The sequence below is a fragment of the Flaviflexus huanghaiensis genome, assembly GCF_014118685.1.
Lineage (GTDB): Bacteria > Actinomycetota > Actinomycetes > Actinomycetales > Actinomycetaceae > Flaviflexus > Flaviflexus huanghaiensis.
On the sequence record NZ_JACFAK010000016.1, the window covers coordinates 1 to 56,889 of the forward strand.

The window sequence follows — 56,889 nt, forward strand, 5'->3', positions numbered from 1 at the left end:
ACATACGGAGGGCCTTCCTCGGAGTGCTGGTTTCGCAACTCCCACTCAATCGCGGAAGGCCCTCTCTTCACGTCACAAGTCAGCGCGTGTCATCGCACTGCCTCAACCAACCTGTCCGGTCAGTACACCTAGCGCTTCCAGCGCGTCGGCCGCGGCATCGTCGTTCCGGTTCCTGGCATCGGTGAGGCTTTCCGCGTACATCAGCTGGTCCGTCTCGAACGGGTCGACCATCTGACCCGTGCCAATCCACGCATGGAAGAGCTCGGGGTTGCGTTGGACTGCGAGCGTTCCGAGGATTGTTCCCCACGAGCTACCGACGAGGTACAGCTTTTCTTGATCGAAGCGGTCGAGCAGGTAGCGGGTGACTTCTACGGTGTCGTCGACCATCTGCTCCGGCGTCAGTGTGTTGGTGGGGTCCAGCGCGTCATACGACTTGCCTGCGCCTCGTTGGTCCCACACGGCGACGACGAAGTCCTGTTCCAACGCGTCCCCGGACCTGCGGATGCGACCGATCCCCGTGCCCCCGGGGCCGCCTTCCAAAAACAACAAGATTGGCGCCTCCGCGGAAACACCGCGCAACATAATGCTCTGCTCGTGGCCGCCGATCGGCACATCGACGATCTCGGCGATACTGTCCGGCACCTCCTGACCGTTGGCGTCGACGATCGGCTCGGTCGAGGCGGGCCGCGCCAGCCCAGCGGTCAGTAGCACGACCGCGGCCGTGGCCACAGCCAGCAATCCCCTGCTGACGGGATGGCGGCGAGGGGGATGCGCAGCACGGCGGCGCAGGGACCGTCTCACGAGGAACACTCCCCACCCGGACCCGACCATCAGGGGCAAGAGCAGGAGAAGTGCATCGATCCCGCGGCCTCCAACAAGGGCGATGATGCCGTACAAGCTTGATAAAGAGATGGTGTCCACCGTGGGGCCGTCAATGCGCGTCCGAACCAGCTCGAAAACGGTGACGAACACGACCGGCGAGATCACCACCGCCCAGCGCGTGCGCAGTGCCCACCCGACACCAACCCCCACGACAACCAACGCGACGAGTGATACCAGCGCCTGCGCTGTCGTCACCGGTCCACGAGGCAACAGCCACCCGATCGCAGCGGCCGCCAGCGCGACCAGAACTACACCAGCCGTCACACGGCTGACAGCGGTGACAGAGGACTCAGTCTCCGACATGGCTAACGCCTTCCCGCCCGGACGACTCTCCTATGGGCAGAGAACGGATAGATGACCGAGGTGTCGTTGAACATGATGTCAGCCACGTGAATCTCCACATCGGCGAAGGGAGCTTTGGCCCACACATCATGACCACCCGCACCCGCAACACTACGCCTCATAGGACCGAATGGACATCGGTTCAATCCCGAATTCTCCAGGTCCGTGGATGGAAGAGGCCGGGCCGATGCTTGCTCCTGCATCAGATGTGCCGAGGGCCCACGGATCTCGTCACCAGCGAAGCGTGAGGCCGCTTCCTCCACTGGGATAGCGATAGTCGCACCGCGAAGAGCTATCGGAAGATCGGGGAGGCGCTCACCGCACCCCTGTGGGCGTAGCGGTGCGGTCCTGCCGACGAGCGCGGCTCAACGCGAGCGACGCCAAAGTCACGCTTCCACAAGAGCCTGCCGGCCGGCAGAACGCGCACACCGCTGCCACCTGGTGAGGCGTTGCAGACGGGCGAGCATGCATTGCACCCACCGTGACAAAGCCTGATCACGGGGTTCATCCAATCCTCTCCCCGTGAATCCCGGAGCTTCTGGACAACCAGATCACGGCACGCGGAGCCGAGGTCCTGCGTGCACTCGCACACGGGCGGCCGAACGCCGAGATCGCCGAAGTTCGCTTGATCTTTCACGCGAGCGCACGAGGGCGGCTGAGCAGGTGAAGCTCCAAACTCTCAATTCAGCTACGAGGTGGACTGACGGCCCCAGTCGATATCCGGACCTGTCAACAAGGTATTGGGCAGGGTGAGGACAGGGAGGGTAACCGCTGCCCTGTGGGGCGCCGTCACCCGTGCGGCGTCATTCAGTCATAGCTGAAGGACTCTCACTCCTCGGCTGGTTTTGCTCCCGGCTTGCTCTTCGCCTCAGCTTCTTCGGCCTTCTTCGCGTACTTTTCTTCACCGGAGCGGACGTACTCGTCGAAGGCCTCGGGTGGGCCACCGCTCCTGTTCGGCTTGTAATTCATTTCCGGATACATGTCGTGGCCGACCAGGTAGTTGATGACGACATTGACGGCCGCGACGAAGGGGACCGCGAAGAGGGCACCGAAGATGCCGGCAAGGATGGAACCAGCAGTGACAGCGATGACAACGACAACGGGGTGGAGGGACAGCTTGTTGCCCTGGAGGTAGGGCTGGAGGACGTTGCCTTCGATCTGTTGGACGGCGAGGACACCGATGAACATGAAAATCGCATCCCCGACACCCTGATCAACGAGCGCGACAAGAGTTGCGATTGCACCGGTAACGAACGCGCCGACAATGGGGACAAAAGAGCCGACAAAGACGAGGACGCCGATCGGGAACCAGAGCGAAACACCGAGCGCCGCGGCAACTGCGGCGATGCCAACGGCGTCGATTGCGGCAACCTCAATCTGGGTGCGAGTGTAAGCCCCGAGCGTGTACCACGCCCGGATGCCGGACTCGTTGATATCGCGGCGAGCACGCTTGGGGAACATGCGGACAACGAAGAACCACATGTTCCGCCCATCCCTCATGAAGAAGAACATGGTGAACAGCGCAAGGATAAGACCGGTGAAGAACGAAACGAGGGATCCGGTGGCGCTGAGGACTCCGCCCGCAATGTTGCCGGCGTTCTGGCTCAGTTGCCGTTGTAACTGATCGACATATTGCTGCAACTGATCGGAGCCAATGCCGAGAGGACTGTCCGAGAGCCACTCGAGGAGTTGATCGAAACCGTCCGCAGCTTTCTCTGAGAGATCTGAGAACCCGGCGAGGATCGAGGCTCCCGCACCGCCGACGAGCCCGACGACGATGAGAAGGAAGGTGATGAGGGCGACCGCCGCGGCAAGGCTTCTCGGCATTCGTAGAGTCGACCTATAGAACCGCAGGATCGGCTCCATGAGAACGGCCAGGAGCATGGCGATGAGGATCGCGAGCAAGATCGTTGAGAAGAACGTGAGGAACTGACCAATGAAGTAGGCGGCGATCCCGACAAGGACGAGCCGCCAGGACCAGCTTGCAGCGATTCTCAAAGCGGTCGGCACCGCAGAGTCATGACGGTCCTGCTGGCTACGCAACCTCTCCTGATACGCCTCATCCGTGCGCGGGACCGGACCCTGCGCGAGCCGTTCCCTGCGTTCAATGGCTCGTTGCCTGATGGTCCGCTTCTCGTCTTCAGGTGACTGTGACATAGCTTCCTCTCGATCCTGGAACAAGTGTAGGGGGCGGTCCGCTATTCCTCATCGTCGGCCGATCGCGTGCCTGGGGTTGATTTCCCCTCCAAGCGTGACCCCTTGAACCAGCGCGGCCATGGGTAGACAATTCAGACATGGGATTCTTACAGTTCAGTAAGCCGCCGGTCGTCACGGCGAAGAACGCTTTGCGCGGGCGAGACATTCCGGTCCTCCCCCACCCGCGACCTCACACGGTACTCGGCACAGCGATTGACGCTCCGCCGGCGGAAGGCCACGAAGAGGCCTATCTTGCACTCGGTTGCTACTGGGGCGCTGAAAAGATCTTCTGGGAGCTCGGGGCCGAGACAACAGCTGTTGGCTTCATGGGCGGATACACGAAGAACCCGACATACATGGAGGTGTGTACCGGACTCACGGGTCACACCGAGACGGTCCGAGTCGTCTTCGACCCCAACAAGGTCTCGTACACGGAAATTCTCCAGGCGTTCTTCGAGTCGCACGACCCGACAACGCTCAACAGGCAGGGCAATGATCGCGGTACGCAGTACCGCTCCGCTATTTTCGCAACGACCGACGAGCAGTACACGACCGCACTGAAAATTCGCGACCTTTATCAAAAGGTCCTCAAGGACGCGGGCCGCGATGCGATCGTCACAGAGGTGCACGAGCCCGGCCAGCCGTTCTACTTCGCTGAGAACGAGCATCAGCAGTACCTCGATAAGAATCCAGGCGGTTACAACTGCCACGCGCGCACGGGACTCGCCTGCCCCGTCGCATAACCGGCGATCACTCACCGTCTTACCTACTCTTCCGCTCCTTGCCTCATCCTTGTCTATACATGTATGGTCGAGGCAGGTAGCGTGAGGAGCGAATAATAATGAGCCACAAGCGGGTCTTTGTCCTAGACGTTGATGCAACGTTCATCCAGCAGGAGCAGCTTGACTTGCTGGCTGACGAGGTTGGCGCCTACGAGGCGGTCGCCGAGATCACTCAACGTATGCGGCGCGGCGAGATCGAGTTTGCCGAATCTCTTCGGTTGCGAACGAAGCCTCTCGCCGGACATGACGTGTCCGTCCTCGACAGGGCCCGGGCAGGGATCACCCTCACCGAGGGGGCAGCCGAGCTTCTTGACTTCGCCCAGTCCAAGGGATGGCCTGTCTATCTCGTCTCAGGCGGCTTCCATGACCTCATCGACACATTCGTCTCCGGCCTCCCCGTCGCGGGAGTGCGGGCAAATCGGCTCGAGATCGACGGTGAAATACTGACCGGCCGGGTTCTCGGAGACATCATCGGCCAGCAGGAGAAAGCGCACCATCTGGAAGACATAGCGCGCACAGAGGGCGTTAGCACCGATGAGACGATCGCCATCGGCGACGGCGCCAATGACATCGCCATGGTCGAGGCGGCCGGACTGGGCGTCGCGTTTGGTGGCTCCCCCGCCCTCGTCGAGGCCGCCGATATTGTCCTCACGGGCGAGTCCCTCGCCGAGCTTATCCCCCATCTAAAGTCCTGAACTCGGCGGGTGAAGTTGCGAGAATATGCCAGACTGAATCGGTCATAACTTCGATAGAAAGGTTCAGCATGGCAGTCGACCTTCCCACCGCCACAGGCTCCTTCGGCGACGAGCCGACCCTCTCATTCCCGACCGAGCAGGCCCCCACGGGCTTGCATGTCGTCGTCCTCGAAGAGGGCACGGGCCCTATTGTTGGACGCGGTCGCCAGATCGAGGTCAACTATCACGGTCAGATCTGGAATGGTGGTCTCTTCGACTCGTCATACCAGCGCGGCAGCACAACAAGCTTCCCGATCGGCGTCGGCGCTGTCATTGCCGGATGGGACGAGGCTCTCGTCGGCAAGACTGTCGGCTCCCGCCTTCTCATCTCCATCCCGCCGGAGAAGGGCTACGGCGCACGCGGAGTACCCCAGGCCGGTATCGGCGGTACTGACACCCTCGTCTTCGTCGTCGACGTCGTCGGCGTAAAGTAACGCGGTAAACATAGGTGCGGCCCGGTTAAAACCGGGCCGCACTCAACGGTCAATCCCCCACGAGGGTCGCTATCACTCCTGGTTGAGAATGGCGAGGAGTCGAAGGACCTCGAGGTAGATCCACAGGATCGTCATGACGATACCGATGGCGGCCGTCCACGCGAAGGACCTCGGCGCACGGTTGGCAACGGCGATCTTCGCGACCTCAAAGTCATTGATGAGCATGTAGGACGCAACGATGATCATGACGACGCCGAGGACGACGCCGAGCGGGATGCCCATGATTTCAGCGGACCTCATGCCCCACGGTGCATCGATAACCCCGGTCCACGACAAAATGAGGTTCGCGAAAGAGAAGACAATCGCGGCGATCATGATCGTGAGGACGATCTTCATGCCCTTGGGCGTTGTGCGCACGAGTCCAGTCGTATGAAGGAACCACGCAACGGCGACAACGGATGCCGTCGCAAGGACGGCCTGCAGGGCGATGCCCTCGTACATGAGCTCGAGAACACCGGTCAGCGTACCGAGTGCGACACCCTGAAGAGCCGCATAGGACATCGTCAGCCCGGGTCCAAGCTGGCGCTTGAACGCCATGAAAAGGCCAACACCGAAGGCCGCAAGTGATGCGACGATCGCCACGGTGAACGCCGTACCGAAGCCCGCGGACGACATGTCGCTGGGGACGAACAGCATCCACGAGAGGATGCCGGATAGAAGCGTGACACCCAGGAGGATGCCGGTCTTCATCATGATGTCGTCGTAGGTAAGGGCCGGTTCGCCGTTCGCTGCCCGGTCACCGTAGACCGGGGCTTCGCGTCCGTAACCCGGCTGGAACGGCTGCTGGTACTCCTGCGGAGGGAATGCCTGCTGGCCGCTGGCCGGCTGGTAGCCGCGCTGCTGGTCGGCGGGCTGGCCCGCACGGCCGGGCTCATAACCCGGCATCGCCGGGTAACCGGCGGGGGTGCGCTGCTCCGTGAAATACGGGTTGCGCGACATAATAGGATTGCTCATTTTCGCAAGTCCTCCACAATCTCTCTGGGCACTGGTTGCAGTCTATACAAACGGTCAAAGCCTCACCAGACACATTGTCGAGATTCCTACCTGGGCGTAAGAAAGGTTCAGCCGGACGCCAGGTAAGCGGTGTTCCCTGCCACAATGCGTACATTGTCAATCGTCGCACTGACCGGAAGAACCTGTTAGGCAACCGATACGGATGCCGAACGGAGAGGTGTGAAACCGTGCCAAAGCGAACGATCACGAAAGACTTCCTGTGTAAGCTTAAGGCCGGTGGAACTGCAGGGCGATCGGGTTCCTGCGGTGATGCTTTTCCCGGAGGATGATGAGTAATGCGTATGTACGCGCGCGTGGCGAGTGCCACAGTGGTAGTCCTAACGACCGTCGCTGCCTGTTCGAGCGATGAAGGTGAGGCGCCCTCGGCAGACATTACGATCGAAGATGCCTGGGTCAAAGCATCGGACGAGGGGATGACGAGCGCGTTCGGAACCCTCTCCTACGACGGAGCCGAGCCCATTGCGATCACGTCCGTGACGTCGCCAGCGGCCAATCGAGTCGAGCTGCACGAGACGATCATGGGCGAAGACGGGCAGATGATGATGCAGGAAATCTCCGGCGGCTTCACAATCGACGCAGGCGGGGAACTCCTGCTCGAGCCTGGCGGTGACCACTTCATGCTCATGGGCCTCATCCAACCAATTGAGCCGGGCGACGTCGTCACGTTCGCTGCGACGCTCGACAACGGAGACACGTTCACGTTCGAAGCGACAGCGAAGTCCTACGCTGGAGCCAACGAGAGCTACCACGACGACGAATGAACGACGAACCGCAACGTGAAGGACTGACTCGCAGAGGCCTGCTCCTTGGCGGGGCCGCGGGCCTTGGTGCCGCAGCCGCCATCGGAATCGACCGTGCTGGCGCCTCTCCGCCTGAGCAGACCACGTTTGGTGAACAGACGATACCGTTCCATGGCTCGCATCAAGCCGGGATCGCAACGCCCGCCCAGGCGTTCGCCTCGTTCTACGCATTCGACCTACTTGACGGCGTCGACCGGGACAGCCTGAAAAAGCTCATGCCGATACTGACAGACGATGCCGAGAGATTGACTGCCGGCGAGCCTGCACTCGCAGACTCCGAACCGGAACTCGCCCTCGTCCCTGCCCGGCTCACCATCACGTTCGGCTTCGGCAAGGAGTTTGTCAGACGTGCCGACCCGGAAGCGGTTCCATCCTGGCTCGGGCCGCTACCCGACTTTGAGATCGATAGGCTCGATGCCGCGTGGAGCGATGGCGACCTTCTCCTCCAGATCGCAGCCGATGATCCTGTCACGGTTTCGCACGCCGCCCGTATGCTCCTCAAGGACACGAGGACCTTCGCCTCGCTCCGCTGGACACAGAAGGGCTTCCGCAGGGCCGCAGGGTCGGTTCCGGAGAATGCGACGATGAGGAACCTCTTCGGACAGCTCGACGGCACAGCCAACCCCACGCCGGGGACGACCGACTTCGACGGGCTCGTATGGTCGACGGACGGCTGGCTGACGAACGGCACAAGCATCGTTATCCGCCGAATCAACATGGACCTCGAGACCTGGGATGAAGTCGACAAGCCCGGGCGTGAGCAATCTGTGGGTCGGTTTCAGGATTCTGGCGCGCCTTTGACCGGCGTGAACGAGCATGATGAGCCTGACTTCGATGCCACGACCAGCCTCGGCCTGCCGATCATTGCCGAGTACGCACACATGCGCCGCGCCCGGTCGGACAATCCCGACGAGAGGATCTTCCGACGGGTCTATAACTACGACGACACTCCCCCGAGTAGCACCGTCTCGAATGCGGGCCAGATCTTCACGTCGTTCCAGGCCGATGTCGACAAGCAATACGTGCCGCTTCAGCAACGGCTCGCCGACCTCGACCTGCTCAACCAGTGGACGGAGCCGATTGGGTCCGCGGTCTTCGCCATTCCGCCCGGATGCGAGGCGGGCGGCTTTATCGGCGAAACCCTGCTTTCGTAAATTACCCGCTGCTGTTTGCCCCACAGTTATTCGGCTCCCGTGTCGTCCCCCTGCTTCCGTCCGGACCACCCATCTCCAAAACGGCAGCCAGGTCTATCGCGACCTTGCGGGTCATTGCTTGATCATCGGCGGGGCCGTTTCCGTAACGGTACCCACCTGCCCTCGTGTTGGGCCGTTCGAATGGCTGGTATCCGGTACCCGCGGAGACCGCAGGGGTATTCCGTGTCACATTGTCGTCTTGGGATGCTTCTTGGGCCAGAAGGTGTAGCTGATCGCCCAGAGCAGGTCGATCACGAACCAGATACCAAGTACCGGATACATACCGATCAGTGCTTCGGTTCTGTTGGTGTCATCGGTTATGGCGATGAGCAGTCCCAGGATGCTGGCTGCAATCGCCACGGCGACGGCGGTTCGCACAACATCCTTCCAACACTCCTTCGCATACCCCGCCGCATAGAGCTTGACCGGAGCGGGGCCCTGGGCGAACCGGTGGGCAAAACGCGTGTCGGCCCATCGAATGATCTTGAGGCCGTAGGCGATCGAGAGTCCTAGATACAGCGCGGCGAGGCCGTGGAAGAAGGTCGCGGTTCCGCCACCTTGAACGTTGATGATCACGGCGATGAGGAGCACGACGTCGACCACCGGCGTCATCGCAAGCAGGACGGTTCCGGTACGCCGCAGACGCAGGACATAACGGGCCAGCAGGCCGAGGATGACGAAGACCCAGAAGGCGATCTCGCACGCGATGATGACGGCCAAGATGAGGTCCATTGGCCTCCCCGTCCCTAGCATGACAGTGCCAGAAAACGTTAGCACGGTCGTGAGCAATCCCACCCGTGACGAACTAGCCTACCTTGCATAGGACCTTACTGATCGTCGTTGGCACAACTCCACAACCTCTGCGTGAGAGGACACAGCCGACGAACCACCGACCGACAACAGAAAAGTCCTGGGCCAGAACCACGTGTGTCAACGATGTCCCGACTCAGGAGAACTGGTGCCCCCGGAGGGACTCGAACCCTCACTGAATCGATTTTAAGTCGACCGCCTCTGCCGATTGGGCTACGGGGGCCACCAGTGACATTATGCCCAACATGTGTGCCGAACCTGGAATCTGCGATCATAGATCTCGGTGGGAACTAAAGTAGGGACTCATCAGCCGAATTGTGAATGGAGAGCGTGTTGACGAACCCTGTCTCGTGGTACAAGGAGAAACTGCACTCGGAGACGTTTGCTGGCGGCGTCCTTCTCTTGGGAGCCGCCATCGCCCTCATCTGGGCGAACTCGCCCCTGCGAGACGGCTACGCGACTTTATCGAACACGACGGTTGGCCCCTCAGCAGTTCACCTCGACCTCTCAATCGCCACGTGGGCCTCCGACGGTCTTCTCGCCATCTTCTTCTTTGTTGTCGGCCTCGAGCTCAAGACAGAGTTTGTATCGGGAAGCCTGCGGGATGTGAAACAGGCGCTCGTCCCCATGATCGCAGCTGTCTGCGGCATGGCGGGTCCGGTGCTCGTCTATGTCGCGATCATCGCAATCTCCGGCTCCGGTGAGTACGACGGATGGGCGATCCCCGTTGCGACGGACATCGCCTTCGCCCTCGCAGTTCTTGGGTTGTTCGGAAAGGGGTTGCCGACGGCGGCCCGAGTCTTCCTTCTCACGCTCGCTGTGGTCGATGATCTCCTCGGCATCACGATCATCGCCATCTTCTTCAGCGATGGCATCTCCTTCGCGTGGCTCGCGGTGTCCTTGGTCGCCATCGGCATCTTCGCAGCCCTCCTTCGGAAGCGCATCACCCATTGGTGGCTCCTGTGGCCGCTCGCGATCGTCGCCTGGGTCGCCATGCACTCCGCCGGTGTCCACGCAACGATCGCCGGTGTGCTCCTTGGCCTCAGCGTCCCGGCCCTCGCCCAGGCGGGCGAAAAGAAGCCGCTGACCGAGTTCTTTGGTGAACGCTTCGAGTTCTGGTCGGCCGGCATCGTGCTCCCGATCTTCGCTTTCTTCGCAGCTGGCGTCAACGTCGTCGACGCCGGCGGCTTCGGTGCGATGCTGACCAACCCAGTCGCCATCGGCATCTACGTGGCACTGCCGCTCGGTAAGTTCCTCGGCATTTGGGGAGGTACCGCCCTTATCACCAAGGTCTTCGGGCTTCGCCTCGGCACACATCTCTATTTGGGTGACATTGCAGCCGTCTCGTTCGTTTCTGGTGTCGGGTTCACGGTCTCGCTCCTCATCGCGTCCCTCTCCTTCGCGCCCGACCATCCGTACTCGGGTTACGCCCGCATCGCCGTCATCCTCGGCTCCGTTATCTCAGCTGTCCTCGGCGCAATCGCCCTACGCGTGCAAGCCCGCGGCCGTGAATTCGTCGAGGTCCACGACGCAACAGAGGATGACATCCGGCTCGACGGTCGCCCCAATATCTACATTGACGAGACCCATGACGCGACGCGGGACGACATTCGGCTCGACGGCAAACCCAATATTGACATCGACACTCCACGCGACGCGACTGGCGACGACCACAGCTAGTTAGCACGTCAGACGCGAAGAGGAGGACCGCCGTGAGCGGTCCTCCTCTTCGTTCGTCAACCCGCCCGTGGGTCTCCGGCTCCCGCTAAGGGATGCGGTTAGCAGCCCACAGGGCGATGCCGTCGAGAATGTCGTGCTCGGAGGTCGTCACGGTCGCGAGTCCAGGCATCTCCTGCGCACATCTCTTCACAACCTCCGACCACACAAGCGACCCGGCAGCGATGACGTCGACTCGGCCGGGATGCATGTATCCCTCAGCGACCCGCTCATCTCTGCTTGCCGTCATGAGCCAGTCGCATGCCTCGTACACCTGCTCAAGGGTGAGCCTCGTCCCGTCGATGACACCCGCGTCGTACACGGGCAGTCGAAGGGCACGTGCCGTCACCGTTGTGACAGTACCGGCGAGGCCGACAATATTCGTCGCGTGAGAAATGTCGACGTCCGCCAGCGCCTCATCAAGGGCGACCTCAACGTCGCGGCGGGCGGAAGCGAGCTCGTCAGGGGTGGGCGGATCTGTTGCGAGGTGACGCTCCTGCATGCGAACACAGCCCACGTCCATCGAATAAGAACCCGTCACACCGTCGGTAGCGGTGCCGACAATCATTTCGGTCGAACCACCGCCAAGATCAACAACGACGACGGGCTCGGTTGCGTCAATGACGGACGCAGCACCGGCGAAGGAGAGCTGCGCTTCCCGTTCGCCCGAGATCACCTGCGGTGTCACGCCAAGGCGCTGTTCGATGCCGGTGATGAAAACGTCGCGGTTGTGCGCATCACGTGTAGCTGAGGTGGCGACAAATTTGATGACGTCGACCCCGTGCACCCGGCACAGTTCCGCATACTCCTCAGCCGCAGCGAAGGTGCGCTCAAGCGCGTCCTCGGCGAAGCTCCCGGTCCGGTCCACACCCTGGCCCAAGCGGACGACCTGCATCGTCCGCTCAAGGTCCCGCAACGGCTGGCCGGGCTCAATGTCGGCTATGAGAAGGCGGATCGAGTTCGTTCCGCAGTCAATTCCTGCAACTTTCACCGTTTAAGACTGTCACGAACCGGCGGCGGTTTCGAGCCCTGAATGGGTGACATTTCTCAGGCCTGGAGGTCGCGCGTCACTCCTGTACGGTTCTTTCAGATCCGCGCGACCGTCGACGCAGGACGCCTACGCGGACTGGTTCTCACGATCTTTGACGCACGTGCAGCCGGCCACCGTCCAGTCGATCATCTCGAGTGCCATGTCTCCGATGGGATTGACGCCAGGACCGACGGCGAGGCTGTGGCCAACAAGCGCATGGAGGCATTTCACGCGGGTCGGCATGCCGCCAGCTGAGATCCCGTCGATCTCCTCGACTTCACCGTGTCTCCTGCGACGAGCAAGGTAATCGTCGTGTGCGGCACGATACTTAGCCGCCAGTTCCTCATCGGCCTCGAGGCGCTCGGTGAGCTCGGACATGATGTGGCTACCTTCGAGCCGCGACACCTCGAGAACAACCTGAGGGTGGGTGAGATAGTAGAGCGTGGGGAACGGTGTGCCGTCCTCCAGACGGGGCGCAGTCTCAACGACGGTCGGCTCCCCGCATCCACACCGCGCAGCGATTGAGATGACACCGCGCGGAACGCGTCCAAGTTGTCTATTGAGCGAGGCGATGTCCTTGTCCGTAACGGTCACTTCGTGCCCTCTTCCTCCGGTTGCTCCGCCGGTTCTTCAGCTGATTCTCGGTCGCTGTAACCGGTAACCGAGAGCGAATCCCACATTGTCGTAAACCACGGAGTCGACGCCCGGCGGTTGTATTCGAGCTCCATTTCGAGCGCCCTGCGATTATCCTTCGGCGTGCCCTCATCCGGGTCGTTAACGACATAAAGCACCTCGCCGGGCTTGACGTAGCCGAGGCGCTCACGGGCCTTCGCACGAACGTAATCGTCGTCGTTCCACAGGATGACCTCGACCTGGAGGGTCCGGACTCGAGCACGGGCCTCCTCGACTGACGAGTTGAGTTCCCTCAGCTGCTGCTGCTGGTCGAGGTAACTGGACAGGGTTGGGGCGATGATGATGACGGCCAGCATGGCGGTGAGGACGATCGCGAGAAGCCGTAGCGACAGCGCCCGCGGCCGTTCCGCACCAAAGACGAGAGCACGGCGCGTCCGCTCCTTCTTCAGGCGCGGCTCCTCCTCCACCTGCTCCTGCCTACCTGAGCCGCGGTTGGTGCGCCTTATCGCACCCGGCCGTGTGGGGCCGCGCGAGGAGCCTGGGCGTCGAGAATTCATATGCTCCATGTTAGACCGGCCCCGCGGGATGTCCCGCAGGGCCGGGGGTGTTGCCTGCAGATTATTCTGCAGTGCGAACGACTAGTGACTAGAAGGAGGCACGCGGGAAGGCGTTGTGACCCGCGTAAGCCGCTGCGTCGCCGAGGCCGTACTCGATGCGCAGGAGCTGGTTGTACTTGTTGACGCGCTCGCCACGGGCCGGTGCGCCGGTCTTGATCTGACCGGAGTTCGTCGCAACAGCGAGGTCGGCGATCGTCGTGTCCTCGGTCTCGCCGGAGCGGTGCGACGTCATCGACTTGAAGCCGGCGCGGTGTGCGGCGTCGACAGCGTCAAATGTCTCCGTCAGCGTACCGATCTGGTTGACCTTAACGAGGAGCGCGTTCGCAGAGTGCTCCTTGATGCCGCGGCTGAGACGCTCGGGGTTCGTGACGAACAGGTCGTCGCCGACGATCTGGACGCGGTCACCAACCTGCGCGGTCATGGCGGTCCAGTCAGCCCACTCATCCTCGGACAGCGGGTCCTCGATGGAGACGAGCGGGTAGTCGGCAACGAGCTTCTCGTAGTATGCGATCATCTCGTCAGCGGTCTTCTGGCCACCCTCAAAGGTGTACTTGCCGTCGTTGAAGAACTCGGTTGCTGCGACGTCGAGGGCGAGGGCGATGTCCTTGCCCGGCTCGAGGCCGGCCTTGCCGATCGCTTCGACAATGAGGTCGAGCGCTGCAGCGTTGGACTCGAGGTTCGGGGCGAAGCCGCCCTCATCGCCAAGACCGGTGCTGAGACCTCGCTCCTGGAGAACAGCCTTGAGCGCGTGGTAAACCTCGGCGCCCCAGCGGAGCGACTCCTTGAACGTCGGTGCGCCGACCGGGGCAATCATGAATTCCTGGATGTCGACGTTCGAGTCGGCATGCGAGCCGCCGTTGAGGATGTTCATCATCGGGACGGGCAGGACGTGCGCGTTCGGGCCGCCAAGGTAGCGGTACAGCGGCAGGCCCGCGGACTCTGCGGCAGCCTTTGCCACTGCGAGTGAGACGCCAAGAATCGCGTTCGCGCCGAGCTTGCCCTTGTTCGGGGTGCCGTCCAGGTCGATCATCGTCTGATCGAGAACGCGCTGTTCGTCGGCCTCCAGGCCGACGACCTCGGGCTCAATGGTCTCGATGACCGCGTTGACGGCCTCTTCAACACCCTTGCCCAGGTAACGGCCCTTGTCTCCGTCGCGAAGCTCGACGGCCTCGAAGGCGCCGGTGGACGCGCCGGACGGAACCTGCGCGATGGCGTACGTGCCATCGTCCAGCTGAACCTCGACCTCGACGGTCGGGTTGCCGCGGGAATCAAGAATTTCACGGGCGTTCAGTGCCTCGATAATGGCCACTGGGACTCCTTCATCAGTTAGAGGTGCGGTCGTTTAACCACAGCCCAGTCTAGTCCCGCCCTGCAGGATTTCACCCGGGACTTATCATCCGAGAGGCCAAATTCACCGAAGCGTGAACGAAAGTGCATGCCATGACCGCTACTACGCGGCGAAACCTCAGAAGCCGGGTGCCGGGCCATCTTCGGACGTCAGGTAGCCACGGTCGGGGCGAGCGATGGCGAAGTTGTCTTGATCCCACTCGCCAAAGCGCGGGTTGACCTCGACATCGGCGTCGCCGAGGGCGTCAAGTACCGGGCTGATGTCGTCAACCGTGTACATGCCAGCGTCGGTGAGGAGCGTGAAGGCGAGGTAGTCAATGACTGCGTCAGTCTGCTCCGAGTACTCGGCGGTCGGGTTGAGTCCCAGTTGGCCGAACACGGCCTCGCGCGCCTCGCCTGTCATGTCGAGGCCCTGCGCTTCGATGATGTCGTTGGCGATCTCACCGTTGATCATCATGTTGAGCACCCCATCCGCCAGGGTGTTGACACCCTGCCCCCGGAAGTCCGATTGAACCTGGGCGAGATCATCGATCGTGATGTCCGAACCGTTAACGGTCGCGGCGGTCGACGGATCCGTCGAGCATGCAGCCATAACCACGCCTGTTGCGGCGAGTGCGACGAGCTTCTTCACTGTTCCTCCAAGAATTCGACTGATGCCATGATATGCCGTCCGGCGCGTCTTACTTGCCAGTCCCGTCCGGATTGTTGCCGCCCTTTCCCTCTGAGTCGGGCATAAACACTCCGCGCAGAAGGTCGGCAAACCAGTCACCGAACTCTTCGTTCATGAGCGGCTCGGGGGTCGCGCCGAGCTTCGCTTGGCCCTTGACCGGCAAGGGGACGAGCGCGGTACGAACCGCGGGCTTCATGACCGTGCGCGGGTGCAGACGCTTGAGCCTCATCTGCCTCGAATCGGGCAGGGCCACCGGGTAAAGCCGCAGGTATTCTCCCTGCACGACCGCATCCTCAAGCTTCGCCTCCCGCATCTTCTGCCTGATTCGGGCCAAGAGGAACATGCGCTCAACTGCGGCAGGGATCGGACCGTAGCGGTCGATGAGCTCGGCTCGGATCTCGTCGTGCTCTTCTTCGCTCGTCGAGTTCGCGACCTTCGAGTAAATGTCGAGGCGAAGGCCTTCTTGCGGCACGTACGAGTCGGGCACGGTCGCATCGATCGGCAAATCGAGTTTGATCGGAGGCGGCTCTGGATCTTCGTGACGGCCCCCGGTCAGCATCGCCTGCATCGACTCCACCTGTTCAGCAATCATCCGGACGTACAGGTCAAAGCCGACTCCGGCAATATGGCCGGACTGTTCTCCGCCGAGGAGGTTACCGGCGCCGCGGATCTCGAGGTCTTTCATGGCGACCTGGATGCCGGACCCAAGCTGGGTGTGAGACGAGATGGTCCGCAACCTCGCGACCGCGGTCTCTGTCATCGCCTTATCCGGCGGGTAGAGGAAGTAGGCGTAGGCGCGTTCGCGGCCTCGCCCCACCCTGCCGCGCAACTGATGGAGCTGGGACAGTCCGAGCCGTTCGGCGTTGTCGACAATGAGGGTGTTGGCATTGGAGATGTCGAGGCCGGTCTCGATAATCGTCGTGCAGACAAGCACGTCTACTTCACGGTCCCAGAACTGTTGGATGACTGTCTCGAGTTGCCGCTCGCTCATCTTGCCATGCGCAACAGCGACACGGGCTTCAGGGACGAGCTCTTCGACCTTCTTCGCCTGGGCCCGGATTGATTGGACCCTGTTGTGGACGTAGAACACCTGACCGTCGCGCAGCAGCTCCCTGCGGATAGCGGCGGTCACCTGCTTCTCCTCGTACGGTCCGACGTACGTGAGGATGGGGTGGCGTTCCTCGGGAGGGGTCGCCAAGGTCGACATCTCACGAATCCCCGTCACCGCCATCTCCAACGTCCGGGGAATCGGTGTCGCCGACATGGAGAGAACATCAACGTTTGACCGGAGCTGGGTGAGCGTCTCCTTGTGCTCGACGCCGAACCGCTGCTCCTCGTCGATAATGACAAGGCCGAGGTTCTTGAAGGAGATCGAGCCGGTCAGAAGGCGGTGCGTGCCGACGACAACATCGATCGAGCCGTCCTTGATACCGGCTTTGACCCTCTCTGATTCCTCTTCGGACTGGAACCGGGACAGCCCAGCGACGGTGACCGGGAATCCCGCATAGCGCTCCTGGAACGTCTCGAGGTGCTGGGACACGAGCAGGGTGGTTGGCACAAGAACGGCCACCTGCTTCGAATCTTGAACGGCCTTGAACGCCGCCCGGATCGCGATCTCTGTCTTTCCGTACCCAACATCGCCGGAGATGAGCCGGTCCATGGGGGTTGGCGATTCCATGTCTCGCTTGACCTCGTCGATGGTCGCGAGCTGATCCGGCGTTTCAACGTGGGCGAAGGCGTCCTCGAGCTCCCGCTGCCACGGGCTGTCTGGGGAGAACTGGAAACCCTTCGTCGCTTTCCTCGTCGCGTAGAGGCGCACGAGCTCACCCGCGATCTGTTCGGTCGCTTTGCGGGCCTTTGCCTTCGCTTTGGCCCAGTCCGCTCCCCCCATCTTCGACACCTGTGGTGCCTCGGAGCCAGAGTAGCGGGACACGAGATCGAGGGAGTCCGTCGGAATCCACAGCTGGTCGCCCGGCATACCGCGCTTTGACGGCGCATATTCGACGACGAGATATTCACGCATCGCCCCATCGGTGCCGTCGATTGGACGGGAATCCATCCGCAGGAACCGGCCGACGCCGTGGCGGTCATGAACGATGTAATCGCCGGGTTTGAGGGCGAGCGGGTCGACGCCCGCGCGCCTGCGCGACGGCATCTTCCTCATATCCTTCGTTGAGGAACCGCCCCTGCCCGTGATGTCGGTCGCGGCAAGCACCGCGAGCTTCACGCCAGGAATAATGAAGCCGGTCGAAATGGGGGCGACCGTGACGGTGACGACGCCCGGTACTTCTTCGAGCTCGGTGACAAATTCGGCGGGGATGTCCTGGCTGTTGAGCTCGGAGGCAATGCGGCGGCCCAGACCGCCGCCTTCGACGACGATGATCGGCCACCAGCCCTGCGCCGCCAACAGCCCCATATCCTTCAGTGCCGCGTCCACATCGCCGTGGAACGCCTTCGGCTCCTGGGCGTCGACCACCCGCTTCGTGCTGTCGAGCTCCTGGTCTCCGGTCAACCCGCCGAAGCTCCACCACGCCAACCCGCGGCTACGCACGTGCTGCCGGACATCTGCGATGTCGAGGAACGACGCATCCGACACAGTGAGCGGCACATCGCCGCCTGCCGCCGCCGACGACCACGCGGCCGCGAGGAACTCCTCCGTCGTGGCAACGAGATCCTGGCTACGGGAAAAGACGCGCTCTGGCTGAACAACAACAATTCGAGATGACGGGTCGAAGAGTTCGTGGACCGGCTCCATACCCTCGGTCACGACCGGCGCGAGAGACTCCATACCTTCGACGGCGATGCCCTGGGCGATTTTCTCCAGCATGTCTCTCGCACCCGGGAGAGTATCTGCTGCCTTCCGGGCGCGCTCGCGAACCGCGTCGTCGATGAGGATTTCCCGACAGGGCGGGGCATAAAGCTCGTCGACAACCTCGAGGGACCGCTGGTCGGCGACAGAGAAGGACCGGATCTCGTCGATCTCGTCGCCAAAGAGTTCAAGGCGGAGCGGGTGGGGCTCGGTCGGGGGGAAAACATCGAGGATGCCGCCGCGGACGGCAAACTGTCCACGGGATTCGACCATGTCGACGCGGACGTAGGCAGCATCGACGAGTGCCGTCACGATCTCCTCGAGTGGCATCTCCTGCCCTGAGCGGACCCGCACGGGCACCATCTCGCCGACGCCTTTGACGACTGGCTGCAGTAGAGACCGGATCGGGACGATAAGAACGGAGAGCTTGCCGAACTCCTCCGGATGGGCAAGACGTCGGAAGACGGACAGCCTTTTCGCGACAGTGTCGGCCCGCGGTGAGAGTCGCTCGTGCGGGAGGGTTTCCCACGACGGCAGGATGTCGATCTCCTCGCGCGGCAGGTAGCCAGCAAGAGCGCCAAGGAGCTCATCGCCATCCCTACCCGTGGGCGTGACGACGACAGTGGGTCGGTCACCATCCTGGGCGAGCAGTGCGAGAGAAGCCGGGATGAGGCCGAGCGGCATCGCCACATCGAGCCGCTTGTCCGTTGCGAGGGGAAGGGAAGCCAGAGTGGGCTCGCTACGGAGCCGGCCGAGAACGCTATTCATCACATCGCGTGCAGGCGTGCTTGGGCGGCGACGAAGCCCATCGTCAGCACATCGTCGACGACGTCTGCCGCCTGCGAGACGGTGACCTCATAGGCGGTCTTTTCGGGACCCTTGATCTGGCTGAGCACGAAATCCGCCGCGTCCTGCGTTCCGGGTGGCCGTCCGAGGCCGATCCGTAGCCGCTGGTAGTTCTTTGTACCAACTGCGTTCGTAATTGATTTCAGACCGTTGTGTCCGCCCTCGCCGCCGCCATCCTTCAACCGGAGCGTGTGCGCGGGCAGGTCGAGGTCGTCGTGAATGACAAGGAGCTCGGACGGCTCGATCTTGAAATATGACAGGAGTGCCTTCACGGGCCCGCCGGAGACGTTCATATAGCTATCGCACACAGCGAGGACAAAACCGCCCTCGTCTATCGGAGCGGTCGTTACCCGCCCGGTCATGAGGAAATTCCGGGAACGATGCGCGGTGAGCTTACCGCCAGCACGGCGCACAAGCTCGTCGATCACCATGTGACCGACATTGTGTCTCGTGTTCGCGTATTTCGGGCCCGGATTGCCGAGTCCAACAACTGCTCTCATACCACTCCCGTAAAGAGCGCCCGGGCGTGACCCGGGCGCTCTTCGGTTACATTACTCAGAATCCTCTTCGGCACCTTCTGACGATTTCTCAGCACCGGACTCACCGGCAGCCTCTTCAGCCGCTTCGGCGTCGGCTTCCTCGAGCGAGGTGTCGACCTGCGGGACGAGGACGGAGACAACAAGGTCCTCCGGGTCCATTTCCGTGGACACACCCTCACCGAGCGCGAGGTCAGCGATACGGACCTGGGTTCCCGCTTCCTTACCCTCAACGTCCACCTCGATGGATTCGGGGATCATCGTTGCGTCGGCCATGATCGTGACCGTCAGCAGGTCGGTCGTCACGACGGTGCCCGGAGCGGGCTCACCAACAACCGTGATTGGGACGGTGACCTCAATCTGCTCGCCGGCGCGAACGCCGATGAGGTCGATGTGCTCGATGTCCCACGTCATCGGGTGGCGCTGGATGTCCCTCACGAGGGCCAGCTGATCTTTGCCGTTAACGGTGACGGTGACGAGGGCGTTCTGGTTGTAGCGGACGGCGAGGAATGTCTCGTGCGCGTCCAGTGCGATGTGGATGGTCTCGGCGCCATGTCCGTAAATAACAGCGGGAATCTGGCCCGCACGGCGGAGGCGGCGTGCCGCGCCCTTGCCGAAGTCTTCACGAACCGTGTTCGTCAGCTTGACGGAATCAACCATAGTGTCTCCTTGATGTTCGGCACTTTCGTGCATGAGCCTCGTAGGCCACGTGCCGGGTGACACTTGGACCGCGTCGATAACGGAGTGCGGCTGAACCGCCTCCCTCGCCGAGGCAACTCACACATCCTAGCGCAGACCCCTGGAGGGGCGAAGGGGAGGACCTATGGCACCTCTCACTCCCGCCAGTCTTGTGAAGCACGCGGATGAGACAGACTGTCCGGCACCGTCGGTGCCGGACAGTCTCGCGTGAGATGGGGCTAGTGAGCACCCTCGAAAAGGCTCGTGACGGAGCCATCGTCGAAGACTTCGTGAATGGCGCGGCCAAGCACCGGCGCGATCGGTAAGACCGTGAGCTCCTTGAACCGCTTCTCCCGCTCGATGGGGACCGTGTCAGTGACAATGACTTCGCGGGCCCCGGATTCGGCGAGACGCTTGACCGCCGGGTCGGAGAAGACGCCGTGGGTGGCGGCAACGATGACATCGGCTGCCCCGGCCTCAATGAGAACCCGCACGGCCTCACAGATGGTGCCTCCCGTGTCGATGAGGTCATCGACGAGAACACATGTGCGACCGGAGACATCGCCGACAACACGGTTCGCAACAGCCTGGTTCGGTCGGGAGATGTCGCGAGTCTTATGGACGAAGGCGAGGGGGGTTCCGCCGAGGCGGTCCGCCCACTGCTCGGCAACTCGGATGCGGCCGGCATCGGGCGACACAACGGCTGCGTTCTGCGGATCGATCTTCGTCTTGACGTATTCAACGAGGGTAGGCATGGCCCACAGGTGGTCGACGGGCCCGTCGAAGAAGCCCTGGGTCTGCGCAGCGTGCAGGTCGACGCTCATGATCCGATTGGCGCCCGCCTGCTTAAGGAGATCGGACACGAGACGGGCAGAGATCGGCTCACGACCCTTGTGCTTCTTGTCCTGCCGGGCGTACGGGTAGAACGGAGCGACGACGGTAATGCGCTTAGCAGAGGCCCTCTTGAGCGCATCAACCATGATGAGACTCTCCATGAGCCACTTGTTCACCGGTGGGGTGTGCGTCTGAATGATGAAGGCGTCGGCGCCGCGCACGGACTCCTCGAAACGGACGTAGATCTCGCCGTTGGCGAAGTCGTAGATCGTTGTCGGTAGGAGATCGATCTCCAAGTATTCGGCGACCTCCGCCGCCAGGGCCGGGTGTGATCGTCCACTGGAGATGACGAGATGCTTGGCTCCTGTGGAGTGAATACCGGTCATGAAAGTCCGTCCTTCTTCGTTGCGTCGGCTGAGAGAGAAGTGTGTGCGTGGCGCGCGAATGAGACGTGGGCGTCCGGGCCGACCTCGACAGAGTGGAGATACACGTGGGGTCCGACCGTTGCGCCGGTGGCGACGGACGTCGTGCCAGTGAGGTAGCTGCCGGGACGAACGAGCGAGTCCGGTTCGAATGTCACTCCGACATCAACCCATGTTGCGTTCGGATCCTCAATCGTCGTGCCCTCCCGCATCGCATTCTCAAGCAGGCGGCGATTCATGATCGCGCGGAGGTTTGCGAGCTGGACACGGTCGTTCACACCCTCGACGCACAGCGGATCGCCCACGTACGATCCGAGCCGCAAGCCCTCGGCATACGCGCCAGAGATGACGTCCGTCAGGTACATCTCCCCCTGCGCGTTGTCGGTCCCTAGGCCGGAGAGCATACTTCGCAAGAGCGCGGCATCGAAGACATACATCGAGGAGTTAATCTCGTCGATCTCGAGTTGCTCCGGAGTTGCGTCGCGATGTTCGACGATCGAGGAGATGATCCCCTTCTCGTCGCGGACGATTCTGCCGTAGCCAGTCGGATCTGGGACACGAGTTGTGAGAACCGTTATGTCGTGACCTTCATGGGCTGCCATGAGAGCGACGAGCGTGTCGCCGTCGAGCAAGGGAGTGTCGGCAGCCGTGACAAGGACGGGACCCGTCAGGTCCGCTGGCAGCGCCTCGAGGCCGCACCAGACGGCCCGGCCGGTGCCGGGCACCTCATCCTGGTCGGCGATGGTGGCATGTGGGGCGATGTCGGAGATGTGGGCGGCGACCCTGTCGCGCTCGTGCCGGACGACAACGACGAGTCGCTCGGGATCCACTGCGGACGCTGCGTGGAGAACATGTCCGACAAGAGAACGCCCGCATACCTCGTGCAGGACTTTCGGGGTTGTTGACTTCATCCTCGTCCCGGCACCGGCAGCCAAGACGATGACGGTCGGGCGGGCCTGGCTCGTCTCTCTCATCACGATCCCAACATTACGTGGGAATGCCGACTCTGTGCGCCGGATCCCGGTCTGTGGCTCCGCCCTCAGGGTTCGAACCTGAACTAAAGGCTTCAAAGGCCTCTGTGCTGCCATTACACCAGGGCGGAAAGCACACCCTTCAGTCTGCCAGCTTTGACCGTGCTGAGACAAAGCATCTGGCCGTATCCCCGTGGAATACTGGTCACATGAGTGAACAGGTACCTGCCCGGAGAGTGCGCATGTCCCGGTCCGAGCGGAGGTTGCAGCTGATTGCCATCGCCCGGGCCAGCTTCGCCCAGCGCGGCTACGACGCGACGTCGATTGAGGAGATCACCCAGGCAGCGGGGGTGTCGAAGCCGGTTCTGTACGAGCACTTCGGCGGCAAAGAGGGCCTCTACCAGGTCATCGTCGACCGAGAGATCAACCTGCTCGTGTCGACACTGACTGAGTCGCTTCCGCAGACGGCCCCGCCTCGCAAGGCTCTCGAGCTCACCATCGTTGCTCTTCTTGACTACCTCGAGTCTAACCCCGACGGCTACCGCCTGCTCGCTCACCAGTCTCCTGCGGGGGTGTCGACCGGCGTCTTCTCCCCGGTTATCGGCGAGGTAACGGAACATCTGACGGTCCTCATGGCAGCACTGTTCGAGCGCCAGGGCTTCGAGCCGATGAGCTTGCCCGTTTATGGACAGCTACTCGGCGGGGCTGTCGCCCAGGTCGGCATATGGTGGATTGCGGAAAGAGAGGCCGCGAAGGCCGGGGAACAGATTCAGCCGCGATCAAAGGAAGAGATTGCCGCGCACACGGTCAATCTCTTGTGGAACGGGCTCCATCGGCTCGAACTCGACCCGAAGCCCCTCGGCATGCCGGACAGTGACGAGAAGATTAGGCCCCAGAATTCGTGACTGGTCGCCCGGGGCTTTCCCGCTCAAAGCCCAGGTCACCGGGATGTCCGGGCGAGTGATGACATTGCTTTGTGAACGCCGCCGCCCCAGCAAGACTCACGGGCCGCTCTGAGATACATTGATGACCGTCACACGCAGATCGCAGCAAACCCGAAGGCGTAAACATGCTCTCGATTGAGGACCTGTACAAATCCTACGGCTCCGTCACGGCTCTGGATGGGCTGTCATTCCACGTTAATCCCGGCGATCTCTTCGGCTTCGTCGGCTCAAACGGCGCGGGCAAGACAACCGCCATGCGTATCATCCTCGGCGTCCTCGCCGCCGATTCCGGCCACGTCACGTGGCAGGGACGACAGCTCGACTACGCAACGAGGCGCGAATTTGGCTACATGCCCGAGGAGCGCGGCCTCTACCCGCGGATGAAGGTCGGCGAACAGCTCATTTACCTCGCCCGGTTGCATGGCCTCACGGCCGAACGTGCGGTATCGGCGATGGAGCACTGGACCGAGCGCCTCGACATCGCCCACCGACGCAACGATCTGGTCCAGACGCTGTCTCTTGGCAACCAGCAGCGCGTCCAGCTCGCCGCGGCCCTCGTCGCGGACCCGATGATTCTCGTCCTCGACGAGCCGTTTTCGGGCCTCGACCCAGTTGCGGTCGACGTCATGAGTGAAGTCCTTCGAGAGAAAACCCGCGATGGCGTGCCCGTCATCTTCTCCTCCCACCAGCTCAGCCTCGTCGAGAGCCTCTGCGATCGCGTCGGCATCATCGCCGAGGGGACGATGGTGACCGAGGGCGAGATCGACGAGCTTCGGCAGACCGACACTCCCGAGTACGAGATTCTCACCGACGCCTCGTCAACCGCGTCGTTTGACCATCTCGGCGTGAGAACGGCTGTGGAAGAAAAGCGCCGCGACAGGATGCTTCGGCGGCTTGTTGCGCCACGGGAGGACTTCGATGAGCAGCAGATCCTCACAACCGCTCTCGCCCACGGTCCCGTTTATGAGTTCTACCGCCGCAGACCTCACCTCGAAGAACTGTTCCGCGATGTTGTGACCACCACGTCGAAGGAGTCCCGATGAACTCGACCATCCTTGTGGCACGCCGGGAGCTCCAGGCACAGCTGCGCTCCAAGGCCCTTGTCGTCTCGACGATCATCCTCGCGGTCCTCATTCTTGCCGCCGGCGTCCTCGGCCGGTTACTCCTGAGTGACGACGACGGAGACGACGAACCCGCCGCGACCGTCGGCGTGTCCGAGTCGGCGATGCCACTCGCCGATGCGCTAAGCGCGGCGGGTCTCACAACCGTGCCGGTGGATGGGGATCCTCAGACGATCCTCGAGAGCGAGGAGGAGCTCGATGCGCTGATCGCCGGGGCTCCCGACAGCCCCCAGATCTTCGCGCTCGACAGCGCAGAGCACCTTGACCTCATCACCTCCATCACTCAGTCCGCGACAACCGCCTTCATCATCGGCGAGCAGCTGGGGGATGCTGAGGCTACGGTCGTTCTCGACGCGATCGGGCAGGCGCAACAGATCGTGCCGGACATTGTTGGTGGCACTGAGTTCGACCCGGTCCGGTTCGTCGTCGGCTTGCTGACGGCCACGCTGGTTTACGGCGTCATCGTGTTCGGCATCGCCATGCTGGCTACCGGTGTCGTCGAAGAGAAAACCAGCCGAGTCGTCGAGATTCTCCTCGCAACGATCAAGCCCCGCAACTTGTTGCTTGGCAAGTTCCTTGGCATCGGCGTCGCGATCCTTTCGATCGTCGCGATCTACGTCATCGCGCTCGTCGCGGCTGGCGCAATCTCGGGCCTCCTGCCCGAGATCAACATCGGTCGCTACATTCCCATGCTCATCGTCTGGGTGCTTCTCGGCTACATCATTTACGCCTCGGTGACCGGTGGTCTCGCGGCAACGGTCTCACGACAAGAAGATATTGGCGCGATCACCGGCCCCATGGTGTTCCTGTCTCTCATCCCGTTCTACTTCGCGATGTTCTACGTCCCGGAGAACCCCGATTCGACGGTTACACAGATCGTCGGCTTCGTTCCGTTCTTCAGCCCGTTTGTCATGCCCGTCAGGTCGGCGTTCACCAACGTCCCTGCCTTCGACATCGTCATTGCCATCGCCATCTGTCTCGCGACAATCCCGCTCCTCGCCGCCATCGCCGGCAAGATTTACGAGCGCTCGATCCTCCACACGGGCACACGCATGAAGCTCAAGGACGCGCTACGGAGCAGGCCCTGACGAGCAGGTGGCGTGGAACGAGACTCAATCCGGGCACGACACGCCGCCCGTGTCTGACGACAACATGGCGCTCACACGGAACAGCTAGTCGTCCGCTCCACTGAAGGGTAGGAGCATCTCTCTGAGTATCCGGCTGACGGACATCTTGTCCTCATCCGAGATGTGGTCAAGCATCGCAGCTTCGCTGCGAAGCAAGTCCTCCATCGCCCTATCGGACTTCGCGATGCCGAGGTCGGTCGCCTGAACATACTTGATGCGGCGGTCTCGTTTGTCCTGGAGCCGCCTCGCATGACCGCGCTCGACCATCGTATTGATTCGGTGGGTGAGTGTGCCGGACGGCACGAGGAGCTGGCTCATGAACTGCGAGGGCTGCGCCTGGAACGGCTCACCTTGCCGGCGAAGAAGCGACAGCATTTCGAATTCCCACACGTCAAGCCCGTGGGCGGCGAACGCCTCCCTGCGGAACTTGTCGAGGTGACGGTTGAGCCGGAGGAGGCGGGAGAAGATCTCAAGCGGCGACGAATCGAGGTCCCCGCGCTCCCGCCGCCACGCCGCGACAATGTCATCGACCTCGTCAGATCGGTATTCCCGCGTAGTCATATCGAAAGAATACTCGATATCGAGATGTATCCGAGTGGAAGGAATGTGCAGATTTGTCAGCGTTCCCAGGGAATCGTTACAGAACGAGGCCGAGGTGTGCGATGAAGGCGGTGCCACTCGCCCGCCACCCGTCCGGGGTGGGGTGGAGCAGATCACGGATGCTACCGGATGTATGGATCCAGCTGTCCGCCGCGCCCAGCCCGTGACCTTCCCATACGGGGGTGAGAGTTTCGACGAAGTAGACGTCACCGATCTCATCGGACAGTTCGCCCGCCATCTGCCGCAGCTGGTCCTCCCAGTCCTGCTGGAAGCTGAGAACATCGACCGGACTATCAGCGGCGACAGCGGCTTCGAAAAGCCTCGGGTAGGGCACGAGATGAAGGCGGGCCTCTGGAGCGATGTCCCGCACTGCAAGAAGGGCACGACGTTGCTCAGCGATCGCGGCCGCCACCGACTGTTTGGCGTTGTCAACAGCCAGCTGGCACTGATCCAGATCGTCCTGAAGCAGGCATGCGGCAGCAACAGGAAGGAAACCGACATCGTTGCCACCGATCATGACGAACACGTCGGTCGCACCTGCGGTCGCCTCGATCTGCGGGTCTAGGGTGACCGTGCAGGTCCCCTCCTCCAGCGTCGCAGTCGCTCCGCCGATGTCCGTCACGCACTCCGCGTCACCGGCTCGCGTCTGTGAGATGATCCGCGGCTCAGTCAGATCGGCGACCTTTGCCCCACTGCATGCGGCATTGACGGCCGTGCCTTCGAAGAAATCTCCCACGCGTGCAATCGCCGCGCCATCCGAGCGCATGCACAGCTCATCCGAGTAGTCGCCTGCGCCGTGACCGGACGAGTAGGAGTCGCCGATAACAACGGCGTCAACCTGGACGCCCTGGGCCACGAGCAGACCCGCCATGAGAAGACCCGCGACGATGCTCATATACGCTCCCAGTTGTTCTCTGACATCACATGCATCCCGCTACGAGCGCGGCCGAGTAGGGCGCGAGCACACACGCTGTCACACCCGCGAGAACCGCGACCATCGACATCATGACGGCGGTGGGGAAGGCTCCTGCCGAGCCTCGGACCGGCGCGACAAGCTGCTGCACGCGCTCCGGGCCCGCAATGTGAAGGACGCCCTCACGGTCTTCGCTCCGCTCGCCAATGGTCAGGAGGGCACTGACAACAGCAAGTGTCCCTGCCTTTTTTTGCGCAGCATTGTCGGCAGCGATCTCGATGTACGCGGGCAGGACACTGGCGGCCTCGCGAACGAGGGGAACAAAGGCGAGGACGGCCGTGACAGACTCGATGGTCGCAAGGATCCAATGGTGCCGTTGGTTGACATGAGCCTGCTCATGAGCAAGCACGGCCAGGACCTCTGATTCGTCAAGAGCCGCGATTGCACCGGTCGAGAGAATGATGCCTCCGTGTGAGGCCGAGAATGAAAAGGCGAGGAGGCGCTCGTCCGCAACCGCGGTCACCTCATATCCGGCAATCTCCCGTCGGATTCCCCGCACCCGGCTCGCCGCTACCCTCATGCCCCTTATTCGCCACCGGAGTTGAACGAGCACTGCGCCCGTCACGACAAATGCTGTGATCGCCGACCCCGCCAGGAGGAGCACCGTCGGGATTGGGCTGGCTCCGACGACGTCGCCGAACGGGTTGGCGGCGCTAATGCAGCGCTGACAGACCTCGGTGGCGCCGGTAGGGAGGACCGTTGGTCCCGCGAGGAGCCATGCCCCAAGCGGACCAGCACTGAACATTGCCGCTGGCCACAGCAGAGCGGACCCGGCAAGCACAGAGATCGCGAGCCGCGGAACCCGGACAAGGAGCGGTGCGGAGCCGCGTATGAGTCGCGGCCCTGCAAGGGCCGAGCCGACAACCGCGAGCGCGAAGGCCCCGGCGAGCGCTAGCCCGGTCACCGTTGGGCGCCCTTTGTCTTGAGGAAATTCCGCAAGAGATCCCTGTCGGTTTCGGAGATCGATTCGACGAATTGGAGGATCGATGATGCTCGGTCGCGGCTGCCTCGCAGCACGCACGCCATCTGACTTGCCTCGTACTCCGCACGCGTCATGGCGACCGAGTAGGTCGTGCACCGCCGGAATCGGGAGATGGTGACCATGCCCTTGCGGTCGAGGTTGCTCAGAACCGTCGCGATCGTTGTGTAGGCGGGATTCGAGGCGATGTGGGAGATGATGTCGCGGATCGTGCTCGGCCCCTCGTCCCACAGGACGTCCATGACCTGAGCCTCAAGAGCACCCAGACGAATTGGTTCCTCGGCTTCTATCACGTCTGCACCTCGGTGGGGCAGGCGACCTGGCCCCGCAAACGCCACACGAGTGCGACGCCGGTGAGGGCGAGTGCTCCGATCGCGAGGACCGGCTGGAACGGGGCGAACCATGTGATGGCGCCGGAATAGCCCAGGGCAAGGAGTGCGATCTTGTTGCACACGGGACAGCCGACAGCGAACCAGGCAAGCGCTGTGCCGATCACCCCGAATCTGCTCGATTTCTCGTCGGAACGGTCACCGGAGACATAGGTCGCGACGAGCATGCCGGAGAAGATCGACGTGAGGATCCACACCGGATAGTTCCACCAGACGGGCGGAATGTCCCGGCCAAAGATTGGGTTGGGAATGAGAACCGTGGCGATACCGATGAGAAGGGCGATGCCGATGCTCGCGGCAAGCGCGACAGCGAACTGGCGACCCGTCCACCCACGCAGGGCAGTCACGAGCTGATTGCGCGTTCCGCGGGGGCCGCTGAGAAGGTCTGTCGACGTCATGCTGTGATTCTGTCACACTCTCGACTATCGTCAATAGTCGACTATGCTGAATAGTCGACCAAGCCAGATCGGAGATCTCATGTCCCCACGGACCGCCGCGCGGCCTGCCGTGCTCGTCCCCCTCATCGTCCTCCTCATCGCCGCCGCACTCATCATCGCCGTTCTCGCACGCGGCGGGGACAGTGACGGCGCGAAGGCCGAGGAAGCACGGAGCTCCGCACCCACGGAGGTGCAGGGCCCCTCGACGCCCGACTATTCGACGGCCGAGCGCAGGCAGGAGGGCGATCCGCTCGCGATTGGCCCGATCGATGCGCCAGTCGTCATGGTCGCCTTCTCCGACTACCAGTGCCCGTTCTGTGCGCGGTGGACAGACCAGACACTGCCGAGCATGCTCGACTACGTCAATGCTGGCCAACTTCGGATTGAATGGCGGGATCTCTCCGTATTTGGTGAAGACTCCGAACGAGCCGCCCTCGCCGCGTACGCAGCTGGCCAGCAGGGTGCGTTCTGGGAGTTCCACGACGCCCTGTTCGTCGGTGGGCAGGTCTCATCCAACCTTTCTCAGGACGCGCTCATCACCGTCGCCGACGAGCTTGGCCTGGACGTTGCACAGTTCACGGAAGATCTGACCTCGTCAGAAACCGCCCAGGCGGTTGCCGAAAACCAGCAGCTCGGCATCGACCTCGGCGTCTATTCGACGCCCGTGTTCTTCATCAACGGTCAGCCGGTCGTCGGGGCCCAGCCGACCGAGGTGTTCACCTCGGCGGTCGATACGGCGCTCGCGGAGTAGTCATGGACGTCGGTTTCGTCACTGCATTCCTCGGCGGTGTTCTCGCCCTGCTGTCGCCGTGTGCCGCTCTGCTCCTGCCATCGTTCTTCGCCTCCACGGTCAACTCGGGAACGAAGCTCCTCCTTCATACCGGCGTGTTTTATGGCGGGTTGCTTGTCATTCTCGTGCCGCTCGGCGTCGGCGCCGGAGCCTTCGGCTCCCTATTCCTCACCCATAGGACCGAGCTCATCACCGTATCCTCACTCCTTCTCATCGTCCTCGGCATCGCACAGATCTTCGGCTTCGGCTTTGACCCGTCGAAGGTCATCCCGGGTCAGTCCGTCGCCCGCGGCTACTCCGCATCGGCAACTGGGCTCGCCAAGACGTTCCTCCTCGGGACGACAAGCGGGGTTGCAGGGTTCTGCGCCGGTCCGATCCTCGGTGCGGTCCTCACGGTTGCGGCGGCGAGCGGCGACGGCGTCACCGCTGGCCTGCTCCTCGCTGTTTACGGTGCTGGCATGGTCGTTCCGCTCCTCATTATCGTCGCTCTTTGGCGCCCGCTCGGCGGGCGCGGCCGTTCACTCCTCAGGGGACGCGGCTTCACAATCGGACGACTGCGATTCCATACGACATCGGTCCTTGCCGGGCTTCTTATCATCGCCACCGGCATCCTCTTCTGGACGACGAACGGGCTCGTCGGGATGCCAGAGATCATCTCCGCTGACACACAGGTGCGACTTCAAGAGGGCGCGGGAATCCTCGCGAACCCCATCGTCGACATTGCCGCGATCCTTGCGGTTGCCGTCCTCATCACGGCGATCTGGTTTGCTCGACGGACGAAGAACCCCGACGGTCCGAGCGATCCAAAATTCGCAGGTTCTCACGTGAACGTCGCAGGTGAGAATCAGCCAATCCGCAACATCATCACACCGAGAGAGACGTCCTCATGACACGACCGACACGGACGAGACGGGCCGCGGCTTTGCTCGCGGTAACTGCCGTCCTTCTCGCTGCCTGTAACTCCGCGCCCGATGTGAACCGGGACGTCTCGACCGAGAACGCGAGCCAGGAACCAATCGACACATCGGACCTGAATGTGCCGATTTCTATCGACGGCCTCGACGTGCTCGACCCGGGCTGGGACCTTCCTCCGCAGTTCGCGGACGGCATCTACCTCTCGGCGGCCGAACAGGATGACGTCCTCGCGTTCAGCGCACTATCGATCAATGGCGAGGTTCTCTGGTCAACTGAGCGGCCTGCCTCCTTCACTGACTTCGTCCTTACAGCGTCGAGCGATGGCACTGCCGTTGCTGTCCTGCTGGATGAGGGGGAATCGACAGATCTTTCGGCCCGCGCCTATGATCTGCGATCGGGCGACAGCTTGTGGGGCCCTGTCGACGTCCCGGGTTCCTTCGCTGGCCCCGGTCTCATTTTCACCGGCGAAGAGCGTTTCACCATCGACCCGGACGACGGCAACATCGTCGCCGGCCCCTACATCGCCGAACACGCGGGCACTCTCCTCAGCGTTGAGGGCAGGACTCTCAGCGCTACAGATTCCTCGGGATCCGTTTTATGGGAGGTTGGTGCTGACGAGCAGGACGCGGAGTGGATTGGGACGGCGGGGGCCTATGTTCTCCTGAAACAGAATGACAAGCCCGGCCGGGTCATCGATGCTGCGACCGGCCACACCATCGCCGATTCCATCACGAGCGCCGGCGTCGATCCATCAACCGACACTCTTGTCGTTCGCGATGAGAGTGCGTTGCACGCGTATGGAAATGGCGCGGTACTGTGGTCGCTGACAATCGGGCCAGACACTGAGCTGGTCAGCGTGGGCGGGATCTTCGCTTACCTCCGGGAAGGCGATGCCGTCCGGGTCCACAACGTCCTCACGGGAGCGGTCGCACAGGCATATTACGCGGATGGTGAGGGCACTGTCCTCGTCCCGGCCCACGTGACACCGCAGGGCGCGGCACTTCTCCACGGACCGGATGGTGGCTACCTGCTCGCTGCCGTTCCCGAGCAACCCACTGGCGCACCCGCGCCCTAACAATCCGGCACTATCCGTCGGCCTGCTCGGCCGCCCACAGCCACTCCTCCTCCAGATCTTCGATGTGCTGCTGAATGCGAGCGGCCTCGTCCGTGAGCTTGGCGAGTCGCTCGAAGTCGAGAGCGGCAACCACCTGTTCGTCCTGAACCTTGGCGAGAGCGTCCCGCTCCCGGGCGAGTTGCCGTTCCACCCTCGCCATCGTCTTCCGCGCTGCCCGGGCTCGTGCGGCATCGGACAGCGAGGGTTCGGGTTGCCTCTCAACGATGCCGTCGATAACCTCCTGAGCGGCTCTCAGCGTGAGGTATTCATCGATCCCGCCAGGCAGATGACGAACCTTGCCGTCGATGACCGCGACCTGGTGGTCCGTGATCCGCTCGAGCAGGTAGCGGTCGTGGGAAATAACGACGAGAGTGCCCGGCCAATCATCCAGCAAGTCCTCGATAGCGGACAGGGTGTCCGTGTCAAGATCGTTCGTTGGCTCATCCATGAGAAGGACGTTCGGGATCGCCATGAGGAGTCTGATGAGCTGGAGCCGCCGACGCTCACCACCCGACAGTCGACTGACCTCGGTCCAAGCCCGTTCCCGAGTAAAGCCGAGACGCTCGACAAGCTGGCTCGCCGTCATCTCCTTGCCGCCGACGTCAATAGATGTCGCGATCGAGCTGACAGATTCGACAACCCTCATGTCACCGACCTCGTCGAGCTCGGTCGTGTGCTGGGATAGTTCGGCGAGCTGGACCGTCTTGCCTCGCTTGACGCGCCCAGCTGTCGGCTGGAGCCTCCCCGCAATAAGTCCGAGGAGGGTGGATTTCCCCGATCCGTTCGCGCCGATAATGCCGAGCCGCTCCCCCGGGCCGAGGCGCAGCGTTGTCCCCTCAAGGACGGTCTTCTCACCGTAGGAAAATTCGATATCCTCGAGGTCGATGACGTCCTTCCCAAGCCGAGCAGTCGCCATCTTCGTGAGTTCAACCCGGTCCCGGGGCGCTGGCTCATTGGCGATGAGCTCGTTCGCTGCCTCGATCCTGAACTTCGGCTTCGCGGTTCGGGCCGGTGCGCCTCTGCGCAGCCAGGCGAGTTCCTTTCTCAGAAGGTTCGCGCGCTTCGATTCTGCCTGGGTGCGCTGGCGTTCACGCTCAGCGCGGGCAAGGACGTACGCGGCGTAACCGCCCTCGTACTGTTCGACCCGGCCGGGTCGCGGGTTGCGACCGCCAGCACCATCGTGTCCGGGAACGACCTCCCACATGCGCTCGCACACGGCGTCGAGGAACCAGCGGTCGTGGGTGACGGTGACAAGTGCGCCCTTGCCACGGGAGAAGCGCTCGTTGAGGTAGTGGTGGAGGAAGTCGACGCCGTCGACATCGAGATGGTTCGTCGGCTCATCGAGAATGATGAGGTCTGCATCGGTCGTCAGCACAGAGCACAGCGCCACCCGTCGACGCTGGCCGCCGGAAAGCTCGGTGACACTCCAGTCGAGGTCAACATCTGGGATGAGGCCAGCATGAAGGTCACGGATTGCCCGTTCCGATGCCCACTCGTGCTCGGAAGCAGAGCCATGGATTGCTTCCCGCACGGTCGTGTCCGGCAGGTCATCCTTCTGGGATAGGACCGCTGAGCGGAGTGTGCCCGCGTGGGTCACTCGCCCTTCGTCGGCTTCGAGCTCGCCCGTTATGAGCCGAAGGAGGGTGGACTTGCCGCCACCGTTGGGCCCGACCACGCCGACTCTCGCACCATCGTCCAACCCAAGGGTGATGTCGCCCAAGATCGGCCGAGAGCCGAGCGTGATCCCAACATCCTCCAACGACAGCAGGTGAGCCATCAGCTGCTCCTCACGATATGTGCGCCAGCGGCCGGACCATCTGCCCGAACCGCACGCAGTCCTTCTGACGTCAGCTGTTTCGCGAGAGAATCGGCGGCTGCGACGCTCTCACACAGCACTCCGATCGTAGGTCCAGAACCTGAAAGGACCGTGGCAACGCCCGTTCCGGCCACACGATCAAACCGCTCCTTCAAGTCTGGCCGCAACGTGAAGGCAGGCTCTTCGAGATCGTTCATAAGAAGTCCGGCCAGGTTCGTGACTGACGGAGATCGGAGCGCCGACATGAGCTCGTCGACGTCGGCTGGCGCATGAGGCTCGGGTTTAAGCTCGTCGTAGCGGCGGAACACGGCAGGTGTCGACAGCCCCTCATCGTCAAGAACAAGCACCCACGACTGGAAAGCACCCGGTTTGATCGCATGCAGATCCTCACCCCGGGACACTCCGAGGGCGAGCCCTCCCATGAGCATGAACGGAACATCGGATCCGAGCTCGGCCGCGAGTTCGTGCAGCTCTTCGCGCGGAAGGTCGAGCCCCCAGAGGGCATTGAGAGCAACGAGGGTGCCAGCCGCATCCGCACTCCCGCCCGCGAGTCCGCCTGCGACCGGGATTCCCTTATGTATCGCGATATCGGCGCCGCGGCTCGTCCCGGTGTGCGATTGAAGGGCACGGGCTGCCTTCAGTGCGAGGTTGTTGTCGTCAACCTCAAGCTCAATACCGGTGATCGTGAGAGAAAGCCCTTCTGCGGGTTTAACGACGATCGCGTCCCACAGGTCGAGCGCACAGAACACCGTCTGTAGGGGGTGGAACCCATCCGAGCGCGGACCACCGACTCGAAGGGCCAGATTGATCTTCGCGGGAGCCTGAGCGTGGACGGTATGCACCTCATCAGGATACGCAATATGGGGTGTCTCAGCCGGACCTTCGGGCCCAATCGCCATCGGTGAAATCTATGCCTCAGCGTTGGCGATGGCGACGAAATCATCGATCGTCAGCGTCTCCCCACGGCGCTGGGGATCGATGCCAGCCGCACGTAGCCGCTCTTCGGCGCGAGCCGCGCTACCCGCCCAGGACGCGAGTGCCTGCCGCAAGGTTTTCCGCCGCTGCGAAAATGCGGCGTCGATGACGGCAAACACCGCTACCCGATCAGCACTCGGTTCGCGCCGCCTGTCAAAGCGCACGAGCGCTGAGTCAACATTCGGCACGGGCCAGAAGACACTCCGTGAAATGAGGGGACCGCGAGTCGCCTCTGCATACCACGCGGCTTTCACCGACGGCACTCCATAGACCCGTGATCCGGGCGGAGCTGCGAGGCGCTCCGCCACTTCAAGCTGGACCATGACATCGACAACCGTGAGGGAGGGAAGCACCTCAAACGCGGTGAGAAGAGCAGGAACCGCCACGTTGTACGGCAGGTTCGCGACGAGGAATGTCGGGACCATACGGTCGAGCGCAGGCGGGACGGCGAGCTCGTGATCGGCCAGCTTGAGCGCGTCGAACTGTGCGACAGCAAAACGCTCCGGACGATCGTGCCGGGCCGCAACCGTTTCCGGAAGAGCTGATGCGAGGACGGGATCGATCTCGATCGCTGACACATAGGCCCCCGCCTCTAAGAGTGCGAGGGTCAGTGAGCCGAGCCCAGGGCCAATCTCGAGGACATGATCGCCCACGCAAACGCCAGCGTGGGACACGATCTTGCGGACCGTGCCCCCATCGCCGACGAAATTTTGTCCGAGCGTTTTGGTGGGACGTATGCCGAGCCTGTCGCTCAGCGTTCTTATGTCACTCGGGGTGAGAAGATTAGTACCAGCCACGCGCGTAGGAGTGGTTCAGTGCACCACAGGGTGTGCCGTAGCGGCCCTGGATGTAGTCGAGGCCCCACGCGATCTGAGTCGCGGGGTTCGTGCGCCAATCAGCTCCGTGCGACGCCATCTTCCCACCGGGAAGGGCCTGCGGGATGCCGTAGGCGCCAGAGGACGGGTTCTGGGCAAGGTGGTTCCAGTTCGACTCCCGCTGCCACAGCGTCTCGAGGCACTGGAACTCCGAGCTCGACCAGCCCTTGTTCGCCACCATCTGCTGGGCAATGCCCTTGGCTCCGCCAGCGTTGACAACAACCGGCTGTGCCGGGGCTGGCGCCGGTGCGGGGGCCTGAGCAGGTGCCTGCGCGGGCGCCGGGGCTTCGGATGCGGGTGCCGGCTCGGCTACCGGAGCCGCCTCCGGTTCCTTCGTGCCAACGGAGATGACTTCGTCAACGCGCTCTGCCTTGTGTACGACGATCGTCTGCTCGCGGGACTCCTCTTCGCCATCGACCAGCGTGACGCGATGGGTCACGCGAGTGACGCCATTGCGGCCCTCGGTCGTCACCCTCTCGGTGCCCTTCTCAAGGTTCGGATCGTCCTTGCGAACAGTCTCGAACTCGTCGACCTGCTCGTCGACGGCGATCTCGTAGGTGACGCGCTCGATCGTGACGGTCGCGCCGTCCTCAACCTCAGCGGCCAGATCCACGTTGACGCGGTCATCGCGACCGACGCTGATATCGGCCTCGGTGAGGGCACGGCCCCATGTGTCAGCGGTCGTTGTCAGCTCCTGTTCCTGGCCATCAACAGCGACTGTGTACGTCCTGCTGAGGTCCGGAACGTCGGTGACGATCTGGAGTGGGGCGCCAAAGGCACCCGCGACGGCATACGCGGCCGGGGCCGACGATTCGGTCGTGACTGCGACAGCAGACAGTGCGGTAGCTGCGGCGAGAGCTGCGACAGCGCCGTAGCGGCGGGAGCTCATCGGGATTGCGGCGGATTCTGACCATGCGGCTTTGGCGCGGAATGCGTCGCCCTTCGGTGCCTGCACAATGGCCGGCGCCTTCGTGGTTCTGCGGGAGTGACGTCCCATGAATAAAACCTCGTCCGTCTGTTTGTTTCGAATACTTGACCGAGTGTAATCAAATTTTGCTCGATTGTAATCAAAACGTGATCTATTGCGCCAGGCCTGAGCCGCCAAGGATGTGGTGACGCGCGCGCTCGCCCAGCCGCCGATTGGACGGTACGCGCGCGCGATCAGCGGAAATACACTACTTCTGTCGTATCGACGAGCTGCTGGCACAGTGTGACGATCGGCACATTCAAAATTTCTGCCATCGCCCGGACTGTGAGGGTCACGAGATAGGGGGCGTTCGGGCGGCCCCGGTGCGGGTGAGCCGTGAGGTATGGGGCGTCGGTTTCGACGAGGACAAGCTCGGCGGGGAGCACTCGTAGGGCCTCCCTCGGATCCTCATTCTTCGGGAACGTCACCGTGCCGGCGAAAGAGGCGTACCACCCGTTCGCTGTGAGAACCTCTGCGAGATGCCGGTCGCCCGAGAAACAGTGAAAGACCGTTCGGTCGGGCGCACCATCCTCGAGGAGAATCCGCACCGTGTCCTCATGGGCCTCGCGGTCGTGGATCTGGAGCGGGAGTCCCAGTTCTTTCGCAAGCTGGATATGGGCGCGGAACGATTCCTGCTGGGAGCGTTTCCCTTCAGCGCCGGTGCGGAAGTAGTCGAGGCCAGTTTCGCCGATGGCGACGATCTCCGGCTCACGAGCGAGGTCCGCGACCATGCCGATCGCCTCGTCCAGCCCGAACGCTCGGTGATGCTCTTCGACTCGCGGCTCGAGGCCGTCCGGGCCCATCTCCCGGACCCCGGCATGCATCGGCACCTCGTTTGGATGGATGGCGATCGCAGCAGAGAACTCCGGGTGGGCGCGGGCGAGATCAATGACGTCCTGGAGATCAGGGATTTCGCAACCAACCGTGATGGCACGGCTGACTCCCGCTCTCGCCATCGCTGCGACCTGACCCTCGATAAGGAGCGGGTGGCGAGGGTTACCCTGGTCATCGACCTTCTGCACCTGGCCGGGCTTGTCGGTGCCCACATGCGTGTGGTTGTCGATGACGGGCACCGGGAGCGGCTCGGGGATGGGAGGGAGCGTTGAACGCCCCTTCTTCGCACTCACTCGTCTGCGAGGCGAGCGAGTTCCTCGTCCACAACCTCAGGGTCGAGTTTGACGAAGACCGGGCTCGGCTTCTCAATCGGGGTTCCCACAGTGACCGGCACGCGTGCCCACGGCCGCAGGTCGGTGTAGTCCCCGGTGATAATCGGATACGGGTCTCCCCCATCCAGATCCGTTGCTTCGTCGATCCGGGGCATAGGCGCAAGATCGCCTGCGCCACCCAGAATCGCATCGATCGCGTTCGAGGAATGCGGCAAGAACACCGACATCATCGTGTTGATGTCAGCAACGGCCTGGACGAGAGTGTGGAGGATCGTCGCGAGGCGTTCGCGCTGTTCGGGTGCCTTGAGTTTGAACGGCTCTGTCTTCGAGACGTACGAGTTGGCGGAGCCGATGATCCGCATGACTTCGGCAAGCGCCGAACGCTGGTGATGGTTCTCGATGAGGGATCCGACCTTCGCGAAACCGGCCTCGACCTCATCGAGAAGCTCCTGGTCAACATCCTCACGAGCTCCGGCCTGCGGAATCCCACCGAAGTTCTTCGCGATCATCGCTGCGGTCCGGTTGACGAGGTTGCCCCAGCCGGCGACAAGCTCGGAGTTGTTGCGGCGTACGAATTCGGCCCACGTGAAGTCCGAGTCGGAGGTTTCGGGACCCGCAATCGAGATGAAGTAGCGCAGCGCATCGGGCTGGTAGCGGGCAAGAACATCCCGGACGTAAATGACGATCTTCTTTGACGAGGAGAACTTCTTCCCTTCCATCGTCAAGAACTCGGATGCGACAACCTGGGTCGGCAGGTTGAGCTCGCCGAACGAACCAGGCTCACCGCCCTTTTCTCCCATCCCGTTGTATCCGAGGATCTCGGCGGGCCAGATTTGGCTGTGGAAGACGATGTTGTCTTTGCCCATGAAGTAGTAGGAGAGGGCCTCGGGATCGTTCCACCAGTCCCGCCAACGCTCCGGATCACCGACGCGGCGAGCCCACTCAATCGAGGCCGACAAGTAGCCGACAACCGCATCGAACCACACATAGAGCCGCTTGTTCGGCTTGTCTTCCCAGCCCGGAACAGGAATGCCCCAGTCAATGTCCCGAGTCATCGCACGGGGGCGAATCTCATCCAGGATGTGCTGTGAGAATTTGATGACGTTCGGACGCCACAAGCCAGAGGCCTCCCGCTCATCTAGCCAGCGCGACAGCTCCCCTGCCAGCGCTGGCAAGTCGAGGAAGTAATGGTCGGTCTCGACGAAGGTTGGCGTTTCGCCGTTGACCTTCGACCGCGGATTGATGAGCTCGACAGGGTCAAGCTGGACGCCGCAATTGTCGCACTGGTCGCCCCTCGCTCCGTCGTAGCCACAGTTCGGGCACGTGCCCTCGATGTAGCGGTCAGGTAGCGTCCGGCCCGTGCTCGGAGACACGGCACCAGAGGTCGTCTCTACGAGCATGTACCCGTTGTCCCGGACAGTCTCGAACATCGTCTGAACGACGGCGTAATGATTCTTTGTCGTTGTGCGGGTGAAGAGGTCATACGACAAACCCAGGGCGACGAGGTCCTCGACGATGATCCTATTGTTGCGGTCGGCTAGCACCTTCGGGTCGACGCCCTCCTGCTCAGCGGCGACGAGAATCGGCGTGCCGTGTTCGTCGGTACCAGACACCATGAGCACGTCGTGGCCCACCATGCGCATGTAGCGGGAGAAAACATCGGATGGCACACCGAACCCGGCAACATGGCCGATGTGGCGGGGGCCGTTGGCGTAGGGCCATGCGACAGCGGAGAGCACTCGAGACATACTTCTACGGTATATGCTTCGCGCGCTCTGGGAGGAATCTCGCCGCGAACATCACGCTCCGTTAGGATTGCGGCATGAGCGACACATTTATGGAAGGCACCGAGCCCGAGGAGACGTTAGCGGAGCTTCTCGTCAGGCCGCACCGCGCCCTCATCATCGTCGACGTTCAGCCCACGTTCTGCGAGGGCGGTGCCCTCGCCGTCGACGGCGGAAATGCTGTTGCGCGCAGAATCGCCGAGTTCGTCGACACGAGCGGAGGGAACTACGGAGTCGTCATCTCCACCCAGGATTGGCACATCGAGCCGGGTGACCACTTCTCTGACGAGCCGGACTACGTCGATACATGGCCGCCGCACGGTGTTGCCGGAACGGCTGAGGCCGAGCTCCACCCCGCCGTCGCCGATCTTCCGGACGAATCTGTGAAGAAGGGCCAGTACGCTGCCGCTTATTCGGGCTTCGAAGGCACGACAGACGACGGCAGGATGCTGCAGGACATCCTCAAGGAATACGAGATCACATCCGTCGATATCGTCGGTCTCGCAGAATCCCACTGCGTGAAGGACACGGCGCTTGATGCTCGGTCGTTTGTCGACGAGGTCAGGGTGTTCTCTGATCTCACCGCCCCCGTCAGCGCGGAGCTCGGGGAAAAGGCTCGAACCATCATGGACGGCGCCGGCATCATTCAGCTTGAGTCGAAGAACGCCTGGCTGTAGCTCCGATTCGCTACCGACTTCCGTGCCTGTCACGTTGAAGCGCCGCGAGCACAACAGTGGGGAGCATGCGCATGCATGCTCCCCACCGGCTTCCCGCCATGGGCCACACCGCGCGGGAAACATGCTCGACGAATCGAGCCTCCTCAGTATAACTTGATGGGTTTTGAGCCCACTTCATCGTTTTCTATGACGTACCCCATGACTGCCCTCGCAGTGCCGGCGATTCGGCTTTTGGGCTCGGCCTAGGGGCCCAGTTCTCTCACTTTGAGTGCCGCATCGTACAGTTCCTTCTTTCGCACGCCGGTTCGCTCCGACACGTATCCGGCCGCAGCCTTGAGCCTCATCCCCGAGTCGGCCAGCAGGTTCACCTCGGCGACGTAGTCCTCCGCCCGCCGCTCGACATCTGGTGCGCCGCTGACGACGATCGTGATCTCACCGCGCAAACCCTCACGTGCCCACTCGACGAGATCGGCGAGCGGCCCACGGCGCACCTCTTCGTACGTCTTCGTCAGTTCCCTGCATACGGCCGCCTCCCGTCCCGCACCGAGGTGCTCGGCCATAGCCGCGAGAGTGTCGGCCGTCCGATGGGGCGAATCGAAGAACACCATCGTTCGCTTCTCCGTTGCGAGATCGGCAAACACTCGAGCGCGTTCGCCCTCCTTTCGGGGCGCGAAGCCTTCGAAGCTGAAACGGTCTGTCGCAAGCCCCGAGATCGCGAGCGCGGTGAGGACTGCAGAGGCGCCGGGGATGACCGTGACGGGCACACCCTCGTCGTGGGCACGGCGGACGAGCTTATACCCGGGGTCTGAGACAGTCGGCATGCCAGCGTCAGAGACAACGAGGACGGTATGTCCTCCTCGTGCAAGGTCGAGAAGCTCGCCCGTCCGCTCTGCTTCGTTGTGATCGTGGAAGGCGAGTACTCGGCCCGTCGGGGTGACGCCGATTCGACCAGCAAGATTGAGGAGCCGTCTCGTGTCTTCTGCGCCGATAACATCGGCTGTCTCGAGGAGAGTACGAAGCCTCGGCGTCGCATCGCCCGGGTCGCCGATCGGGGTTGCCGCCAGGAAAATCTTGCCGTCGCTCACCCATCCACTATCGCCCATCATGCACCGCCCCGTCATCCCCGCCCGTACACTCGTCATGTGACGGACCAGAACATCACTGCGGCGGCCAAACACGGCCGGCAGCTCAGCGAGCGGGAAACGGCTGCGTGGGAGCTCGAGTTGCGCGGCAGGCTTGGTCTGGTTTCGACTCTGCCCGCCCAGATCCGACTGTGGGGCTGGCTCGCGACTGCTCTGGCCGCCATCCTCGCGGCGATCACCCGATTGACGGGCCTGACCCACCCGCACCAGATGGTGTTCGACGAGACGTACTACGTCAAGGGTGGCTATTCCCTCATCACGTACGGGTATGAGCGGGACTGGGTCGGGTCAGATGCCGACGAAATGTTCGTCCAGGGCTCGGATGCTGCCGCCGATACTGTTGGCGACTATGTCGTCCATCCGCCGCTCGGCAAGTGGCTCATCGGCTTTGGTCAGGCACTCTTCGGCACCGACAACGGTTTCGGGTGGCGGTTCGCGACTGCGCTTGCTGGCATCATCTCCGTCATCCTCATCACCCGCATCGCCCTCCTCTTGTTCCGCTCCGTCCCGCTCGCCGCCGCGGCTGGCGTGTTCATGGCCCTCGATGGCGTCGGCATCGTCTTGTCTCGCACCGGAATCCTCGACTCCCTCCTCGCGGCTTTCGTCCTCGCCGGATTTTGGGCTGTCCTACACGATCGGGATTGGACTCGGCGTCGGTTGGCGCGGCGCGTGGCACATGGGCCTGTCGATGAGAGCGGGCGTCCGCTCAGCACTCTCGGTCCCACTATTCTTTTCCGCCCGTGGCTCATCGCCGCCGGGGCCCTCATTGGGCTCGGATGCGGGGTGAAATGGTCTGCCATCTACGCGCTTGCCGTCTTCGGGATCCTCGTTTTCGCCTGGGACACCGCTGCGAAGAAGACTCTCGGCGTGAAGCGCTGGTTCACCTCCGGAGTCGTCACCGGCGGCGCACCGGCTTTCCTCAATCTCGTTCCCATCGCCATCCCCACCTATCTTCTTGCCTGGCTCTCGTGGTTCCTCGACCCTCGGGGCTACCGAAGGGGCTGGGCAGATACGAGAAGGGCTGCTGGCGACGAAGTACCGTTCGACCAGTTCGGCGACACGATCGCCGAATTCATCTCGTATCACCGCCAGATGTGGGATTTTCACACGGGCCTCGACTCGGAGCACACGTACATGTCCCAGCCCTGGGATTGGCTACTCCAGCTGCGCCCAGTCAACTTCTATTGGCCGCCGGAGGAGAAGCTCGTCCAAGACTGCGGCGCGGAGCGCTGTGTCCAGGCTATTTCCTCCATCGGCAACCCGGCCGTCTGGTGGCTGGCAGCGGCCGGCCTCCTCGTCGTCCTGTGGTACGCGGCTGTCAGGAGGGACTGGCGGGCCTGGGCGATCCTCGCTGGATATGGGGCAACGTACCTACCGTGGTACGGCTACATCGGCCGCACCATCTACCAGTTCTATTCGGTCGCTTTCCTGCCCTTCGTCGTCCTCGCACTCGTGTTCGGCCTCGCCTGGGTAACGGACACTCTTACACCAGCGAACCTCCTCGCTCAACGGAGGGCGGCGGAGCGGGAGAAGAAGAAGCGCGGATCCGAGGATTGGACACTCGCGATGAGGCCGGACCGTGAGCGGCCCGAACACGGCACCGCCTCCCCCGCTCAAAGCGCAGCCTCGGCGGACGATGCAATGTTGTCTGTCATGACGACATCGACGATCGAGAATGACGATGTGGATGGCAAGGGGTCCGAGACAGTGGAGGATTCCGCCACGGAGGGCCCCATTGAACGGGCCGTGGACGCGATGGAGGCCGGCGAAGCGCTCGGGTGGGAGCTCTCCCACCCTTCGAAGCGATCCTTCGTCGTCTTGACCGTCACCGTCGGGTTCGTCATCGCTTTCGCCATCCTCTGGTGGCCGCTGTGGACCGGTATGACGATCCCCTACGATTTCTGGCGGCTCCATATCTGGCTCCCCGGTTGGTCCTAACCAGGGGCGAGTGCCGGGTCAGTCCTCCGGCGCGGGCCGGCTCGCGGCCCGTCCCCTGAAGTGGTCCATCGTTGCATTGATACCGAACAGATCGAGCACGCGATCAAGGACGGGGACCGGCAGAATCTTCGCTACCTTAATCAACGCCGCGAACCTCGGCAGGACGAGGGATTGGCGACCGGACTCAATCGCGTCGAGAATCTTTGCCGCAACATCATCGACATCGAGGATCGGCAGGAGCAGTGGGATACGTGTGTTGACCCCGTCGAACATGCCGGTGTTGACGTAGAACGGCTGGACATTGAGGGTGTGGAGCGGGGTACCCCGGTGGCGTAGCTCGGCTCGCAGAGACTCGATGAACCCTGTTGCGGCGAACTTCGAGGCGGAATAGTCGGTCTGCCGCGCCACCCCAATGAGTCCGGCAGCGGATGTGATCGCGGTGATTGAGCCCTTCCCACGCGCGATCATGCCGGGCAAGAAGACCTTCGTCACCCGGTACAGGGCAAAGACGTTGAGATTGAACGTCCTGGTGATGTCCTCCTCTGTGAGATCGAGGAACTCTTTGCCTGTGACAATGCCGGCGCTATTGATAAGAATGTCCACCCTGCCGTAGGCCGCAATAGTCTCCTCACCGGCCGCTGCAACGTGAGCGGGGTCTGCAAGGTCGACCCGGTAAGCGGTTGCACTGCCGCCAAAGGACTGGATCTCACGCACGACGGCGTGCGCGGCCTCGGCGTCAATATCCCAGATGATGACCTGAGTGGCGCCGCGGTGCGCGGCGCTGAGCGCCAGCTCCTTGCCGATCCCGGACGCTGCCCCGGTAATGAGAACACTTGCTCCTGCTATCGGTGACCGCATCTCATCTCCACGCTTTGACGAACGTTCTCATGATCCTTGACCAGCCGCGTTCGCCGATAAGCGGCGGCACCTGGATCGGGTGAACGAGGGAGGTCGCCACCGTCTGCGGCTCCGTGTATTTCAGCAAACCCGTATCCCCATGCCTGCGCCCGATACCGGATGCCTTCATCCCACCCATGGGAGCATGCATTGACGCCCAAGCGACGACGTAGGCGTCGTTAATGCTGACGGTGCCTGCCTCGATCCTCGCACCCACTGACTGGCCACGAACCGGGTTCGTCCAGATCGACGCGTTAAGGCCGTACTCGCTGTCGTTCGCCCGGGCGATAGCCTCCTCGGTATCTGCAACCCGGTAGAGGGAGACAACCGGGCCGAACGTCTCACTACGCGCAACAACCATGTCATCCGTGACATCGGTCAGCACCGTCGGCGCATAGGCGTGCGGGGCAATGTGCGGCAGTGGCTCACCACCGGCGAGCACGGTCGCTCCCTTCGCCTTCGCATCTTCCACATGTTCGGAGACGGTCGTCAGCTGGTCGGCGGAGATGAGGGGGCCCATGTCGGTTGACCACGCGTAGTCCGCGCCGACCCTGACCTTCTTCATCGCCCGCACGAAACGCGGGACGAACGTATCCCACACCGCGTCCTCCACGTAGATTCGTTCGGTGGAAATGCAGAGCTGGCCAGCGTTGGAGATGACGGCCTTGACCGCCCCCTTGACCGCCCTGCGAATCGGCGCATCATGAAGGACAAGGAGAGCGTTCTTGCCGCCGAGCTCCGCGGAGAAGCCAACGAGTTCCTCGCCCGCCTGGACTGCGAGTTTCCGACCTGTTGCGGTCGAGCCCGTGAACATGAGGTAGTCGCAATTCTTGATGAGTGGCGGGCCGAGGACCGAGCCGCGGCCAGCGACAACGTGGAACAGATCGGCCGGCAGGCCAGCCTTCTCGACAAGAACTTTCGCCGCCAAAGCGCTGAGGACAGTGTTCGAATCCGGCTTAACAACGACAGCATTGCCAGCCGCGAGCGCGGCAAGAGCGTCTGAGAGTGCGAGCGTGAACGGGTAGTTCCACGGGGAGATGACTGCGACGACACCGAGCGGATGGTGGTGGACTGTTGCCCGTGACAGTAGCGGCAATGGGCCCGGCACACGAGTCGGCTTGAGTAGCGCAGGCGCCCGCTTCGCGTAGTGCGATGCCGTCATGGCGACGTCGCTGATCTCCTCGAACGCGTGGGAGCGGACTTTGCCGTTTTCTCCCTGGATGAGGTCAAGGAGCTCCTTTTCCCAGTCCCAGACGAGCTGGGAGAGCCGGGAAAGCACGGCGGCTCGGTCTTGTGAAGAAGTCTTTTGCCACGAGGTTTGCGCACGCCTGGCACGAGTGACGGCAAGCGTGACATCGTCGGGCTCACAGACGGGATAGGTCGTGACGGATCTGCCATCCAAGGGCGAGACAACCTCGGCGCGTTCACGGTGCGCGGCGGTTGTGATCCAGCTGTCGGCGCTTCCGAGCAACCTGACGATTGCGTCATCGAATTGAGTCACGGTGAGTCTCCTTTAGGCTCCCACCACTGTACGTCGCGACTGGAGGCGGCGCTCCAATTCGGGCGACCCAGCTCACACTAGACGAGGCAGAACTCGTTCCCCTCCGGATCGGCCATGACAATCCAGCCGCGGTTGATCCCCGACGGTTCGAAACGCTTGAGCCGCGTCGCTCCGTATGACTCGAGCTCGTCCGCACGGGCCTCGAGGACGGACATGAAGGGTTCGCCCGTCATTGTCGGTGCGACCGGGACGTCGAGGTGGACGCGGTTCTTCGCCGTCTTTGGCTCCGGGACCTTCTGAAAGTAGAGGCGCGGACCATTGCCGTCGATGGGGACGATCGCGTCCTGATTGTCCCTCTCATCCTCAGGAATGCCGTGGAAGTCAGCGAACTCTTCCCACGTTGTAAATCCCTCTGGCGGATCGTCTCTGCGATAGTGCAGCAGAAATGCCCAGAAGTCGGCCAGCCGCCTCGGGTTCTTCGCGTCGAATGTCACCTGTACCACCATGATCTCACGCTAGCGCCAAGTGAGCCCTCGCGATAGTCCGGAACCGTACGTGCCGCGCGGATCAAGACGGCGTGCTCGGTGGATCGAGGCCGTGCGGTTGACTCACGGACGCCTGCACTTCCCACACGGCGGCGAAAGTTCTCAGCGCGCGGGGCTCACGCGTTTCGCGTCACTCAACAATCATCACACTTTATTATTACTTGCTTTTCTCGTGATAATTTATGGGGGTCCTTAACGATCCACCAGGAGCATGATTATGGCCTGCCAGTGCAACCACACCAACCTTCTCGAGGAAACCCTCGATGCCACGTCGATCCCGCACGCGGTGCGTCACCCCGCGATCCTTGGCGCGCTCTCCGCGCTGCCCGTCAACGGCACAATCCTCCTCAAGGCTCCTCATATGCCGACACCGCTACTGGGTGAGATGAAGGACCTCGACGGCGCATTTGGATATGAGGTTGTCCAGGACGGTCCGTCCGAATGGGTTGTCCGAATCTGCCGAGAAGGCTGAAGGGGAACAGCTCGTCTCAATGACTGACGCCAGAACTCTTGGCGACCGCAGCCTCGCTCGCTGCCCCGTCTCCCACGACAACGGCTCGTGGTCGGTATGGGGCAACGACGAGGCTCGTCGCGTTGCCGAAGACCCGCACGTTTTCTCCTCCCGCGTCTCCCGCCACCTCAGTGTGCCAAACGGCATGGATGGCGACGAGCACCGCCGGTTCCGCGCCGTCATCGACCGGCACCTTTCCGACGACATCATCGTCCCCCTCTATCCCGACTTCGAGCATATCGCTCTCGACGTCTACGGGTCAATGGGAGACAGTTTCGATGCGAACGTCTTCGGCAGCCTCGTCGCCGTGCGCTGTCAGAGCCGATGGCTCGGCTGGGATGCTGGCTACGAAGATGAGCTCCTGGCGTGGATCGCCGACAACCAGGCCGCAACCCGGTCTGGCGACTACTCCCGCACGGCAGCCGTTGCCGAGCAATTCGACTCGATCATCCGCCGAATCATCGCCGACCAGCCGGGCGAGGCGACTGCCGCGCTCGTCAACGACACAGTCGAGGAGGCCGACGGTGAGCGCCCGCTTACCCACGCCGAAGTCGTGTCGATTCTGCGCAACTGGACATCGGGCGATCTTGGCTCGATCACATACTCAATCGGCATCGTCGCCCACTTCCTCGCAACTCACCACTCGATCGCCGAGGAATTGCGCAGGTGCGATGAAACGGGCGATACGAGAGCGCTGGACATGGCACTCGACGAGATCCTCCGCATCGATGATCCGTTCCTCGCGAATCGCCGCAGGACGACGAGGGACGTCACCATTGCCGGCCAGGACATTCCCGCTGGCGCCCTCCTCCACATTCAGTGGACCGCCGCCAACCGAGATCCCCGCGCCTTTGGCGACCCGGATGCCTACAACCCGGAAGGCAACGCGGCCCGGAACCTCGTCTATGGCGCTGGCCCGCACGTGTGTCCTGGCCGGACCCTGTCGACTCTCGAGCTGCGGGCGGCCCTCGTCGCGCTCCTGCGCGGCGGCGAACTCACGCTTGTTGGACATGCCACGCGCGAAGAATCCCCGGCGGGCGGGTACGCGGCCGTTCCGGTGACGCGCGTCCGCTAACCGTCGTTCCCCTGGGGAGTGTCTCTCACTGTGGCGGCCCATCCTGCCCGCACCAGCACGGGGTACTATCACCTCGACCAACGGAGGGCATGATGCCACGGAGACAGTCCACACCAGCCGCGATCCTCATCACCGGACTCGCGCTCTTTGCGATGTATTTCGGCGCCGGAAACCTCATCTTCCCGGCAATGATTGGCATGACCGCGGGAGAGAACGTTAACCCCGTCATCATCGGATTCCTCCTCACCGGCGTCGCGCTGCCCGCGCTCGGCATGGTTGCATCATCGACACAGCGGCGAGGTGAGCACGACGGGATCGCCTCCCGCATCGGGCGTTATCCGAGCCTTGTCTTCACGGTCGCGATCTTCCTCTCGACCGGCATGCTCTATGCGATACCCCGCGTGGCGACGGTCAGCTTCGAGATGGCGGCGGTGCCTATCCTCACCGGTAGCGCAGGTGGCGAGACGAGCCAGCTCGACCTTTTCATTTATACGGTCATCTTCTTCACCGCAGTCGGCGTCGTCGCCCTCAACCCTGGCAGGCTCGTCGACCGGCTCGGCACGTATCTCACACCAGCGCTCCTCATCGTCCTCGCTATCCTCATTGTCACGGCGCTTGTGACGATGGAGAGCGTGAGTGTGCAACCCTCGCCGGACTATGCGAATGATCCGCTCCCGGCAGGGCTTCTGCAGGGCTATTACACGATGGACGCGATCGCGTCTCTCGTCTTCTCAGGCGTCATCCTTTCCGCCCTCGCACGCTCCGGCTTCACCACGCGGCGCAAGCTCATCTGGGGGTCTACCTTGGCTGCCGGAGTGGCCGGCATCGGGCTGACGATTGTCTACCTCGGACTCGCAGCGGTCGGCACGCGGGTTGCAGGCCAGGGCCTCGACGACGGCGCCGCTGGGCTGGCCTATGCCGCGTCCAAGGCACTCGGCCCGGTCGGTCAGGCAGTGTTCTCTGCGGTCGCGATCCTCGCCTGCCTCACGACCGCCATCGGCCTCATCGGCGCATCATCGCAGTACTTCCGCAAGCTGTTTCCCAAACTCACGCATCCCATGCTCGTCCTCATCCAGAGCCTTGTCGCTCTCAGCCTTGCCAACCTCGGGTTGGAGACGATCCTCGAGATCGTCACGCCCGTCAACCAACTGCTCTACCCCATCGCAATTTGCATCATCGCAATCGCCTTGATCGATGTCGTAACCCCAGGCATGCTTCACTGGACGTACCGCCTCTCTGCCTGGACCGCCGCTGTCGTTGCGATACCAGAGGCCCTGTGGGCGACAAAGATCTCGGCATTTGACGGGCTACGGGATTGGCTCGATGTGCTTCCCGCCGGCTCGGTCAATATGGGGTGGGTGGTTCCCGCCCTCGTCGCCGCCCTCATCGGGGCCATTCTCGATCTATCCCAGGGCAGGCTCCGGCCCGTCACAGGTGGGAACGAACTCCCGATCCTCATTTACGAATAGTCGTGATCTGCGAAGAGCCGCCCGGCTCGGCACAGTCTAGGACTGTTCGTCACTACCCTGCGGCGCCGCGTCTCAGTGCGACGCCGGTGCTGAAATCTTGACGTTGACCGCCCACGTGCTCGATGTAGTCGGGGAAGACTGTCAGCTGGCTGCGGTACTTCGACAGGGCCTCAAGGACCACGTCAAGGTAGGCGTGTAACTCGATCCTCTCGAAGGCCGGGTCGTGGGGATCGGATGCGATCTCGACGAATGGCACTCCCTCATCACGGGCCGCGCGGGCCGCGATGAGGTGCGTGTGCACATGGTCTGGATGACCGTACGTGCCCGCATGATCATAGGAAATGACGGACGTTGGATGGACGGTACGGATAAGGGCGGAAAGGTCAGCGGCAGCCTCGTCGACGGAGGCGGAAGTCAACATCGTGGGATCCTCGTGGTCAGCAGGCCCAGCCACGCCCTCCTCCAACCACACCATTCCAGAATCTGTGTACCGCCGATCCTCCAGGTGTCCTGCTCGCGCAGGAGCCTGGCCGAGCCAATGATGCTGCGTCACGCCAAGGACGCCAACAGCGCGCTCGAGCTCCCGCTCGCGGAACTCGGTGAGTTCTTGCGCGCTGATGTCAGCCGGAACGACCCCGGTCACTGCCTCTCCGCGCTCACCGCGCGTACATGTCACAACAACAGTGTCGATACCGCTGTGACTGCATGCTGCGATAAGGGCGCCCGTCGATAGCGTCTCGTCGTCGGGGTGAGCATGGACAAACAGTGCGCGCTCACCCAGAAGGTCGGGCAGATTCATTCCACTTCTCCTCGGTAGACATCGACGAGTTCCCGGGCTGCTTCTCGCCAGCCTCGGCTGAGCGCGAACTGTCTCGCGGACCGGCTGAGTCGCTCGCGTAACCCTGGATCGTCGAGAATCCTCTCGATCGCGGCCGCCCATTGACGAGGATCGCGGGACGGGATGAGGTAACCGCTGTCACCGTCGAGGACGGAGTCGACCATCCCGCCGACGCGGGAGGCAATGACGGGGGTGCCGCAGGCGGCCGCCTCAACGTTGATGATTCCATACGTTTCGGAGTGGCTCGGGTTGAGCAACACCTGGGCCCCGCTGAGGAGCCGTGCAAGCTCGTCCCTGCCCATCGAACCCCGGTATTCGATGAACTCCTCAAGGCCAAGTTCCTCCCCGAGCGCACGCACCTGCTGTGTATATCCGGGAAAGTCTGATGCTGGCTCACCAGCGATGACGAGCCGCGGCCGTTTCGCTTCGTGGATCTCCGCGAGCGCCCGGATCGCCAAGTCGACACCTTTGAGCGGCTGGAGCCGGGCGGCAAAGACGAGATAGGGCTCCGGGTCGACTCCGGTGGGACGGAACGTTTCTGAGTCGACTGCCGGATGGACGATCGAAAAACGCTCGGGATCGGCTCCGTAGCGGGCAATGATTGTGTCCGCTTCAAAACGGCTCACGGCGACGATGCGATCCGATTCGTTAGCGATGAACCGTTCCCCAGCTGGCCTGCCCGGGGACTCGGGCTGCTCGCCCGCACCCCAATCTTCGCCCACCGGCGCCGCGACCGAGTGGTAGCTCTGGACGTGGGGGACGCCTCTCTCTTGGGCGACCGGGATAGCGGCAGCACCCGCGAACCAGTGGTGGGAGTGGATGACATCGACCGGTTCCCACCAGTCATCGAGAGCCGCTGTGAACGGCTCGATGAGCTGTTCGGAGTCGGCCTTGGCGAGGGGATGTTCGGGACCGGCTGAGAGATAAACGAGCCGGAGGTTGGGGGCCAGCTCCACAGCATCGGGAAGCTCAGGGCTGTCCCTGCGTGTAATGAGAGTGACGTCGTGGCCCTCCGCGGCAAGGTGCTGAGCGGTGTTGAGCAGGTAGACGTTGAGCCCGCCCGCCTCCCCCATTCCCGGTTGCAGGACCGGGGACGTGTGGAGAACAGTGAGCGCGATGCGCAGAACGGGCATTCAGCCTCCCTTTGACTTAGCCAGCCGGAGGCGGCCAGCAATGACAACTAATATAACGTTCGCGCATGTTCCGGGGCCAAAGCGCCCCAGGAATCTCGCACACGCATGGCGCCCTTCGCCGACCGGTGAATCTCTCCCCCTCAGCGCAACCGCGCCATATGGTGGACGTCACGCTAGGAAAGGACATTCATGAAATACCTCATCATCGGCGGGCACGGCAAGGTTGCTCTTCTAACCTCAACGATCCTCGCAGGTGGCGGCCATGACGTCACCTCCATCATCCGCAATCCCGACCACAGCGACGACGTCACGGAGACCGGGGCAACGCCAGTTGTCCTCGACGTTGAGACCGCAGCGCGCGACGACCTGGCTGGGGCGTTTAGCGGGCACGACGCGATCATCTGGGCCGCTGGTGCCGGCGGAGGTAGCCCTGCCCGGACACGCGCAGTTGACCTCGAAGCCGCAAAGTGGTCAATGGACGCCGCGAAGGACGCCGGTGTCTCCCGCTATGTCATGGTCTCCTACCTCGGCTCACGCCTTGACCACGGCGTGCCCGAGTCCGACCCCTTCTACACGTACGCCGAGGCGAAGGCCAAGGCCGATGAGTACCTGCGCGGTTCAGGCCTCGATTACACGATTCTCGGCCCGGGCCGGCTCACACTCGACGAACCCACGGGGAAGATTACAGCGGTTGAGCAGGGCGAGCAGACGACGTCAACCGACACATCACGCGGCAATGTCGCTCACGCCATTGCCGCCGCATTGAAATCGCCGGCCTCAAACGGGCGGACGATCGGGTTCGTCGACGGGGATACGCCGATCGAAGACGTCTTTGCCTAGGGATGTAACGGTCTGACAGCCGCACCTTGTGAGGTGGACATCACAGCCAGGGTTCGGCACCATGGTCGTGGGCCCGTTTCGCAATGGCGGGGAACGGGTCCGCTGGGCCGGTTATGAGCTGAACTCACCCATGCTGACAAAGAGCTCGGTGACGAGAACGCGCGCGGTCTGTCTGATATCCCTGCCCTCGGACAGCGCCTCGACAGCCGCACCGTCGACGATAGCAAGGACAAGCCGCCCAGACAGTCTCGAACCCAGCCAGGCAAGGACCGATTCGATTGCCGCGTCGAGGGCAGGCCGGTTCTTGTCGTACACGCTTCGCACAGCCGGGTACTCGGCCGCGGCTGCGAGCTGCAGGTAGTGGTTCTCGAGCGGGGCGTCGGAAGGCAAACACGCCTTGAGCACGACTTCGACCGCATCGCCCATACTCGTCGGCGGCTCGTGCTTTTCGAACTCGGCTGCCACACGCTCCGCGCGACCAATCCATCGTCCGAAGTTGAGGGCAGCGGCCTGACCAAGAAGGTCGTCCAGGCCCGTGAAGTAGTATGTTGTCGCGGACAGCGATGCAGAAGCTCGCGCCGCTACCTTGCGGTGGGAAACGGCTCCGGGACCCTCGTCACGGAGGATCTCTGCCGCCGCAAGCACGAGATCCTGCTGTCGCTGCTCACCTTTCGTCAGACTTGGCGTCGTCATGTCGTCCTACTTTAGTTGCTCCGTGAATATGCAGCCGAAACGGCTACGGCACTCCAGCAGACCGGATACGCATGCGCATCTTCCCACCAGTTCCCTAAAGTCCCAGGTCAACGGTAGCACAAGAATGGTACTATCGTGCTAGAAATCAGGATGGAGTCAAGGACGACACATGGAAGATCTCTCCACTCGCTCACAAGGCAACAATAGCTTGGCCGACACCCACGAGCTCTCGGCCGATTATCAGACACTGGCGCGCAATAACGACCGGCTTGCCTCGGCCCTTCGTGCCGCGCGGCAAGAGCTCGCGACCGTGCACGACCAGGTGCGGCAACTAACCTCGACCCCCAACACATTCGGTGTCATCGCCACGGTCCACAGGACGGAACGCACGGTTGATGTCATCGTTTCCGGCCGCAAGCTTCGTTGCTCCGTGGCCGAGACCGTCCCACTCGCGTGCCTCCATCCCGGCCGAGAGATCGTGCTCAACGAGCACATGTGCGTCATTTCGAGCGAGAGCTTCGATGACGTCGGCGATCTTGTCATGGTGACTGACTTCCTCGACGATGCGCGGATTACGGTTCGCGTGCGAGATGAAGATGAGAAGGTGCTAAGGCTCGCGGAGAGTCTCATCAGTGCCGCCGGCAAGCCCAAGGTCCGGCCCGGCGACATCGTTCGCGCGGACGTCCGCGGTGGCTTCGCGTACGAGCGAGTCGAGCGTGAAGACACCGAAGAGCTCATGCTCGAAGAGGTGCCGGATGTCGACTACGAGGATGTCGGCGGGCTCACGCACGAGATCGCCTCCATTCGCGACTCGATCGAAGTTCCGTTCCTTTTCCCCGATCACTATCGCGCCCACCGCCTGCGCGCCCCGAAGGGGATCCTCCTCTACGGGCCTCCCGGATGCGGAAAGACTCTTATCGCAAAAGCAGTCGCGACCTCGCTCGCACGGACAGCTGCGGCGAAGACGGGCGACATTGAGGCCCGATCCTTCTTCATTTCCGTCAAGGGCCCCGAGCTCCTAACAAAATATGTCGGCGAGACCGAGCGGCAGATCCGCAGAATCTTCTCCCGAGCCCGTCAGCGTGCGAAGGGCGGGATGCCGGTCATCGTCTTTTTCGACGAGATGGATTCACTGTTCCGCACGCGCGGCACAGGCCGCTCATCCGATGTTGAGACGACGATCGTTCCCCAGCTACTCGCTGAGATCGATGGAGTCGAAGAACTTGACAACGTCATCGTCATCGGCGCAACAAACAGGGAGGACATGATCGATCCGGCGATCGTCCGGCCCGGTCGACTCGATGTGAAGATTCGGATCTCCCGACCGGATAAAGAGGCGGCGGCCGACATCCTCGCGAAATATCTCGTGCCTGACCTTCCGCTCGATCGCGGCGAGGTGGAGCGCGCAGGATCAGCAGCGGGTGCCGTCGACTCTCTCATCCGAACGATCGTCGACCGTCTCTACGTCCGAGACGAGGACGCCGCCCAAGTCGAGGTCACCTTTGACTCGGGCGACACCGAGATCCTCTACGCCCACGACTTCGCATCCGGCGCCATGCTCGCCAATATCGTCGACCGTGCGAAAAAGCTGTCAATCAAAGACCAGCTAGCTGGCCTGCGGGGCGGCATCTCCCGCCAGCACGCGACGGCCGCCGTTGAGGACGAGATAAGCGAGAATGCCAGTCTCCACTCGTCGGGGACGCTGGAAGATTGGGAGCGTCTCATCGGCCGCCGCGGCCAGCGCATCACGCGCGTACACCTCCTGAGGAAAAAATGACAGTCCGACGAGTCATGGGGATCGAAACCGAATATGGCATCGTCGATCCCACGAAATCCTCTGAACAGGCCTCACTCGATCTCATCGCCGCCTACAGCCGCGCGGTCGGGGACATGGGTTTTGTCGATGATGTCGCGTGGGACTTGTCGGGTGAGATACCGATGCTCGACACTCGCCATCCCGACATTGACCCAGAACAGATGGCCGATAGGAACAGGGTCCGCCAGGTCGCTAGCCTCACAGCGCAGGAACGCTCGTGGCAACGTGGCACGACCAAAGTGTTGCACAACGGAGCGCGGCTCTATGTCGACCACGGCCACCCTGAGTACGCCTCCCCCGAATGTCTTGGACCTCGTCAGGCAGTCATCTACGATCGGGCGGGCGAGCTCATCATGCGCCGCGCCATGGATAGGTTGCAGGAGGAAACCGGGGCAAGCCCGATCGTCTACAAGAACAACGTTGATGGCAAGGGCGCCGCGTACGGCTGCCACGAAAACTACCTGACGAACCGGTCGGTGCCGTTTACCGACATTGTCGAGGCACTCGTGCCGTTCCTTGTCACCCGGCCCGTCCTTGTGGGCGCGGGAAGGGTCGGTATTGGTCCCGCGTCGGAGGAGGCTGGCTTCCAGATCTCGCAGCGAGCGGACTACATCGAGACGGTTGTTGGGCCTCACACCACGTATGACCGCCCGATTGTTAATACGAGAGACGAGCCGCACGCCGAGCCGCACCTTCACAGGCGGCTCCACGTCATCACCGGCGACGCGAACTGCGTGCCCTCAAACACTCTTCTCAAGCTCGGTATGACGTCCGTGCTCCTATGGGTGCTGGAAACATCCGGTCTGCCGCAGGAGTGGCGAAGCCTTCGCCTCAAGGACCCTGTCGCGGCCGTGCGGACCGTATCGCGCGACCTCACGCTGAAGGAAACGCTCGAACTCGAGGACGGCAGGCGCCTGACTGCGCTCGAGATCCAGAGCATTTACGAACACACCGCACAGACTTTGGTCGAGCGGCAGATGAACGGCATCCGTCCCGACGTGGAAACTATCGACATCCTCGACAGGTGGCGAGACACGATCGGCCTGCTGTCGGACAACTGGCGCAAGACTGTCGGCGATGTGGAATGGGCAACGAAGCTCGCCCTGCTCGAAGCACGTCGGAAGCGTGATGGGCTCCTGTGGGACTCACCAGAGATTGTGGCCATGGATTTGCAGTGGAGCGATATCCGGGCTGGCAAGTCGATGCCGGAGCGGCTCATGGAGAACGGGATCTTCGAAACGCTCGAGGCTGAGGAGTGGATCAAAGAGGCTGAGTTCGCTCCGCCTGCCGGAACACGAGCCTGGTTCCGAGGCGAGCTCATTCGCCGCTTCCCGGACCAGGTCTATTCAGCCTCATGGCATTCCATTGTTGTCGAGCTTGATGGCGGGCGGCTTATCCGAATCCCGATGACGAGCCCTGTGGCAGGCTGCCACGCACACCTGGACGGTAGTCTCGACGAATGCGCGACCGTGGAGGATATTCTCACCCTCGTTGAAGGCACGGGACAGAATATCCTCGCCGAACCCGATGTGTACACGAAAGGCCGATGATCATGACTGAGAATCAAAGCTTCAAGAGCCGAGGCGGCGACGTACCCGATATTGACTCTCCCCCGCCGCTGCCTCCGTCCGCCGCTGGCCAGGACTTCAGCTCGGTCCTCGACGAGATCGACGACATCCTCGAAGAGAACGTCGTTGAGTTCGTTCGAGGGTTCGTCCAGGAGGGCGGTCAGTGACAGGGAGCCAGCCTCCCCGCATCCTCGGCCTCGAAACTGAATACGCGATCATCTCTGATCGGATCGAACCTGTTGCTGGTGAGACACCCGCACCGCTCACCCCCGCGCAGTCCATCACCGAGCTGTTTCGCGGCACGCGGGCCCACAGCCGATCGACCAGTCGCTACCTTTCGAATGGTGGCCGCCTCTACGTCGATCTCGGTTCCCACCCCGAGTACGCAACAGCTGAGTGCGTGAGCGCACGGGAGGTCGTCCTTCAGGATCGCGCCGGCGAGAAGATCCTGCGCGATCTTATGACAGCGGCAAATGAGCGGCTCAAAGAGCAGAACATCCGCCTCCACATCTTCAAAACAAACACGGATTCTGCGGACGCGACTTTCGGCTGTCACGAGAACTACCAGGTGACACGTGCGACAATCGACGAGCTCGACCCCGGATTCATCTCCTTCCTGTGCACGCGCCCAATCCTCACGGGCGTCGGCGGAGTGAAAGATGGTGAGCACGTCCTCTCGCGGAGGGCGTTCCACATCCACTCGATCATGTCGCCGGACCCTACAAAGAGCCGTCCCCTTATCGTCACCCGTGAAGAAGCCCACGCTGATCCGCGCAGGTTTGGCAGGCTGCAGGTGACGTACGGCGACTCGAATATTGCCGACACCGCAACGGAACTGAAGGTGCGGCTTACCGCTGCGGTCCTCGATTTCCTCGAACAGGGTGGATCACTGGCCGATCTCGAACTCGAAGACCCCAT

55 protein-coding genes and 2 tRNA genes (1 of these 57 only partly in view) are annotated in these 56,889 nt (G+C 62.6%); 22 read left to right on the top strand and 35 right to left on the bottom strand.

The annotated features are described in order from the left end of the window. Window positions 1-102: 102 nt before the first annotated feature. The 3 genes from H7E91_RS10290 to H7E91_RS10300 all read right to left on the bottom strand — a co-directional run bounded on the left by H7E91_RS10290 (window position 103) and on the right by H7E91_RS10300 (window position 3,381). Window positions 103-1,185 carry an alpha/beta fold hydrolase gene (locus tag H7E91_RS10290; RefSeq protein ID WP_182355016.1) on the bottom strand — a complete coding sequence of 361 codons (1,083 nt, stop codon included), beginning with the start codon at window positions 1,183-1,185 and terminating at the stop codon, window positions 103-105. A gap of 2 nt (window positions 1,186-1,187) precedes the next feature. Further along, complete coding sequence (locus tag H7E91_RS10295) at window positions 1,188-1,346, bottom strand: hypothetical protein (RefSeq protein ID WP_182355017.1); 159 nt, start codon at window positions 1,344-1,346, stop codon at window positions 1,188-1,190. A 706-nt stretch (window positions 1,347-2,052) separates the two neighbouring features. Continuing rightward, window positions 2,053-3,381, bottom strand: a complete 1,329-nt coding sequence (locus tag H7E91_RS10300) for an AI-2E family transporter (RefSeq protein WP_182355018.1) — start codon at window positions 3,379-3,381, stop codon at window positions 2,053-2,055. 137 nt (window positions 3,382-3,518) lie between these two features. Here H7E91_RS10300 and msrA point away from each other — a divergent pair, with 137 nt between their 5' ends. From msrA to H7E91_RS10315, 3 genes are all read left to right on the top strand, one after another. Then, window positions 3,519-4,163: a peptide-methionine (S)-S-oxide reductase MsrA gene (msrA, locus tag H7E91_RS10305; RefSeq protein ID WP_182355019.1), complete on the top strand. Its 645-nt coding sequence runs from the start codon at window positions 3,519-3,521 to the stop codon at window positions 4,161-4,163. A 98-nt stretch (window positions 4,164-4,261) separates the two neighbouring features. Continuing rightward, window positions 4,262-4,897 (top strand): phosphoserine phosphatase SerB, encoded by a 636-nt coding sequence (gene serB, locus H7E91_RS10310; protein WP_182355020.1) that lies wholly within the window; start codon window positions 4,262-4,264, stop codon window positions 4,895-4,897. Between the two features lie 68 nt (window positions 4,898-4,965). Then, window positions 4,966-5,370: an FKBP-type peptidyl-prolyl cis-trans isomerase gene (locus H7E91_RS10315; protein ID WP_182355021.1), complete on the top strand. Its 405-nt coding sequence runs from the start codon at window positions 4,966-4,968 to the stop codon at window positions 5,368-5,370. Between the two features lie 72 nt (window positions 5,371-5,442). Here the strand turns inward: H7E91_RS10315 and H7E91_RS10320 are convergent, their stop codons facing one another. Further along, window positions 5,443-6,384 carry a Bax inhibitor-1/YccA family protein gene (locus H7E91_RS10320; RefSeq protein ID WP_182355022.1) on the bottom strand — a complete coding sequence of 314 codons (942 nt, stop codon included), beginning with the start codon at window positions 6,382-6,384 and terminating at the stop codon, window positions 5,443-5,445. A gap of 368 nt (window positions 6,385-6,752) precedes the next feature. On the opposite strand from H7E91_RS10320, the gene H7E91_RS10325 reads away from it, so the two are divergent. Both H7E91_RS10325 and H7E91_RS10330 read left to right on the top strand, forming a co-directional pair. Further along, the gene (locus tag H7E91_RS10325) at window positions 6,753-7,205 is read left to right on the top strand and encodes a copper chaperone PCu(A)C domain-containing protein (protein WP_206680420.1); all 453 of its coding nucleotides are present in this window, start codon (window positions 6,753-6,755) and stop codon (window positions 7,203-7,205) included. After that, the gene (locus H7E91_RS10330) at window positions 7,202-8,398 is read left to right on the top strand and encodes a Dyp-type peroxidase (RefSeq protein ID WP_182355024.1); all 1,197 of its coding nucleotides are present in this window, start codon (window positions 7,202-7,204) and stop codon (window positions 8,396-8,398) included. The genes H7E91_RS10325 and H7E91_RS10330 overlap by 4 nt, the downstream gene beginning before the upstream one ends. Window positions 8,399-8,623: 225 nt before the next feature. Here H7E91_RS10330 and H7E91_RS10335 read toward each other — a convergent pair whose 3' ends face one another. Next, complete coding sequence (locus H7E91_RS10335) at window positions 8,624-9,157, bottom strand: hypothetical protein (protein WP_206680421.1); 534 nt, start codon at window positions 9,155-9,157, stop codon at window positions 8,624-8,626. Between the two features lie 236 nt (window positions 9,158-9,393). Further along, window positions 9,394-9,470 (bottom strand) — tRNA-Leu (locus H7E91_RS10340). 110 nt (window positions 9,471-9,580) lie between these two features. Here H7E91_RS10340 and nhaA point away from each other — a divergent pair. Next, window positions 9,581-10,927 (top strand): Na+/H+ antiporter NhaA, encoded by a 1,347-nt coding sequence (gene nhaA / locus H7E91_RS10345; RefSeq protein WP_241698541.1) that lies wholly within the window; start codon window positions 9,581-9,583, stop codon window positions 10,925-10,927. Window positions 10,928-11,012: 85 nt separating this feature from the next. On the opposite strand, the gene H7E91_RS10350 is transcribed toward nhaA, so the two are convergent. The 11 genes from H7E91_RS10350 to H7E91_RS10400 form a co-directional block, all read right to left on the bottom strand. Further along, window positions 11,013-11,954 (bottom strand): Ppx/GppA family phosphatase, encoded by a 942-nt coding sequence (locus H7E91_RS10350; RefSeq protein WP_182355027.1) that lies wholly within the window; start codon window positions 11,952-11,954, stop codon window positions 11,013-11,015. 126 nt (window positions 11,955-12,080) lie between these two features. After that, window positions 12,081-12,587, bottom strand: coding sequence for a DUF501 domain-containing protein (locus H7E91_RS10355; RefSeq protein WP_182355028.1), 507 nt, complete (start codon window positions 12,585-12,587; stop codon window positions 12,081-12,083). Then, on the bottom strand, window positions 12,584-13,183 hold the full coding sequence (locus tag H7E91_RS10360; protein WP_182355029.1) for an FtsB family cell division protein: 600 nt from the start codon (window positions 13,181-13,183) through the stop codon (window positions 12,584-12,586). The genes H7E91_RS10355 and H7E91_RS10360 overlap by 4 nt, the downstream gene beginning before the upstream one ends. An 88-nt stretch (window positions 13,184-13,271) precedes the next feature. Next, the gene (gene eno / locus H7E91_RS10365; protein ID WP_182355030.1) at window positions 13,272-14,552 is read right to left on the bottom strand and encodes a phosphopyruvate hydratase; all 1,281 of its coding nucleotides are present in this window, start codon (window positions 14,550-14,552) and stop codon (window positions 13,272-13,274) included. Window positions 14,553-14,708: 156 nt separating this feature from the next. Next, window positions 14,709-15,221 (bottom strand): hypothetical protein, encoded by a 513-nt coding sequence (locus H7E91_RS10370; RefSeq protein WP_182355031.1) that lies wholly within the window; start codon window positions 15,219-15,221, stop codon window positions 14,709-14,711. Window positions 15,222-15,270: 49 nt separating this feature from the next. Beyond that, on the bottom strand, window positions 15,271-18,837 hold the full coding sequence (gene mfd, locus H7E91_RS10375; RefSeq protein ID WP_182355070.1) for a transcription-repair coupling factor: 3,567 nt from the start codon (window positions 18,835-18,837) through the stop codon (window positions 15,271-15,273). Further along, entirely contained in the window at window positions 18,837-19,415 is a 579-nt protein-coding gene (gene pth / locus H7E91_RS10380; RefSeq protein WP_182355032.1) for an aminoacyl-tRNA hydrolase, read from the bottom strand. Before pth ends, mfd begins: the two co-directional genes overlap by 1 nt. Before the next feature lie 51 nt (window positions 19,416-19,466). Further along, entirely contained in the window at window positions 19,467-20,111 is a 645-nt protein-coding gene (locus tag H7E91_RS10385) for a 50S ribosomal protein L25/general stress protein Ctc (protein ID WP_182355033.1), read from the bottom strand. 257 nt (window positions 20,112-20,368) lie between these two features. Next, window positions 20,369-21,349, bottom strand: coding sequence for a ribose-phosphate diphosphokinase (locus H7E91_RS10390; protein WP_182355034.1), 981 nt, complete (start codon window positions 21,347-21,349; stop codon window positions 20,369-20,371). Next, window positions 21,346-22,359 (bottom strand): NTP transferase domain-containing protein, encoded by a 1,014-nt coding sequence (locus tag H7E91_RS10395; protein WP_182355035.1) that lies wholly within the window; start codon window positions 22,357-22,359, stop codon window positions 21,346-21,348. Before H7E91_RS10395 ends, H7E91_RS10390 begins: the two co-directional genes overlap by 4 nt. A gap of 54 nt (window positions 22,360-22,413) precedes the next feature. Continuing rightward, window positions 22,414-22,487, bottom strand: a tRNA-Gln gene (locus H7E91_RS10400). Between the two features lie 78 nt (window positions 22,488-22,565). Here H7E91_RS10400 and H7E91_RS10405 point away from each other — a divergent pair. From H7E91_RS10405 to H7E91_RS10415, 3 genes are all read left to right on the top strand, one after another. Then, on the top strand, window positions 22,566-23,261 hold the full coding sequence (locus H7E91_RS10405) for a TetR/AcrR family transcriptional regulator (protein ID WP_182355036.1): 696 nt from the start codon (window positions 22,566-22,568) through the stop codon (window positions 23,259-23,261). A 164-nt stretch (window positions 23,262-23,425) separates the two neighbouring features. Beyond that, window positions 23,426-24,343: an ABC transporter ATP-binding protein gene (locus H7E91_RS10410; protein WP_182355037.1), complete on the top strand. Its 918-nt coding sequence runs from the start codon at window positions 23,426-23,428 to the stop codon at window positions 24,341-24,343. Beyond that, entirely contained in the window at window positions 24,340-25,509 is a 1,170-nt protein-coding gene (locus H7E91_RS10415; protein WP_182355038.1) for an ABC transporter permease, read from the top strand. The genes H7E91_RS10410 and H7E91_RS10415 overlap by 4 nt, the downstream gene beginning before the upstream one ends. 84 nt (window positions 25,510-25,593) lie before the next feature. Here H7E91_RS10415 and H7E91_RS10420 read toward each other — a convergent pair whose 3' ends face one another. The 5 genes from H7E91_RS10420 to H7E91_RS10440 all read right to left on the bottom strand — a co-directional run bounded on the left by H7E91_RS10420 (window position 25,594) and on the right by H7E91_RS10440 (window position 28,887). Then, a complete protein-coding gene (locus H7E91_RS10420) occupies window positions 25,594-26,109 on the bottom strand; it encodes a MarR family winged helix-turn-helix transcriptional regulator (protein ID WP_182355039.1) in 516 nt (171 codons plus the stop codon). A gap of 76 nt (window positions 26,110-26,185) precedes the next feature. Continuing rightward, entirely contained in the window at window positions 26,186-27,043 is an 858-nt protein-coding gene (locus tag H7E91_RS10425) for a GDSL-type esterase/lipase family protein (protein ID WP_182355040.1), read from the bottom strand. A 25-nt stretch (window positions 27,044-27,068) separates the two neighbouring features. Beyond that, window positions 27,069-28,025, bottom strand: coding sequence for a M48 family metalloprotease (locus H7E91_RS12175; protein ID WP_182355041.1), 957 nt, complete (start codon window positions 28,023-28,025; stop codon window positions 27,069-27,071). Continuing rightward, a complete protein-coding gene (locus tag H7E91_RS10435) occupies window positions 28,022-28,393 on the bottom strand; it encodes a BlaI/MecI/CopY family transcriptional regulator (RefSeq protein WP_206680422.1) in 372 nt (123 codons plus the stop codon). The genes H7E91_RS12175 and H7E91_RS10435 overlap by 4 nt, the downstream gene beginning before the upstream one ends. Then, entirely contained in the window at window positions 28,390-28,887 is a 498-nt protein-coding gene (locus tag H7E91_RS10440) for a hypothetical protein (protein ID WP_182355043.1), read from the bottom strand. The genes H7E91_RS10435 and H7E91_RS10440 overlap by 4 nt, the downstream gene beginning before the upstream one ends. A 79-nt stretch (window positions 28,888-28,966) precedes the next feature. Here H7E91_RS10440 and H7E91_RS10445 point away from each other — a divergent pair, with 79 nt between their 5' ends. From H7E91_RS10445 to H7E91_RS10455, 3 genes are read left to right on the top strand one after another with little or no spacing between them, the layout of a single operon-like run. Further along, window positions 28,967-29,677 carry a DsbA family protein gene (locus H7E91_RS10445; RefSeq protein WP_182355044.1) on the top strand — a complete coding sequence of 237 codons (711 nt, stop codon included), beginning with the start codon at window positions 28,967-28,969 and terminating at the stop codon, window positions 29,675-29,677. A gap of 2 nt (window positions 29,678-29,679) precedes the next feature. Then, window positions 29,680-30,606, top strand: coding sequence for a cytochrome c biogenesis CcdA family protein (locus H7E91_RS10450; protein ID WP_182355045.1), 927 nt, complete (start codon window positions 29,680-29,682; stop codon window positions 30,604-30,606). After that, window positions 30,603-31,706, top strand: coding sequence for a hypothetical protein (locus tag H7E91_RS10455; protein WP_182355046.1), 1,104 nt, complete (start codon window positions 30,603-30,605; stop codon window positions 31,704-31,706). Before H7E91_RS10450 ends, H7E91_RS10455 begins: the two co-directional genes overlap by 4 nt. A 10-nt stretch (window positions 31,707-31,716) precedes the next feature. On the opposite strand, the gene H7E91_RS10460 is transcribed toward H7E91_RS10455, so the two are convergent. The 6 genes from H7E91_RS10460 to metG all read right to left on the bottom strand — a co-directional run bounded on the left by H7E91_RS10460 (window position 31,717) and on the right by metG (window position 39,292). Further along, window positions 31,717-33,522, bottom strand: a complete 1,806-nt coding sequence (locus H7E91_RS10460; RefSeq protein WP_182355047.1) for an ABC-F family ATP-binding cassette domain-containing protein — start codon at window positions 33,520-33,522, stop codon at window positions 31,717-31,719. Next, window positions 33,522-34,460, bottom strand: a complete 939-nt coding sequence (locus H7E91_RS10465; RefSeq protein WP_182355048.1) for a 4-(cytidine 5'-diphospho)-2-C-methyl-D-erythritol kinase — start codon at window positions 34,458-34,460, stop codon at window positions 33,522-33,524. Before H7E91_RS10465 ends, H7E91_RS10460 begins: the two co-directional genes overlap by 1 nt. A gap of 9 nt (window positions 34,461-34,469) precedes the next feature. Further along, a complete protein-coding gene (gene rsmA, locus H7E91_RS10470; RefSeq protein WP_182355049.1) occupies window positions 34,470-35,333 on the bottom strand; it encodes a 16S rRNA (adenine(1518)-N(6)/adenine(1519)-N(6))-dimethyltransferase RsmA in 864 nt (287 codons plus the stop codon). Continuing rightward, the gene (locus H7E91_RS10475; RefSeq protein ID WP_182355050.1) at window positions 35,320-36,408 is read right to left on the bottom strand and encodes an aggregation-promoting factor C-terminal-like domain-containing protein; all 1,089 of its coding nucleotides are present in this window, start codon (window positions 36,406-36,408) and stop codon (window positions 35,320-35,322) included. The genes rsmA and H7E91_RS10475 overlap by 14 nt, the downstream gene beginning before the upstream one ends. Before the next feature lie 164 nt (window positions 36,409-36,572). Beyond that, entirely contained in the window at window positions 36,573-37,505 is a 933-nt protein-coding gene (locus H7E91_RS10480; RefSeq protein ID WP_182355051.1) for a TatD family hydrolase, read from the bottom strand. Continuing rightward, window positions 37,502-39,292 carry a methionine--tRNA ligase gene (gene metG / locus H7E91_RS10485; RefSeq protein WP_182355052.1) on the bottom strand — a complete coding sequence of 597 codons (1,791 nt, stop codon included), beginning with the start codon at window positions 39,290-39,292 and terminating at the stop codon, window positions 37,502-37,504. The genes H7E91_RS10480 and metG overlap by 4 nt, the downstream gene beginning before the upstream one ends. Before the next feature lie 89 nt (window positions 39,293-39,381). Between metG and H7E91_RS10490 the strand changes: the two genes are divergently transcribed. Beyond that, window positions 39,382-40,005, top strand: coding sequence for an isochorismatase family protein (locus H7E91_RS10490; RefSeq protein ID WP_182355071.1), 624 nt, complete (start codon window positions 39,382-39,384; stop codon window positions 40,003-40,005). Between the two features lie 242 nt (window positions 40,006-40,247). Here H7E91_RS10490 and rsmI read toward each other — a convergent pair whose 3' ends face one another. After that, complete coding sequence (gene rsmI / locus H7E91_RS10495; RefSeq protein ID WP_338401793.1) at window positions 40,248-41,090, bottom strand: 16S rRNA (cytidine(1402)-2'-O)-methyltransferase; 843 nt, start codon at window positions 41,088-41,090, stop codon at window positions 40,248-40,250. Window positions 41,091-41,147: 57 nt separating this feature from the next. On the opposite strand from rsmI, the gene H7E91_RS10500 reads away from it, so the two are divergent. Then, window positions 41,148-43,085, top strand: coding sequence for a phospholipid carrier-dependent glycosyltransferase (locus tag H7E91_RS10500; RefSeq protein WP_182355054.1), 1,938 nt, complete (start codon window positions 41,148-41,150; stop codon window positions 43,083-43,085). Between the two features lie 18 nt (window positions 43,086-43,103). On the opposite strand, the gene H7E91_RS10505 is transcribed toward H7E91_RS10500, so the two are convergent. The 3 genes from H7E91_RS10505 to H7E91_RS10515 form a co-directional block, all read right to left on the bottom strand. Continuing rightward, window positions 43,104-43,943: an SDR family oxidoreductase gene (locus H7E91_RS10505; protein WP_182355055.1), complete on the bottom strand. Its 840-nt coding sequence runs from the start codon at window positions 43,941-43,943 to the stop codon at window positions 43,104-43,106. A 1-nt stretch (window position 43,944) separates the two neighbouring features. Further along, window positions 43,945-45,483 (bottom strand): succinic semialdehyde dehydrogenase, encoded by a 1,539-nt coding sequence (locus H7E91_RS10510; RefSeq protein WP_182355056.1) that lies wholly within the window; start codon window positions 45,481-45,483, stop codon window positions 43,945-43,947. Between the two features lie 77 nt (window positions 45,484-45,560). Continuing rightward, a complete protein-coding gene (locus tag H7E91_RS10515) occupies window positions 45,561-45,989 on the bottom strand; it encodes a VOC family protein (protein WP_182355057.1) in 429 nt (142 codons plus the stop codon). A 256-nt stretch (window positions 45,990-46,245) separates the two neighbouring features. Here H7E91_RS10515 and H7E91_RS10520 point away from each other — a divergent pair, with 256 nt between their 5' ends. The 3 genes from H7E91_RS10520 (at window position 46,246) to brnQ (ending at window position 49,083) form a co-directional block, all read left to right on the top strand. Beyond that, on the top strand, window positions 46,246-46,500 hold the full coding sequence (locus tag H7E91_RS10520) for a DUF2249 domain-containing protein (RefSeq protein WP_182355058.1): 255 nt from the start codon (window positions 46,246-46,248) through the stop codon (window positions 46,498-46,500). A gap of 19 nt (window positions 46,501-46,519) precedes the next feature. Then, window positions 46,520-47,614 carry a cytochrome P450 gene (locus H7E91_RS10525; protein WP_182355059.1) on the top strand — a complete coding sequence of 365 codons (1,095 nt, stop codon included), beginning with the start codon at window positions 46,520-46,522 and terminating at the stop codon, window positions 47,612-47,614. A gap of 92 nt (window positions 47,615-47,706) precedes the next feature. Continuing rightward, window positions 47,707-49,083 carry a branched-chain amino acid transport system II carrier protein gene (brnQ, locus tag H7E91_RS10530; protein ID WP_182355060.1) on the top strand — a complete coding sequence of 459 codons (1,377 nt, stop codon included), beginning with the start codon at window positions 47,707-47,709 and terminating at the stop codon, window positions 49,081-49,083. A 52-nt stretch (window positions 49,084-49,135) separates the two neighbouring features. Here brnQ and H7E91_RS10535 read toward each other — a convergent pair whose 3' ends face one another. Both H7E91_RS10535 and H7E91_RS10540 read right to left on the bottom strand, forming a co-directional pair. Then, window positions 49,136-49,882: a PIG-L family deacetylase gene (locus tag H7E91_RS10535; RefSeq protein ID WP_182355061.1), complete on the bottom strand. Its 747-nt coding sequence runs from the start codon at window positions 49,880-49,882 to the stop codon at window positions 49,136-49,138. Beyond that, entirely contained in the window at window positions 49,879-51,054 is a 1,176-nt protein-coding gene (locus tag H7E91_RS10540; RefSeq protein WP_182355062.1) for a glycosyltransferase, read from the bottom strand. The genes H7E91_RS10535 and H7E91_RS10540 overlap by 4 nt, the downstream gene beginning before the upstream one ends. Window positions 51,055-51,243: 189 nt before the next feature. On the opposite strand from H7E91_RS10540, the gene H7E91_RS10545 reads away from it, so the two are divergent. Then, the gene (locus H7E91_RS10545) at window positions 51,244-51,894 is read left to right on the top strand and encodes an SDR family oxidoreductase (RefSeq protein ID WP_182355063.1); all 651 of its coding nucleotides are present in this window, start codon (window positions 51,244-51,246) and stop codon (window positions 51,892-51,894) included. Between the two features lie 111 nt (window positions 51,895-52,005). Here H7E91_RS10545 and H7E91_RS10550 read toward each other — a convergent pair whose 3' ends face one another. Continuing rightward, complete coding sequence (locus tag H7E91_RS10550) at window positions 52,006-52,587, bottom strand: TetR/AcrR family transcriptional regulator (protein WP_182355064.1); 582 nt, start codon at window positions 52,585-52,587, stop codon at window positions 52,006-52,008. A gap of 169 nt (window positions 52,588-52,756) precedes the next feature. Between H7E91_RS10550 and arc the strand changes: the two genes are divergently transcribed. The 4 genes in view from arc to H7E91_RS10570 are tightly spaced (at most 2 nt apart) and all read left to right on the top strand, a layout consistent with a single transcriptional unit that may run on beyond the window. Next, the gene (gene arc, locus H7E91_RS10555; protein WP_182355065.1) at window positions 52,757-54,364 is read left to right on the top strand and encodes a proteasome ATPase; all 1,608 of its coding nucleotides are present in this window, start codon (window positions 52,757-52,759) and stop codon (window positions 54,362-54,364) included. Beyond that, window positions 54,361-55,953 carry a depupylase/deamidase Dop gene (gene dop / locus H7E91_RS10560; protein WP_182355066.1) on the top strand — a complete coding sequence of 531 codons (1,593 nt, stop codon included), beginning with the start codon at window positions 54,361-54,363 and terminating at the stop codon, window positions 55,951-55,953. The genes arc and dop overlap by 4 nt, the downstream gene beginning before the upstream one ends. A gap of 2 nt (window positions 55,954-55,955) precedes the next feature. Then, entirely contained in the window at window positions 55,956-56,138 is a 183-nt protein-coding gene (locus tag H7E91_RS10565; RefSeq protein ID WP_182355067.1) for a ubiquitin-like protein Pup, read from the top strand. After that, window positions 56,135-56,889: the 5' portion of a proteasome accessory factor PafA2 family protein gene (locus H7E91_RS10570; protein ID WP_182355068.1), read on the top strand. The gene runs 637 nt beyond the window's last position; 755 of the gene's 1,392 nt are visible here — the first part of the coding sequence; its start codon is at window positions 56,135-56,137; its stop codon lies off the right edge, out of view. Before H7E91_RS10565 ends, H7E91_RS10570 begins: the two co-directional genes overlap by 4 nt.

Bases quoted from the DNA above. Each gene is read 5' to 3' on its own strand.
- H7E91_RS10290 (WP_182355016.1), bottom strand. From the start codon at position 1,185: ATGTCGGAGACTGAGTCCTCTGTCACCGCTGTCAGCCGTGTGACGGCT.
- H7E91_RS10295 (WP_182355017.1), bottom strand. From the start codon at position 1,346: ATGAGGCGTAGTGTTGCGGGTGCGGGTGGTCATGATGTGTGGGCCAAA.
- H7E91_RS10300 (WP_182355018.1), bottom strand. From the start codon at position 3,381: ATGTCACAGTCACCTGAAGACGAGAAGCGGACCATCAGGCAACGAGCC.
- msrA (WP_182355019.1), top strand. From the start codon at position 3,519: ATGGGATTCTTACAGTTCAGTAAGCCGCCGGTCGTCACGGCGAAGAAC.
- serB (WP_182355020.1), top strand. From the start codon at position 4,262: ATGAGCCACAAGCGGGTCTTTGTCCTAGACGTTGATGCAACGTTCATC.
- H7E91_RS10315 (WP_182355021.1), top strand. From the start codon at position 4,966: ATGGCAGTCGACCTTCCCACCGCCACAGGCTCCTTCGGCGACGAGCCG.
- H7E91_RS10320 (WP_182355022.1), bottom strand. From the start codon at position 6,384: ATGAGCAATCCTATTATGTCGCGCAACCCGTATTTCACGGAGCAGCGC.
- H7E91_RS10330 (WP_182355024.1), top strand. From the start codon at position 7,202: ATGAACGACGAACCGCAACGTGAAGGACTGACTCGCAGAGGCCTGCTC.
- H7E91_RS10360 (WP_182355029.1), bottom strand. From the start codon at position 13,183: ATGAATTCTCGACGCCCAGGCTCCTCGCGCGGCCCCACACGGCCGGGT.
- mfd (WP_182355070.1), bottom strand. From the start codon at position 18,837: ATGAATAGCGTTCTCGGCCGGCTCCGTAGCGAGCCCACTCTGGCTTCC.
- pth (WP_182355032.1), bottom strand. From the start codon at position 19,415: ATGAGAGCAGTTGTTGGACTCGGCAATCCGGGCCCGAAATACGCGAAC.
- H7E91_RS10385 (WP_182355033.1), bottom strand. From the start codon at position 20,111: ATGGTTGATTCCGTCAAGCTGACGAACACGGTTCGTGAAGACTTCGGC.
- H7E91_RS10390 (WP_182355034.1), bottom strand. From the start codon at position 21,349: ATGACCGGTATTCACTCCACAGGAGCCAAGCATCTCGTCATCTCCAGT.
- H7E91_RS10395 (WP_182355035.1), bottom strand. From the start codon at position 22,359: ATGAGAGAGACGAGCCAGGCCCGCCCGACCGTCATCGTCTTGGCTGCC.
- H7E91_RS10405 (WP_182355036.1), top strand. From the start codon at position 22,566: ATGAGTGAACAGGTACCTGCCCGGAGAGTGCGCATGTCCCGGTCCGAG.
- H7E91_RS10410 (WP_182355037.1), top strand. From the start codon at position 23,426: ATGCTCTCGATTGAGGACCTGTACAAATCCTACGGCTCCGTCACGGCT.
- H7E91_RS10415 (WP_182355038.1), top strand. From the start codon at position 24,340: ATGAACTCGACCATCCTTGTGGCACGCCGGGAGCTCCAGGCACAGCTG.
- H7E91_RS10420 (WP_182355039.1), bottom strand. From the start codon at position 26,109: ATGACTACGCGGGAATACCGATCTGACGAGGTCGATGACATTGTCGCG.
- H7E91_RS10425 (WP_182355040.1), bottom strand. From the start codon at position 27,043: ATGAGCATCGTCGCGGGTCTTCTCATGGCGGGTCTGCTCGTGGCCCAG.
- H7E91_RS10440 (WP_182355043.1), bottom strand. From the start codon at position 28,887: ATGACGTCGACAGACCTTCTCAGCGGCCCCCGCGGAACGCGCAATCAG.
- H7E91_RS10445 (WP_182355044.1), top strand. From the start codon at position 28,967: ATGTCCCCACGGACCGCCGCGCGGCCTGCCGTGCTCGTCCCCCTCATC.
- H7E91_RS10450 (WP_182355045.1), top strand. From the start codon at position 29,680: ATGGACGTCGGTTTCGTCACTGCATTCCTCGGCGGTGTTCTCGCCCTG.
- H7E91_RS10455 (WP_182355046.1), top strand. From the start codon at position 30,603: ATGACACGACCGACACGGACGAGACGGGCCGCGGCTTTGCTCGCGGTA.
- H7E91_RS10460 (WP_182355047.1), bottom strand. From the start codon at position 33,522: ATGGCTCACCTGCTGTCGTTGGAGGATGTTGGGATCACGCTCGGCTCT.
- H7E91_RS10465 (WP_182355048.1), bottom strand. From the start codon at position 34,460: ATGGCGATTGGGCCCGAAGGTCCGGCTGAGACACCCCATATTGCGTAT.
- H7E91_RS10475 (WP_182355050.1), bottom strand. From the start codon at position 36,408: ATGGGACGTCACTCCCGCAGAACCACGAAGGCGCCGGCCATTGTGCAG.
- metG (WP_182355052.1), bottom strand. From the start codon at position 39,292: ATGTCTCGAGTGCTCTCCGCTGTCGCATGGCCCTACGCCAACGGCCCC.
- H7E91_RS10490 (WP_182355071.1), top strand. From the start codon at position 39,382: ATGGAAGGCACCGAGCCCGAGGAGACGTTAGCGGAGCTTCTCGTCAGG.
- H7E91_RS10505 (WP_182355055.1), bottom strand. From the start codon at position 43,943: ATGCGGTCACCGATAGCAGGAGCAAGTGTTCTCATTACCGGGGCAGCG.
- H7E91_RS10515 (WP_182355057.1), bottom strand. From the start codon at position 45,989: ATGGTGGTACAGGTGACATTCGACGCGAAGAACCCGAGGCGGCTGGCC.
- H7E91_RS10520 (WP_182355058.1), top strand. From the start codon at position 46,246: ATGGCCTGCCAGTGCAACCACACCAACCTTCTCGAGGAAACCCTCGAT.
- H7E91_RS10525 (WP_182355059.1), top strand. From the start codon at position 46,520: ATGACTGACGCCAGAACTCTTGGCGACCGCAGCCTCGCTCGCTGCCCC.
- brnQ (WP_182355060.1), top strand. From the start codon at position 47,707: ATGCCACGGAGACAGTCCACACCAGCCGCGATCCTCATCACCGGACTC.
- H7E91_RS10535 (WP_182355061.1), bottom strand. From the start codon at position 49,882: ATGAATCTGCCCGACCTTCTGGGTGAGCGCGCACTGTTTGTCCATGCT.
- H7E91_RS10540 (WP_182355062.1), bottom strand. From the start codon at position 51,054: ATGCCCGTTCTGCGCATCGCGCTCACTGTTCTCCACACGTCCCCGGTC.
- H7E91_RS10545 (WP_182355063.1), top strand. From the start codon at position 51,244: ATGAAATACCTCATCATCGGCGGGCACGGCAAGGTTGCTCTTCTAACC.
- H7E91_RS10550 (WP_182355064.1), bottom strand. From the start codon at position 52,587: ATGACGACGCCAAGTCTGACGAAAGGTGAGCAGCGACAGCAGGATCTC.
- arc (WP_182355065.1), top strand. From the start codon at position 52,757: ATGGAAGATCTCTCCACTCGCTCACAAGGCAACAATAGCTTGGCCGAC.
- dop (WP_182355066.1), top strand. From the start codon at position 54,361: ATGACAGTCCGACGAGTCATGGGGATCGAAACCGAATATGGCATCGTC.
- H7E91_RS10565 (WP_182355067.1), top strand. From the start codon at position 55,956: ATGACTGAGAATCAAAGCTTCAAGAGCCGAGGCGGCGACGTACCCGAT.